This is a genomic window from Streptomyces sp. enrichment culture (assembly GCF_964272855.1).
GTDB lineage: Bacteria > Actinomycetota > Actinomycetes > Streptomycetales > Streptomycetaceae > Streptomyces.
Genome location: NZ_OZ186847.1, coordinates 1,490,424 through 1,546,540, shown reverse-complemented (window position 1 = coordinate 1,546,540; position 56,117 = coordinate 1,490,424). Strand labels below are relative to the sequence as shown.

Here is a 56,117-nt window from a genome sequence, read left to right as displayed (position 1 = left end):
GGAGGCGACCGGCGGCGGGAACCTGTGGGCGCCGGCCGACGGGCCGCACGGACGCGACTTCGGGGCGCACGGCCGCTTCGACGAGGAGTCCCACGACCGCAGCCCCCAGCAGTGGCTGTCCCGGCAGCGCGGCCGGATGGGCACGGCCCTCACCGCGGGCGCCGCCCTGCTCGCGGCCCGCGCCCTGACGCGGGCCGCACGGCGGTAGACCTCAGTTCCCCGACAGCCGCGGCAGCACCTTCGTCCGGTAGAAGTCGAAGAAGCCGCGCTGCTCGGGGCCGATCTGGTTGACGTAGACGACGTCGAAGCCGGCGTCCGCGAACGCGGTCAGCGCGGCCACGTGCTCGTCCGCGTCGTCCCCGCACACCGCGTTCCGCGCGATCATCTCCTCGGTGATCAGCGGCGCAAGCTGCTCGAAGTGGCTCGGTGACGGCAGCACCTGGCCCATCTCGCCGGGGAGGAACTCGTTGGACCACAGCCGGCGCACGGTACGGACGGCCTCCGCGCGGTCGGTGCCCCAGCAGACCTTTGTGCCGCCGCTGACCGGCTTCGTACCGCCGCCGCCCTTGCGGAACTGCTCCACCATGTCCGTCTCCGGCATCATCGTGATGTACCCGTCCCCGGCCCTCGCCGCGAGCGCGGTCGCCTTCGGGCCGAAGCCGGAGATGTCGATCGGCACCGGCTCGTCCGGGACGGTGTAGAGGCGGGCGTTCTCCACCGTGTAGTGGGTGCCGTGGTGGGTGACCTCCTCACCGGTGAACAGCCGGCGCATGATCAGGATCGCCTCCTCCAGCATCTCCAGGCGCACGTCCGCGGGCGGCCAGGTGTGGCCGACGACGTGCTCGTTCAGCGCCTCGCCGGAGCCCACGCCGAGCCGGAACCGGCCGTTCGTCATCACCGCGGAGGTCGCGGCGGCCTGCGCCACCACCGCCGGGTGGATCCGCACCGTCGGGCAGGTCACCGCCGTCTCGATCGGCAGCGACACCGCCTGCGAGATCGCGCCGATCACCGACCACACGAACGGGCTCTGCCCCTGGGCGCTGTTCCAGGGGTGGTAGTGGTCCGAGATCCACAGTGAGCGGAAACCGGCCTGCTCGGCCATCCTGGCCTGTTCCACGAGTTCCGCGGGGCCGAATTCCTCGCAGGACAGGAAATAGCCGTACTCGGGCATGGGGGACCTCCACTACGGGGGCTTTTGGGGGACCGGCCGACCGAGTTGCCCGCGCGCCCGGCGGGGAAACGGCGGACGCCCGGGTGCGCCCGGCAGACGTTTGGGTGCCCCGGCCAGGGGGACGCGGAAAGCTCGTACCGCGCGTACGAGGTCGTACGGGAGAACCCGTACGGCCTCGTCCGTGCCCGCCTACCTGCCCCCGTACGGGCGAGAACGACGGAGGCGCACCGTGAGTCGACCCCGCATCGTGGTCGTCGGCGCCGGCTTCGCCGGCTACCGGGCGGCCCGCGCCCTGTCCCGGGCCGCCCGCGACAAGGCCGAGATCACCCTGCTCAACCCGACCGACTACTTCCTGTACCTGCCGCTGCTGCCCCAGGTCGCCGCAGGCATCCTCGAACCGCGCCGGGTCACCGTGTCCCTCTCCGGCACCCTGCCCCGGGTGCGGCTGGTGCTCGGCGAGGCCGACGCGATCGACCTCGACGCGCGCACCGTGCACTACAGCGACCCCGAGGGCGGCGACGGAACCCTCGAGTACGACCGGCTGGTCCTCGCCGCCGGCAGCGTCAACAAGCTTCTGCCCATCCCCGGCGTCGCCGAGCACGCGCACGGCTTCCGGGGCCTGCCCGAGGCGCTCTACCTGCGCGACCACGTCACCCGGCAGGTGGAACTCGCGGCCTCCGCCGAAGACCCCGAGAGCTGCGCGGCACGCTGTACGTTCGTCGTCGTCGGCGCCGGATACACCGGCACCGAGGTCGCCGCGCACGGCCAGCTCTTCACCGACGCCCAGGTCCGCAAGCACCCCCTGCGCGAGGGCATACGGCCCCGCTGGATGCTGCTGGACGTGGCGCCGCGTGTCCTGCCCGAACTGGACGAACGGCTCTCCCGCACCGCCGACCGGGTGCTGCGGCAGCGCGGCGTGGACGTGCGGATGGGCACCTCCGTGAAGGAGGCCACGCGCGACGGAGTCCTGCTGACCGACGGCGAGCACGTCGAGACCCGCACCCTCGTGTGGTGCGTCGGGGTGCGCCCCGACCCGCTCGTCGCGTCGCTGGGGCTGCCCCTGGAACGCGGCCGGCTGCTCGTCGACCCCCACCTTCAGGTACCCGGCCGGCCCGAGGTGTTCGCCTGCGGGGACGTGGCCGCCGTGCCCGACCTGGAGAAGCCGGGGGAGTACACCCCGATGACCGCACAGCACGCCTGGCGGCAGGGCAAGGTCTGCGCCCGCAACGTCGCCGCGTCGCTCGGCGCGGCGGAGCGGCAGGCCTACCGGCACCGCGACATGGGGTTCGTCGTCGACCTCGGCGGAACCCAGGCCGCCGCGAACCCGCTCGGCGTGCCGATGTCCGGACCGCTCGCCGGGGCGGTCACCCGCGGCTACCACCTCGCCGCGATGCCGGGCAACCGGGTGCGGGTGGCCGCGGACTGGCTGCTCGACGCGGTACTGCCCCGGCAGGCCGTGCAGTTGGGACTCGTACGGTCCTGGGCGGTACCGCTCGACACGGCCTCGCCGGAACTGGTGCGGTCGCCGGACGAGGCCGGGGCAGAGGCCGAAGCGAAGGCGGGAACCGGAAGCGGGAGCGGAACCGGAAGCGGAAGGGGAACCGGGGGCGCGGGCGGTCGGGCCGTCGGTGACGGGCCCGGTGCCGCCAGGAGCCCGGAGGCCGAGGAGCCCGCGCGGAGCGGGCATGGCGGGGAACCCGCGAAGAACCAGCCGGGTGGGGAGCCCGCGAAGAGTCATCCGGGTGGGGAGCCCGCGAAGGACCACCCGGGTGGGGAACCCGCCAAGAGTCATCCGGGTGAGGAGCCCGTGCGGGAGCCCGGTCAGGGTCGGGGTCAGGGGCGGGGCCAGGGCCGTGGCGGTCGTCCCCTGGGCGCCGTCGTGGACAGCGACGCGGAGTTGTCCGGGGTCGCCGGGCCCTTCCTGGACGCTGAGACGCCCGGTGCCGTCGGCTCGGCCGACATCGAGCCGTCCGGCCCCGGCGAGATGGTGACCGGCGAGGAGGGATCGAGCCCCGCCGAGCCCCGGGCCGACCGCGAGCCGCCCGGCCCCGCCGGTGAGGAGGAGTCCGCCGGCGAACCGCCCGGCCCCGTACGGCATCCCCGCACGGGGGCCGCGCCACGCACCGACCGTGAGCCGCCCGGCCCGGTCAAGGCCTCCGACCTGCCCGCCGATCCGGCGGATCCCGCCGGTCCCGCCGATCCCCCCGAGTCCGAGACGCCTGCGGAAGGAGAGCGATGAACACCGCCCAACTCGTCGAACTGGGGCAGCAGTTGCGGGTCGACAGCGTCCGCGCGGCGGCCGCCGCCGGATCCGGGCATCCGACGTCCTCGATGTCGGCCGCCGACCTGATGGCGGTCCTGCTGGCCGGCCACCTGCGCTACGACTTCGACCGTCCCGCCCACCCCGCCAACGACCGTTTCATCCTCTCCAAGGGCCACGCGTCCCCCCTGTTCTACTCGGTGCTCAAGGCGGCCGGCGCGATCGACGACCAGGAGCTGCTGACGTTCCGCGAGCAGGGCAGCCGGCTGGAGGGCCATCCCACGCCGCAGCGGCTGCCGTGGGTCGAGACGGCCACCGGCTCGCTGGGCCAGGGGCTGCCGGTCGGTGTCGGCGTCGCGCTCTCCGGCAAGCGGCTGGAGCGCACCGACTACCGCGTCTGGGTGCTGTGCGGCGACAGCGAGTTGGCGGAGGGCTCCGTGTGGGAGGCCGCCGAGCACGCGGGCCACGAGCGCCTGGACAACCTCGTCGCGGTCGTCGACGTCAACCGGCTCGGCCAGCGCGGACCGACCCGGCACGGCCACGACCTGGACGCCTACGGCCGCCGGTTCAGGGCCTTCGACTGGCACACGATCGAGATCGACGGCCACGACGTCGACGCCATCGACCGCGCCTACGGCGAGGCCATATCCACCAAGGGCCAGCCCACCGTCATCCTCGCCCGCACCCTCAAGGGCAAGGGCGTCGAGGGGGTCGAGGACCGGGAGGGCCTGCACGGCAAGCCGCTGCCGGACGCGGAGGAGGCGATCGAGCAGCTGGGCGGGGAGCGGGACCTGATCGTCCGGGTCCACGAACCGCCGGTCGCCAGGATATTGCATACCGTACGCAACGGGGCGGCCGTAGACCTCCCACGATGGGAGCGGGGCGGCGACGGCGTCGCCACCCGGGACGCCTACGGCAAGGCCCTCGCCGCGCTCGGCACCGCCCGCGACGACGTCGTCGCCCTCGACGGCGAGGTCAGCGACTCCACCCGAGCGGAGTTCTTCGCCAAGGAACACCCCGACCGCTTCTTCGAGTGCTACATCGCCGAGCAGCAGATGGTCGCCGCCGCGGTGGGCCTCGCCTCCCGCGGCTGGGTGCCGTACGCCTCCTCCTTCGCGGCCTTCCTCACCCGCGCCCACGACTTCGTGCGGATGGCGTCGGTCGGCGGCGCCGGGATCAACCTGGTCGGCTCGCACGCCGGTGTGGCCATCGGCCAGGACGGACCCTCGCAGATGGGCCTGGAGGACCTGGCGATGTTCCGGGCCGTGCACGGCTCGACCGTGCTCTACCCGTGCGACGCCAACCAGACGGCCGCGCTGGTCGCGGCGATGGCCGGGCTCGACGGCATCCGCTACCTGCGCACCTCGCGCGGCGCCGGCCCGGTGCTCTACGAGCCGGACGAGGAGTTCCCGATCGGCGGCAGCAAGGTGCTGCGCTCCTCCGAGCGGGACCGGCTCACCCTGGTCGCGGCGGGCGTCACCGTCCCGGAGGCGCTGGCCGCCGCCGACGCCCTCGACGGGGAGGGCATCCAGGTGCGGGTCGTCGACCTGTACTCGGTCAAGCCCGTCGACCGGTTCACCCTGCGCCAGGCCGCCGAGGACACCGGCTGCCTGATGACCGTGGAGGACCACCACCCGGAGGGCGGGCTCGGCGACGCGGTCTGCGAGGCCTTCCTCGACGGCCGCCCCATGCCGCGCCTGGTGCGCCTCGCGGTGCGGACGATGCCGGGCTCCGCGTCGCCCGAGGAGCAGCTGCACGCCGCCGGCATCGACGCCGAGTCCATCGCCGCCGCCGTACGCCTGCTGGTGGAGCAGGCGGTCGTACCGTGACCGATGCCGGCACACGCACCGTGCGAGCGGGCCGTCGTACCGTCGAGGTACGGCGGCCCGGCAAGGTGTTGTTCCCCGCCGGCGACGGCCACCCCGAGTACACCAAGGGCGACCTCGTCGACTACTACCGGTCGGTCGCGCCGTTCATGCTGCCGCATCTGCGCGGCCGCCCGCTGATGCTGGAACGCCATCCGGACGGCGTGGACGGGCCCCGCTTCATGCAGAAGAACACCCCGGAGAACTACCCGGACTGGATCACCCGCGTCGAGGTGCCCAAGGAGGGCGGCACCGTCTGCCACACCGTCTGCGACGACTCCGCGACCCTCGTCCACCTCGCCGGCCAGGCCTGCGTCACCCTGCACCGCTGGCTGTCGCGCACCGGCCGGCTGGACCGCCCGGACCGGCTGGTCTTCGACCTCGACCCTCCCGGCGACGACTTCGCGCCCGTCCGGGAGGCGGCCGGTCTGCTCGGCGGACTGCTCGACGAACTGCGGCTGCCGTCCGCCCTGATGACGACCGGCTCGCGCGGACTGCACGTCGTCGTGCCGCTGAACGGACAACAGGACGCCGACGAGGTACGGCGGTTCGCCCGCGACGTCGCCGACACCCTCGCCGCCGGGCACCCGGACCGGCTCACCACCGCCGCCCGCAAGAAGGACCGCGGTGACCGCCTCTACCTGGACGTGCAGCGCAACGCCTACGCCCAGACCGCCGTCGCCCCGTTCTCCGTCCGGGCCCGCCCCGGCGCTCCCGTCGCCGTACCCGTCACCTGGGACCAGCTCGGCACACCCGGCTTCGGGCCGCGCCGCTGGACCCTCGCCGACGCCGTCGACCAGGCCCGCACCAACCCGTGGGCCGGCGTGCTGAACCGGGGCCGGTCCCTCGCACCGGCCCGGCGCCGGCTCGACGCGCTGCGCGACTGACGCCCCGCCCCGGTCCCGGCGCGCCCCACCGCCGTGCATTCCACAGGTTTGGCCGAAGAACGAGCGGCCACCCGAACACGGAGGTGGCCATGTCGAACACGAACAGCACATCAAAGTCACAGAGTTCACAGGAAAACCAGACGCGGAACACGTCCACGGCGGACGACCGGCCGAGCCCGATGGAGGTGCTGCGCGAGGCGCGCACCCAGCTCGCGGAGCTCACCGGCATGACCGCCGAGACCGTGTCGTCCTTCGAACAGACGGAGGACGGCTGGTCCCTGGAGATCGAGGTCCTCGAACTCACCCGGGTTCCCGACACGATGAGCCTGATGGCGAGCTACCAGGTGGAACTCGACGACCGGGGCCTGCTCACCGGCTACCGGCGCGTGCGCCGCTACGAACGCGGGCGGGCCGACGCACAACGGCCCGGCGGCCGCTAGGCCGCCCTCGACGCCCGCCACCACACCAGCAGAGAAGGAGGACAGGTCGACATGACCGTTGTCCCGGCACAGCAGACCGGCTCGGGAGGTGGCTCCAGCGGCCTCTACGACGTCCTGGAGCTCGTGCTCGACCGAGGGCTCGTCATCGACGCCTTCGTGCGGGTCTCCCTGGTCGGTATCGAGATTCTGAAGATCGACGTACGGGTCGTCGTCGCCAGCGTCGACACCTATCTGCGCTTCGCCGAGGCGTGCAACCGCCTCGACCTGGAGTCCGGGCCGCGCAAGAGCCCCGGCCTGCCGGACGTCGTCGGGCAGATCACCGAGTCCGGAGCGCGCGGCAAGTCCAAGGGCGCCCTGTCCGGCGCCGCGCAGACCATCTCCGACGCGTTCAAGCAGGCCCGTGACGAGGGCTCGGAAGAGAACGAGCCCAAGTCCCGCAGCCGCCGCACCACCACCGCCCGCCGGAAGGAGGAACAGGAGTGAGCACCTACGTCTACGGCATCGCCGCACGCTCCCACCCCGCGCTCCCCGACGGCATGCAGGGCGTCGGCGATCCCGCCCGCCCGGTGCGGGTCCTGAAGGAAGGTGAGCTGGCGGCCCTCGTCAGCGACGCACCGGACGGACTGCGGCCCAAGCGCCGCGACCTGATCGCCCATCAGAACGTGCTCGCCGAGGCGGGCGCCGCGGGCCCCGTGCTGCCGATGCGGTTCGGCAGCGTCGCCCCCGACGACGAGTCGGTCACCGGCGTCCTCGCCGAACGCGCCGAGCACTACCGGGAACGGCTGCGGACTCTCGACGGCAAGGTCGAGTACAACGTCAAGGCCTCCCACATCGAGGAGGCCGTCCTGCATCACGTGATGGCCGAGAACCAGGAGATCAGGTCCCTCGCCGAGGCCAACCGGAAGGCCGGAGGCGGCAGTTACGAGAGCAAGCTGCGGCTCGGCGAGCTGGTCGCCGCCGCGGTGCGGGCCAAGGAGACGGAGGACGCCGCCGAGGTGCGGCGGGCGCTGGAGGCGGCCGCGGAAGCGGTGAGCGTCGGGCCCGAGTCCTCGGGATGGCTGGTCAACCTCTCCTTCCTGGTCGACCGGAACGCGGCCGAGCCGTTCCTGGCCGCGGTCGAACAGGCCCGCAAGAACCTGCCCCACCTGGAGCTGCGCGCCAACGGGCCGCTGCCGCCGTACAGCTTCGTCGAGCCCGGTCCGGCCCAGACCGCGGGCAGCGCGGCGGGCGCGCAGAGCGCGGAGGGCTGAGCCCGTGGGACTGATCGGCGAAGTGCTGATGCTGCCGTTCGCGCCGGTGCGCGGCAGCGCCTGGGCGGTCAGACAGGTGCTGGCCGAGGCGGAGCGGATCTACTACGACCCCGCCACGGTCCGCGCCGAACTCGCCCGGCTGGAGGAGCAGCTGGACGCCGGGGAGATCACGGAGGAGGAGTTCGACCGCCGCGAGGACGAACTCCTCGACCGGCTGGAGACGTCACGATGATGGGCCGACTGGCGGCCGTCGCCGTGGTCTTCCTGGCCCGCCGGCAGCTGCGGCTGCTGTCCCGGCGGGTCCGGGAGAACCCGCAGGTCCGTGAGATCGAGGAGCAACTCCGCGAGGACCTGCGGGGCGTCCCGGACGCGGCGGCGGACACGCTGACCCGCTGGGCCGGACGCCGCCTCGACGCGCTCGCCGACCGGCTGCACGAACGGACCGCGGAGATCTACGCAGGCCTCGGCGCGGGCGGGCCCGCGGCGGGGGGTGGGGAGATCGAGGAGCCCTTGGACGGTTACGTCGACGACGGCGAGGAGCCGGTGGACGAAACCGAGGAGCCGTTGGACGAGGACGCCGACGAGATCGAGACGCCCTTGGACGAGGACGCCGACGAGATCGAGCATCCGCTGGACGGGGACGCCGACGGCAGCGAGGAGTCGGTCGAGGAGTCCGAGGCGCGGGCGCCGGACCGTCCGGACGCCGCCGCGCAGGACGCCGCGGCGAAGAAGACCGCGGTACGGAAGGCCAAGAAGGCCACCGCGAAGAAGGCCACGGCCGCGCGGTCCCGCGCCGGGCGGTCCGGCGGCGGGCGGTCCGGCGACGAGCAGTCCGCCGACAAGCCCGCTGCCCCGAAGCCCACGGCCAAGAAGGCCCCCGCCAAGAAGGCCGGTGCCAAGAAGCCCCCCGCGAAGAAGCCGCCGGCCAAGAGGACCGCGGCCGCGCGGAGTGCCGCGCGGAGGTCGGCTTCAGCGAAGGCGGGGGCCCGTACGACGAAGGGAGGCGGTGACCGATGACCGGCGCTCTCGTGCCGTCGGCGTCCGGCCGCCCCGGCCTGCTCGCCGAGGTGGCCCGCAGTGAGGCCGCCGACCGGCTCCGCGCGGAGGCGCGGGAGTATCTGGCCGCCCAGGCGCAGCGGCTGCTGGCCGGGGTCGGCCGGGGGCTCGGCGAGGCCACCGTCCGGCTCACCGACATCGCCGAGGGCCGCGACCCCGGCTTCGCCCGGCTCGCCCTCGCCGTCGGCCGCAAGCTCGCCGAAGGCAAGGGCCCTGCGCGCGCCGCGCTGGAGCTCGCCGTCGACCGGCTGACGGTCCGGCGCGGCGGTACGGCGGCCCGCCCGTACGTCGTCGTCGAGCGGATCGACGTCGGCGTACCGTCGCGCACGGCGTACGACGTGTGGGCGCGCCATCCGCGGGCCCACCCGGCGCCCGGCGACCGGATCGTGTGGACCGCGCACGGCCTGCGGGGCGTCGTCTCCTTCCACCCGCTCGCCGACGGCCTCACCCGGGTGCTGCTGATCGCCGAGTACCGGCCCGGCGGCCCGGCAGAGCGGGCCGCCGCACTGGTGCGGGTGCCCGCTCGCCGTACCCGCCGGGCCCTGGCCGACTTCGCGCGGCACGTCACGCTGAACGCGCCGGACGGGGTACCCGTGGGAGACAGCCCACCGTCCACACCCCTGAGCGACCGGCCGACCGCCGAACGGAGCCGCCGATGACAACCCCCAGCCGGCTACCCGAGCCGTACGGCCGCGACGGCGGCGCCAACCTCGCGGACATCCTCGAACGGGTCCTCGACAAGGGCGTCGTCATAGCGGGCGACATCAGGATCAACCTGCTGGACATAGAACTGCTCACCATCAAGCTGCGCCTCATCGTCGCCTCCGTCGACAAGGCGAAGGAGATGGGCATCGACTGGTGGGAGAGCGATCCGGCCCTGTCCTCGCGCGCCCGCCGCGACGAACTCGCCCGCAAGGACGAACTGGCCCGGGAGAACGCCGAGTTGCGGGATCGGCTGGCGGCTCTGGAGGGAGAGCGATCACGATGACCACCGGACTGCGCTACGTGTACGCCGTCTGCCGCCCGTTCGGCGCCCCCCTCCAGTCGCAGCTGTCGGGTGTGGCGGGCGTGCCGCCCCGGCTGCTGCACCACCACGGCTTCGTCGCCGTCGTCAGCACGGTCCCCGAGCGGCACTTCGCCGAGGAGCCGCTGCGCGCCCACCTGGAGGACCTGGACTGGCTCACCGACACGGCGCGCGCCCACCAGCAGGTGATCGACGCGCTGACCACGGTCACCACCCCGTTGCCGCTGCGGCTGGCCACCGTCTTCCGGGACGACAGCGCCGTGCGGGTGATGATCGAGAGCCGTGAGGACTTCTTCCGGAGCACCCTGGAGCGGCTGGACGGGCGGGTGGAATGGGGCGTGAAGGTCTTCACCGAGCCCGAACCGGGCCAGGAGTCGGAGGAGAGCGAGCGGCCGCGTGAGAAGGCCGCCTCCGGCCGTGACTACCTCCGGCAGCGCCGCTCGCAGGTCCGCGCCCGCGAGGACCTCTGGCAAAAGGCCGAGGATTTCGCCACGCGGCTGCACGAATCGCTTTCCGGGTACGCCGAGGATTCCCGGCTGCATCCGCCGCAGAACCCGGCGCTTTCCGGCGCCGCCGGACGGAATGTGCTCAATGCCGCCTATCTGGTGCCGCGCGACCATTCCGAGGAATTCGTGGAACTCGTGGACCGTACGAAGGACGACTCCGACTCCTCGGGAATGCGGGTCGAACTCACCGGGCCCTGGGCCGCCTACTCCTTCGTGGGAGACATCGCGGGCGGCGAGGAGGAGAACGAGGAGGGCGAACTGTCGTGACCGTGGTGGAACGCCGGGAGGTCGCCCTGGTGGACCTGCTGGACCGGCTGCTGGCCGGCGGCGTCGTCATCACCGGCGACATCACGCTGCGCATCGCGGACGTCGACCTCGTCCGCATCGACCTGAACGCCCTGATCAGCTCGGTGAACGCGCAGGTGCCGTCGCCGTGGGAAGAGTGAACGTGAAAGGAGTGACCCGGTGACGACGAGTGACCCGGCGACGACGAGCGACCCCGTGACGGACCGCCTCGTGGCGAACCCGGACCGCCGCAGGCGGCTCGACCTGGAACCCGACACCGTCGAACGCGACCTCGTCAAGCTCGTCCTCACCGTCGTCGAGCTGCTGCGCCAGCTCATGGAGCGGCAGGCGGTGCGCCGCTTCGACACCGGGGACCTGACCGAGGAGCAGGAGGAGCGGATCGGGCTCACCCTGATGCTGCTCGACGACCGGATGACCGAACTGCGTGAGCGCTACGGACTGCGGCCCGAGGACCTGAATCTGGACCTCGGGCCGCTTGGACCGTTGCTTCCCCGGGACTGAGATCCCGGGGTTCCTCACCACCTGTACCAGCGGCCCCTGGAGCCGGCTGCCGTCGTGCCACGCAGCAGGAAACCGAGCAGCCAGAGGACCAGCACGGCCAGCGCGATCCACCACAGAATTTTTATGGCGAATCCGGCGCCGAAGAGAATCAGGACCAGCAGCAATACGAGCAGGATGGGAACCATCTCAGAACCTCCTGCCGTACGAGTTTCCCGAATTACGCCGTTCAGACTTCCTTGCGGCAGAGAATTTCCCCGTGCAGAACGGCGAACCAGGCGTCCTCCTGCCGTCCCCACTCCCGCCAGGCCTCCGACACCGCGCGCAGCCCCTCCTCGGTGGTGTGCCCGCCGCCGACGGCGACCCGCGCGTACGTGGACGCCAGGGTGCGGTCCGCCCACAGGCCGCTCCACCAGGCCCGCTCCTCGGGCGTGGCGAACGTCCAGGTGGCGGAGGTGGCGGTGATGTCGGTCAGGCCGGCTGCCAGCGCCCAGGACCGCAGCCGGCGCCCGGCGTCCGGCTCGCCGCCGTTGGCCCGGGCGACCCGCTGGTAGAGGGCGGCCCACTCGTCCATGCCGGGGGAGGCGGGGTACCAGGTCATGCCCGCGTAGTCGGAGTCGCGTACCGCGATGTAGCCGCCCGGCTTGGTGACCCGCTTCATCTCGCGCAGCGCCCGCACCGGGTCGCCGACGTGCTGGAGCACCTGGTGGGCGTGGACCACGCAGAACGTGTCGTCCGGGTAGTCCAGGGCGTGCACGTCGGCGACCGCGAAGTCGACGTTGGCCAGGCCGCGCCCGGCGGCGGTGGCCCGGGCCTGGTCGAGCACACCGGGGGCGGTGTCGACGCCGGTGACATGGCCGTCGGGGACCAGTTCGGCGAGGTCGGCGGTGATGGTGCCGGGGCCGCAGCCGATGTCCAGGACGCGCATGTGGGGCTTCAGGGAGCCGAGCAGATAGGCGGCGGAGTTGGCGGCGGTCCGCCAGGTGTGCGAGCGCAGCACCGACTCGTGGTGTCCGTGCGTGTAGACGGCGGTCTCCCGCGCTTCCGGCATGGCTGTGCCCCCTTCTCGACGGTGAGGCTCCCGCGGCGCCGAAGCCCCGCGGGAGACGTCGTCACCGTACTCCGCATGCCGAATGATGAGACAGTATGTTTCAGGATGCGGACAGCGAGGGGGTCGGGTGTCAGGTCGCCGGGCGGTACACGGCCAGCGCCTCCGGCTCCTTCTCCAGCGTCACCTCGCCCTCCACCTCGGTGACTTCACCGTCGTAGGCGAGCAGCGTGCCCGGCGCCACCCCGGCCAGCCGCAGCCTGGGCACCGCCACGGCGGCGTGCACGGGGGAGCGCGTCAGCGGCCCGGCGAAGGCGGCCGAGATCAGGCGCAGCGCGGGACGGCGGCCGCCGTGCACCACCCGCACGTCGAGCAGCCCGTCGGCGAGGTCCCGGCGGCGGCCCGGGGCGAGACCCATCCGGTGGTAGGTGCCGTTCCCGGCGAACAGCAGCCACAGCGGGCGCGGCCGGCCGCCCACCTCCGCCTCCAGCGGGTGCCGGTCGGCGCGCAGCACCCGCAGCGCCGCGAGCACCCCCGCCGGCCAGCCGCCGATCCGGTGCGACCAGCGGTCCCGCTCGCGCACCAGCTCCGGGTACACGCCCAGGCTGCAGGTGTTCAGGAAGATGCCGCGCCGCGCCCCGCAGGAGAACCGGCCGACGTCCACCCGCGCCCCCTCGCCCTCGCGGACCGCCCGGCTGAAGGACCGTACGTCCTCCACGCCCAGGTCGAGGGCGAAGTGGTTGAGCGTGCCGCCGGGCAGCACCGCGAGCGGCAGCCCGTGGCGCAGGGCGGTCTCGGCGGCGGCGTTCACCGTGCCGTCGCCGCCGCACACCCCCAGCACCCGGGCCCGCGCGGCCGCCTTGCACAGCTGCGCGGGCACGTCCTCCGGCGCGCACTCCACGACCTCCGCCTGCGGCAGCGCCTCCCGCAGCCCGCGCACCCGGTCGGCGGTGGCCGCCGCGGTGTTGGCGACGACGACCAGTCCCTCGCCGTCGGGCAGCGCCGGCAGCTCGGCGCGCGGCCGGGCGGGCGGCGCGTGCTGGTCGCGGGTCGGCACCAGACCCCGTACGGCGAACGCGGCGCCCACCCCGAGGGTGGCGCCGGCGACGACGTCGCTCGGGAAGTGGACGCCGGTGTAGACGCGGGACATGGCCACCGAGAACGCCACCGGCGCCACCGCCGCGCCCCACACGGGCGACTCCATCGCCACCCCGGCCGCGAACGCGGCCGCCGACGCGGAGTGCCCGGACGGGAACGAGGTGGTGATCGGCTGCCGCTTCAGCTGCCGCACCAGCGGCACCGGGTCGAGCACCGGCCGGGCGCGGCGCACCGAACGCTTGCCGAGGGTGTTGATGGTGGCCGAGGCCAGGGTCAGGGAGGCCAGACCGCGCGCGGCGGCCCGGCGGCCCCGCGGTGTGCGGCTCGCCGCCATCAGCGCGGCCGTCGCGAACCACAGCACGCCGTGGTTGGCGCTGCGGCTCAGCCTGGGCAGCACCGGTTCGGCGGCCGGCCAGTTGCGCGCCGCGGCGAACTCGAACAGCCGGGAGTCCAGGGAGAGCAGGTGGTCCCGCAGGCCGGGCCGGCCGGGGTGCGGGGCGGTCAGATCGACGTCAGGGCTCATACCGGGGCGGGTACCCTGAAGAGCCCGGTTCCTGACCGGCCGGCCGCCGGGAGGCCCCATGCGTCTGCTGCTCGTCCGCCACGGCCAGACCCCCTCCAACCTGGAGTTCCTGCTGGACACCACCGTGCCGGGGCCGGGGCTGACCGAACTGGGGGAGCGGCAGGTCGCCGCCCTGCCGGACGCGCTCGCCGACGAGGACATCGAGGCCGTCTACGCCTCCACCATGCTCCGCACCCAGCTCACCGCCGCGCCCCTGGCCGCCGCCCGCGGCCTCGACGTGCTCGTCCGCGACGGCATCCGGGAGGTGTCGGCGGGCGACCTGGAGATGCTGCCCGGCGACTCCGAGCGGGGCCTTCGGTACATGCGGACCGTGTTCGCCTGGGCCGACGGGGACACGGAGCTGCGGATGCCGGGCGGTGAGAGCGGCACCGAGGCACTCGCCCGGTACGACGCCGTGGTCGAGGAGGCCGCCCGCGGCGGCGCCGCGACCGCCGCCCTGTTCAGCCACGGCGCGGCGATCCGCATGTGGACCGCTGCCCGCGCCCACAACGTCGACGTGCCGTTCGCCGCCGCCCACCTCCTCGACAACACCGGCGTGGTGGTCCTGGAGGGTTCGCCCGCCGACGGCTGGAAGGCGCTGTCCTGGGCGGGCGCGACGGTCGCCGCGGTCCCCGCCGGGGCCGAGGGCGGCCCCACCGGGCGGCCCCTCGACGCGGCCGGCCGGCCCGGCAGGCCCCGGCACCACGGCGAATAAGAGTTTGCCGTCCGCCGGGACGCCCCCGGAGAATGCGGCCCCATGGGACATCTGGAAGCCGCACACCTCGAGTACCACCTCCCTGACGGGAGGACGCTGCTCGGCGATGTCTCCTTCCGGGTGGGCGAAGGCGCCGTCGTCGCCCTCGTCGGACCCAACGGCGCCGGCAAGACCACCCTGCTGCGGCTGATCTCCGGTGAGCTCACCCCGCACGGCGGCACCGTCACCGTCAGCGGCGGCCTCGGCGTGATGCGCCAGTTCGTGGGCTCCGTACGGGACGAGACGACCGTACGCGACCTGCTGGTGTCCGTCGCGCCACCCCGCATCCGCGAGGCCGCGAAGGCCGTCGACAAGGCCGAGCACGCCCTCATGACCGTCGACGACGAGGCCGCCCAGCTCGGCTACGCGCAGGCCCTCGCCGACTGGGCCGAGGCGCGCGGCTACGAGGCGGAGACGCTGTGGGACATGTGCACCACGGCCGCGCTCGGCGTCCCGTACGAGAAGGCGCAGTGGCGCCAGGTGCGCACCCTGTCCGGCGGCGAGCAGAAACGACTCGTGCTGGAGGCGCTGCTGCGCGGCACCGACGAGGTGCTGCTGCTCGACGAGCCGGACAACTACCTCGACGTGCCCGGCAAGCGCTGGCTGGAGGAGCGGCTGAAGGAGACCCGCAAGACGGTCCTGTTCGTCTCCCACGACCGGGAACTCCTCGCCCGCGCCGCCGAGAAGATCGTCTCCGTGGAGCCCGGCCCCGCGGGCGCGGACGCCTGGGTGCACGGCGGCGGCTTCGCCACCTACCACGACGCCCGCCGGGAACGCTTCGCCCGCTTCGAGGAACTGCGCCGCCGCTGGGACGAGAAGCACGCCCAGCTGAAGAAGCTGGTGCTGAACCTGCGGCAGGCCGCCTCCGTGAGCCACGAGATGGCGTCCCGCTACGCCGCCGCCCAGACCCGGCTGCGCAAGTTCGAGGAGGCCGGCCCGCCGCCGGAGCCGCCGCGCGAGCAGGACATCAGGATGCGGCTCAAGGGCGGCCGCACCGGCGTCCGCGCGGTCACCTGCCAGGGCCTGGAGCTGACCGGCCTGATGAAACCGTTCGACCTGGAGGTCTTCTACGGCGAACGGGTCGCCGTGCTCGGCTCCAACGGCTCCGGCAAGTCCCACTTCCTGCGGCTGCTGGCCGGCGAGGACGTGGCCCACACGGGGCAGTGGAAGCTCGGCGCGCGGGTCGTGCCCGGGCACTTCGCGCAGACCCACGCCCACCCGGAGCTGACCGGCCGGACCCTGCTCGACATCCTGTGGCGGGAGCACTCCCAGGACCGGGGCGCTGCCATGTCCCGGCTGCGCCGCTACGAACTCACCGCCCAGGCAGAGCAGAGCTTCGACCGGCTCTCCGGCGGCCAGCAGGCCCGCTTCCAGATCCTCCTGCTGGAACTGGCCGGCGCCACCGCCCTGCTCCTCGACGAGCCCACCGACAACCTCGACCTGGAGTCCGCCGAGGCACTCCAGGAGGGCCTGGAGGCCTACGAGGGCACGGTCCTCGCCGTCACCCACGACCGCTGGTTCGCCCGCTCCTTCGACCGCTTCCTGGTCTTCGGCAGCGACGGCCGCGTCCGCGAGACACCCGAGCCGGTCTGGGACGAACGCCGGGTGGAACGGGCCCGCTGACCGCCCGGAGCAGGGCCGGCGACGGCCGGGACGGCGAGAGCCACCCCGGCCGCGCCCTCGCTCAGCTCCAGCGCAGCAGTGCGCCGAGGCCGCCCACCGGGACGTCCTCGCGGTGGGCGCCGGCCGCCGGGGCGACCGAGATCGCCGGGGCCGCCGTCGTCACCGCCGAGCGGATCAGCGCGTCGTCCGCGCGGGCCGGCCAGGAGTGCTGCTCGCCGAGGATCTTCAGATCCGTGCGGCGCACCGCCAGCTGGTCCGGGTCCTCGCCGATCCACACCTCACGGTGGTTGTCGGGGCCGTCCGGGCGCACCAGCAGCTCGTCGATCCGGTGCTCGCGCGCCGCCTCGACCAGCGCGGGCACACCCTCCGCCGCCACCACACGCCCGTCGGCGTCCGGCGCGCGGCCCGCCAGGAACCGCTCCAGCTCGGCGTCCGCGCGGGCCCGCTCGTGCTCGGCGCGGGCCCGCTCCACATCGGCGTCCAGCAGCCTGCTGCCCGCGCCGTGCGGGGCCTCCACGACCCGGTCGCGCAGCCGCTGCGGCATCCGGTCGCGCACCGCGTGCCGCTCGCGGTCCTCACCGACCAGGATGAGCAGGTCGGCCCGCGTCTCCTCCTGGCAGACGGCGAGCGCGTCGGCGATCTCCGCCGCGTTGTGCTCCCAGGTGTTCTCCACCCGCAGCTGGAAGTGCCGCTCCGACCAGTCGACCGAGCTGGTGCGGTGCACCGGCCACTGGCGCCCGGCGACCGACCCGGCGTCCTCCCGGACGACCGCGCTGCGCAGCTCGAAATCGGCGCCCTTGCGGTCGATGTACGCCACCACGCACAACGTGTCCTCGCCCTCCAGGTCGAGCAGCGGCGCGGTGCGCGGCAGCGGTGCCCACTCGGCCCAGCTGCCGCCCTGCGGGGGCCGGGTCAGCGACGGGTCCAGCACGATGTCACCCGCCCGCGCGAACAGGGCCCGCCCGTGCGGCTCGGAGGAGTGCCGCAGTTCCTCGATCGCGTTCCGCACCGCGTCGCAGGTCGCCTCGTCCGCGCCCTGGCCCGCCAGCTCCCGGGCCATCGCCGCAGCCGTCAGGTGCCGCTGGTGGTGCATGTCCTCCGCGCGCTGTGAGAGGTCCACGTACACGGAGGCCCATGGGCCCGGATGTTCGTAGAGTGGATTCAGGAACGCGAGGTCCATGGCTCCCTCCCGGATGCCGTTGGGGGTATTGCTCCCCGGGCGGGTACCCGTACCGCAGACACGAACACGACGAGCGGGGCACCACGATGACCGGAGTCGACCCTGGACGGCTGGACGACCAGCAGCTGATGAAAGAGCTGGAGACGATCCACCGCACACGCCACGACACGCTGCTCTACGGCTCGAACGACGCGCTGCGCGCGCACAACGAGCGGATGGCCCAGCTCGAGGGCGAGTACCTGCGCCGCAATCCGCGCCGCTTCGTCGCCGCGTCCCGTACCCGGGACGGCGCCCGCGACCGCGCGACGGCCGGTGACGGGCTGACGGGCGACCGCAGGGACGGGCGTACGCCGGTCGGCAAGTGGGGTCCGGGCGACAAGGGAGCGGGCCGGGAGCGGACCCCGTAGGACACACCGGCCCTCGGCAGCCGCCGGCCGGCGGGCACGCCCACCGGCCGGCATACGAACGCCGCCGGGAGACCCGATGGGTTTCCCGGCGGCGTCGAACCCCCTCACACAGGCGCCCTCACACGGGCGGCTTCACCCGGCCTCCTTCGCGAACACCTCCAGGAAGGTCGCGCAGAACGCCTCAAGGTCGTCCGGCTTGCGGCTGGTGACCAGCTTGTTGTCGCCGCGCTCGCAGACGACGACCTGTTCGTCGACCCAGGTGCCGCCCGCGTTGCGGATGTCGGTCCGCAGGCTCGGCCAGGAGGTCAGCTCACGGTCGCGCACGACGTCCGCCTCGACGAGCGTCCACGGCGCGTGGCAGATCGCGGCCACCGGCCGGCCGCCGGTGAAGAAGTCCCGCACGAAGGCCACGGCCTTGTCGTCCATCCGCAGGAAGTCCGGGTTGGCCACCCCACCCGGCAGCACGAGCGCGTCGAAGGAGCCGGCCGCGGTCTCGCCGACGACCTCGTCGACGGGGAACGTGTCCGCCTTGTCGAGGTGGTCGAAGGCCTGGATCTCGCCGGACCTCGTCGACACGAGCACCGGCTGGTGGCCGGCGTTCTCGGCCGCCTTCCAGGGCTCGGTGAGCTCGACCTGCTCGACACCCTCGGGTGCGGTCAGGAATGCGATACGCATGATGGTTCGACGTCCCTTCGGGTCAGCGTTCCGGTGCGGCGCGCCCGTCGGCCCCGCGGCCCGGGCGGCGCCCCTTGCGGCGCCGGACCGCCGCCCGCCCGCAGCGCAGCAGCTCCTCGCCGTACGGCAGGAGCACGCACACGCCGATTGCGGCGGCGATCCCGGCGAGATAGCCGCGCGGCAGCGGCGGCCGGCGCGGCACGAACCGCCAGGCGTCAGGGTCGCCGCGTCCCCCGCGCAGCAACGATCTCACCTGGTCGGGATGGAGACACATCAGCGAGGCGATCGCCCCGAACGGCAGCGACTCCAGAAAGCTGTGGATGTGCTGCTCGACGGGCTTGACCTCGCGGTCGCTGTGATGGGCGGTGCGTACGTCCCACAGCGCGGTCGCCTCGTGCGCCGCGGCCCCGGCGAGCTGCACCGACAGCAGCAGCGGGTTGACGTGGTGGCGCAGGGACAGCGCGATGGGGATGCCGACCTCGGCCATCATCAGCGAGTGGATCAGGGACTCCTTGAGCCCCGTGGTCTCCTCAATGCGGGTGCGCCGGTGCATCACCCAGTCGGCGACGCCGGGCACGAACCAGCTGGGGAGCAGTCCGTACATCACATACCGCGTGGTGGCCTCGCCGACGTCGACGGAGACACCGGTGGCGGCGGTCCGGGCGACGCTCGCCCCGCTCATACGGGTCCTCGGACGCCGGGCCCGGCCCGGTGGCCGGCGTCGTCCGGCGCGGCCCGGCTGATGTCGGCGAGCGCGCTGTCCGGGTCCTGCGCCACCGCGAGGTCCCCGAGACTCACCATCCCGACCGGCAGGCCCCGCTCGACCACCGGCAGCCGGCGCACCGCCTTCTCCCGCATCAGCGCCACCGCGGTCGACACCGGGTCGTCGGGGGCGACCACGGCCGGATGCGGGGTGCAGACCTGCCCGGCGCTCACGGTGAGCGGGTCGACGCCGTCGGCGACCGCCCGCACCGTTATGTCCCGGTCGGTGAGCACGCCCACCACGTCCTGCCCGTCGGCCACCACGACATCTCCGATGTCCTGGCTGCGCATCAGCTGCGCGGCCTCCACGAGCGAGGCGTCGGGGCGGACCGCCACCACGCCCGGCGTCATCACCTCCCTCACGTAGTCGGCCATCACGGCGCTTCCTCCCGGCGGGTGAGCGCCTCGGCCAGTTCCTGCACGTTGCCGTAGCGGGATCCGCGCGGCAGCCGCGTCAGCGGCTCGATCAGCGCGTCGGGCGCGTTGTGCCGGCGCAGCTCGCCGATCAGCTCGCCCGGCCCGGCCGGGAAGGGCCTGCGGCCCAGGACCCGGGCCAGCTCCAGCCGGGTCTCCTCCAGGGAGCCCAGCCCCGGCCCGCCCGCCACGCGCAGGTCGTCCTCGGCCGAGGGCTCCGGATCGTGCCACTCCTCGGTACGGGTGGAGTGCCCCGACCGCAGCATGCCCTGCAGTTGGTGCTTCATCTCGTCGTCCCGGTGGACGCTCAGCCGGTCACTGCCTCGCTGCATGTCTCCCTCCAGACTGCTGGGGTGGACACCGCGTACCCGACGAGCGGAGGGCGACACGGGGTTTGCGGACCGGATCGGCGGAGACCCGGCCCTGGCCCCCCACGCCCCTCACTCGCGGAAGGACAGGCCATGGCGGTATTCGCTGTGCTGCTCCCGTTCCTGCTGCTCGGCGTGGTGCTGGCCCTGGGCCGCTACGAAGAGCTGCTGCTGCCGGCGGATCCGGAACCGGACGCCGCCGAGCCGGCGGTACCGCACTGACGGCCGCGCCCGGCGCGTCCGTCACCCGGCGTGCCTAGAACGGGTAGTGGGCGTGCCGGGTGGCGAGGGTGACCCAGCGGGTGTTGGAGAACGCCTCGACGCCCCACCGGCCGCCGAACCGCCCGTAGCCCGACGCCTTGGCGCCGCCGAACGGCGCCTGCGGCTCGTCGCCGACGGACTGGTCGTTGACGTGCACGATGCCGGTGTGCACCCGGCGGGCGACGCGCAGCCCGTGGGTGCCGTTCTCGGTGATGATGCCGCAGGTCAGACCGTTCTCGGTGTCGTTGGCCAGGGCGACGGCCTGATCGTCGTCGGCGAACGTGGCCAGGGTGCACACCGGCCCGAACGCCTCCGCGCGGTACACGTCCATCTCCTCGGTGACCCCGGTGAGCACCGTCGCCGGGTACACCGCGCCCTGGGGTTCCCCGCCGCCGGTCAGCACTGTGGCGCCCTTGCCCACCGCGTCCGCGACCAGCGCGGCGACCCGGCGGGCCGCGACCTCGGTGACCAGCGGGCCGATGACCGTGCGAGGGTCGGCGGGGTCGCCGGACGGCAGGGCCGCCACCTTCGCGGTGAACCTGCGGGTGAACTCGTCGGCCAGGCTCTCGTGGACCAGGACCCGGTCGGCGGACATGCAGATCTGCCCGGCGTTCATGAAGACGCCGAAGGCGGCGGCGTCGACGGCGTGGCCGAGGTCGGCGTCGTCCAGGACGATGACGGAGTTCTTGCCGCCCAGCTCCAGCACGGCCGGCTTGAGGTGGGTGGCGGCGTGGGCGCCGATGACCCGGCCGACCCGGGTGGAGCCGGTGAAGTTGACCGCCCGCACCCGCGGGTCGGCGATCAGCGCCTCGGCGACGGCGGCGGCGTCCTCGCGCGCGTTGGTGACCACGTTCAGCACCCCGTCGGGCAGCCCGGCCTCGCGCAGCACGTCGGCGACGAGCAGCCCGCAGGCGATCGGCGCGTCCTCGCTGGGCTTGAGCACGACGGTGTTCCCGGCGGCGAGCGGCGCGGCCACCGCGCGGACACCGAGGATGACGGGCGCGTTCCAGGGGGCGAACGCGGCGACCACGCCGAGGGGTTCGCGGACGGCGAGGCCGAGCGTGCCCTCCTCCTGGGCGGTGAGCACCTCCCCGCGCGGCGCGGTGACGGCGGCGGCCGCCTCGCGCAGTATCTGCGCGGCGAGCATGACGTTGAAGCGGGCCCAGGGCCGGGTCGCGCCCACCTCCCGCGCCATCAGCCCGGCGACGTCCTCGGCACGGCCGTCGAGCAGGTCGGCCGCCTTCAGGAAGACCGCGCGGCGGGCGAACGGGCTCAGCGCGGCCCACGACTCGAAGGCGGCGTCCGCGGCGGCCACGGCCCGCTCGACGTCCTCCGGCCCGGCGGCGGCCACGGTCGCGTACACGGCGCCGGTGAAGGGGCTGATGTCCGCGGTGGTCCGGCCGGAGGCTGCGGGGGTCTCCTTGCCGCCGATCAGGAGGTCACGGGTGACGGTCATGCGGGGCGGCCCTCCGGAGTCGTGCGCAGTACGTTCTGTTCGCCTAGTGAACCAGAGTTCACCAGAATGCTCCGGGTGAGTCTGCAAGCGCGGACAACGCCTGTCAATGGCGTGCGCAAGGCATTGACGTGCGGCGCGTGGCCGGTGAAACTCACCCAGCCCGGAAAGTGAAGCAACTTTCACCAGGCGAACTTTCATCAGGCGAACAGACTCTCCCGTTCCCCGCACCTCCCAGGGACCGCCATGACCTCATTCCGCTCCGTCTTCCCAGTCCTGGCCCTGTGCTGGCTGGCCGTCTTCTTCGACGGCATGGACGTCAACATCTACGGCGCGGTGATGCCGTACATGCTCGACGACCCCGGCCTCGGCCTGACCGCCGCCGACGCGGGCACGATCGGCAGCTGGACCACGTTCGGCATGCTGATCGGCGCGCTGCTGGCCGGCAACGTCACCGACTGGCTGGGCCGCCGGCCGCTGCTCGTCTCCAGCGTCACCCTGTTCTCCCTGGGCTCCGCCCTGTGCGCCCTCGCGGGCAGCGCCGGCCTGTTCGGCGCCGGGCGGTTCGTCGCGGGGCTCGGCCTCGGCGGGCTGATGCCGCTGTGCCTGGCGATGGTGCTGGAGTTCGCGCCGCCCCGCCGGGCCGCGCTCGCCACCGGCCTGCTGATGACCTCGTACCACGCGGGCGGCATGGCCGCGACCGGCCTCGGCATGACCCTGGCGCCCGCCGCCGGATGGCGCTGGGTGTTCTGGGCGGGTGTGCTGCCGGCCGTCGTCGCCGTCCCGCTGCTGCTGCGGCTGCTGCCCGAGTCGCCGGGCGTGCTGCTGGCCCGCGGCCGCCGCGACGAGGCGTACGCCGTCGCCGACCGCTACGGCGTGCCCCGGCCCGCCCCCGTCGAGGCACCTGGCGCCGGCGCGAAGGGACGGCTCTCCGCGATCCGGGAGCTGTTCCGGCCCGAGGCGCGCTTCGCGACCCCGCTGCTCTGGGTGGCGTCCTTCTGCGGCCTGCTGCTGGTGTACGGCGTCTCCACCTGGCTGCCCCAGATGATGCGGTCCTCCGGCTACGGCCTGGACTCCTCGGTCAGCTTCCTGCTGGTGATCAACGCGGGCGGCATCGTGGGCATGCTGATCGCCGGCCGCACCGCCGACCGGTTCGGCGCCGTCCGGGTCTCCGCGATCTGGTTCGTGCTCACCGCCGCGGGCGCCCTGCTGCTCAAGGCTCATCTCCCGCTCGGCGTCACCTACGTGGTGGTGGCCGTCACCGGTGTCTGGCTGTTCAGCGCGCAGGTCATGGTCTACGCCGCCACCGGCACCGTCTACCGCGACAAGGAGCGGGCCGCCGGGCTCGGCTGGGTGACCGGCGTCGGCCGCACCGGCGCCATCGTCGGCCCCTGGCTGATCGGCGTGCTCGCCCAGAACGGCAACGAGAGCTGGGGCTTCACCGCGTTCGCCCTGACCGGCGCGGTCGGCGCCTGCGCCATCGCCCTGGTGCCGCTCGCCCGGCGGCTCGGCGGCGCCCGCCCGCAGGCCCCCGCGGCCGCCCCGGCGGAGGCCTGAGGCGCCGCCTCAGACCGCCGGCACGTCGGTGAACCGCCCCGCGAGGTGCAGATCGGCCTCGATGCGGGCGGCCTCGGCCCGCAGCTCGGGCAGCACCTCGGCGACGCACTCCCGAGGGGTGCGGTGGCTGGCGTGCATGGCCACGTTGACCGCCGCCACGACCGTCCCCGCGCGGTCGTGGACCGGCACCGCGATCGACCGCAGCCCCACCTCCAGCTCCTCGTCGACCAGCGCGTAGCCGTCCTGCCGCACCCGGTGCAGCAGGACGGCGAGCTCGCCCGGGTCGGTGACGGTGTGCGGGGTGAGCGGGGCGAGGCCGGTGCGGGCGAGGCGGGCCGCGCGCTCGGCGGGCGGCAGCCCGGCCAGCAGCACCCGCCCCATGGACGTGGCGTAGGCCGGGAAGCGGGTGCCGACGGTGATGTCGGCGGTCATGATCCGCCGGGCCGCCGCGCGGGCCGTGTACCGCACGTCGTCGCCGTCGAGGACCGCCAGCGACGACGAGTCGTGCAGCCGCTCGGTGAGGGCGGCCAGGTGGGGGGCGGCGATCCTCGACAGCGTCGTCCGGGACAGCGGCGGGAAGCCCAGCGCCAGCACGCGCGGGGTGAGCCGGAAGACGCGCCCGTCCTGGACGACGTAGCCGAGGTGCTCGAAGGTGATCAGGGCCCGCCGGGCGGTGGCCCGGGCCAGCCCGGTCGCCTCGGCGACGGCGGTCAGGGTGAGCGCCCCGCGGCCCTCGCCGAACGCGGTGAGCACGGTCAGCCCGCGCGCCAGCGACTCGTTGAAGGTCCGGCCCAGCTCCTGCTTGGAGGCGCCGGTCCAGGCGGCCAGCCCCGACGGGCCGGGCGCCTGCCCGCCGCCCGCGGGCGCCCGGCGCAGTTCGCGCTCCATCGCCTCGACGGTGGCCCGCAGTCGGGGCAGCAGGCGCTCGCGCAGCGACCCCGCGCTGTGCCGGCTGGTGTGGCTCACCACGCTCGCCGCGCAGACCACGCCGCCGTCCGGGCCGTGCACGGGTACCGCCAGCGCGATCAGCCCCGGCTCGATCAGCTGGTCGTCCAACGCCCAGCCCCGCTCGGCGGCCAGCCGCACCGCCGCCGTGAACTCCACGTCCGACGGGCGCTCGGACAGCCGGCGCGGCGGCAGGGCCGGAAAGCCCTCTTCCGCGGGGTCGGCGGCGCGGCGCTCCCGCCAGCGCGCCCACGCCTCCTCGTCCCACCGGGCGGCGAACAGCGCTCCCGGTGCGGTGCGTTCGGCAGGCAGCAGATCACCGATGCGGAAGCTCACCGACATGGTGCGGCGCCGGGTCGTCTGGTGGATGAACCGGATGCCGGCGCCGTCGGGCACCGCGAGGGACACCGACTCGTCCAGCTCGTCGGCGAGCGCGTGCGCCGCCGGGCCCAGCAGCGCGGGCAGCCGCAGCGCGGCGAGATAGGCGTTGCCCAGCTCCGTCAGGCGCGGCGCGAGCAGCACGGTGCGCCCGTCCAGGCGGACGTATCCCATGCGGGCCAGCGTGCCGACGACCCGGTCGAGGGTGGAGCGGGCCAGGCCGGTCGCCCGTTCCAGGTCGGCGAGGCTGAGTGCCCCGTCGGCGTCGGTGAGCCGGCGCAGCACCGTCAGACCGCGCGTCAGCGGCGCGACGGCCTCGGCCGGGGCCGCCTCGGAGGGCTCCGCCGTCGGGGCGTGGGTCGGGGACATGGGCGCTCCGTGCTCGTGTCGGGATCGGGTGAACGCTAACGCGTGGCCGGGCCCGCGCGTGTACGGCAGCAGGGGCGTCGGGGGTGTTGACACCCGGCGCACGGCGGAAGAAACTTCGGCCCGTCGAGAGTGAAGAATACTTCACTGTGCGAACACATGGAACACCGTACACAGGCGTGCACGGAGCACGCACACAGAGCACGCACACAGAGCACGTAAACAGCACGTACACAGTGAAAGGGGCTGCGCCATGGCGTACCCGAGCCGTACCCGTGTGGGCATCGTCGGTGCCGGACCCGCGGGGCTGCTGCTCGCCCGGCAGCTGCACCGGCAGGGCATCGACTGCGTCGTCCTGGAGAGCCGGGACCGCGCCTACGTCGAGCAGCGCCAGCGCGCCGGGATCCTCGAGCAGGGCACCGTCGACGCGCTGCGCGAGGCCGGCGCCGCCGACCGGCTGGAGCGCGAGGGCCTGCCCCACGACGGCATCGAGCTGCGCTTCGCCGGCCGCGCCCACCGCGTCGACTTCCCCTCACTGACCGGCGGCCGCCGGGTGTGGGTCTACGCCCAGACCGAAGTGGTCAAGGACCTCATCGCCCTCCAGCTCAAGGAGGGCCCGCCGCTGCTGTTCGAGGCCCAGGTCCACGCCGTCGAGGGCGCGGACACCGACAGCCCCGTCATCCGCTACACCCACGCCGGCCGCGAGCACACCCTGACCTGCGACTGGGTCGTCGGCTGCGACGGCTACCACGGAGTGACCCGGCGAGCGGCGCCCGAGGGAACCCTCACCACGTACGAACGCACCTATCCGTTCTCCTGGTTCGGCATCCTCGCCGACGCGCCGCCCGCCTACGACGAGCTGATCTACGCCCACTCCGACCGCGGCTTCGCCCTCGCCAGCATGCGCTCCCCGCAGGTCAGCCGGCTCTACCTGCAGGTCCCCAACGGCACCGACCCGGACGACTGGTCCGACGAGCGGATCTGGGACGAGCTGGACTCGCGGCTCGCCGCCCATGGCGCCCGCCCGCTGAACCGCGGGCCCATCACCGCGCGGTCGGTGCTGCCGATGCGCAGCTCGGTCACCGAGCCCATGCGCTACGGGAAGGTCCTGCTGGCCGGGGACGCCGCGCACATCGTGCCGCCCACCGGCGCCAAGGGCCTCAACCTCGCGGCGGCCGACGTGACCGTCCTGGCCCGCGCCTTCGGCCACCTGCGGACGACCGGCTCCACCGCGCTCCTCGACGCCTACTCCGACACCTGCCTGCGCCGTGTCTGGCGGGCGGAGCACTTCTCGTACTTCATGACCACCACCCTGCACACCGACCCGGCGCAGTCCCCCTTCGACACCCGCCTCCAGCTCTCCCAGCTGGACCGGATCACCACGTCCCCGCACGCGGCGGCGGAACTCGCCGCCAACTACGCGGGACTCCCGACGGCCTGAGCCCCCCGGGAAGCGGCGACCGGCCGTCCGAGGCGGCCGGTGATCGCTGTCACTTCCTGCCGCCGGGCAGGAACTCCTGCATCTTCGCCTTGAAGCCCTGCTTGACCACCGACCCGCGGTCCGCGTCGCCCTTCAGGATCGACGCGGCCGTGGCCTCCATCTGCTCCCAGGTGGCGTGCGGCGGGATCGGCGGGACGGCGGGGTCGGTCAGGAACTCCACCACCGCGGGCCCGTCCGCCTCCAGCGCGGCCCGCCAGCCGGCCTCCACGTCCTCGGGCTTCTCCACCCGGATCCCGGTCAGCCCGAGCGAGCGGGCGAACGCGGCGTACTGCACGTCCGGCAGCTCCTGCGACGGCAGGAAGGACGGCGCGCCGCCCATCGCCCGCAGCTCCCACGTCACCTGGTTCAGGTCCCGGTTGTTCCATACGCCGATCACCAGGCGCGGATCCTCCCACCGGTGCCGGTACTTCGCCGCCGTGATCAGCTCCGCCATGCCGTTCATCTGCATCGCCCCGTCCCCGACCAGGGCGATCGCGGGCCGGTCCGGGTGCGCGAACTTCGCGCCGATCACATACGGCACCCCGCAGCCCATCGTGGCGAGCGTCCCGGACAGCGAGCCGCGCATCCCCGGCCGCATCGTCAGATGCCGCGCGTACCAGTTCGCCGTGGAGCCCGAGTCGGAGGTGACGATCGCGTCGTCCGGCAGCAACGGGTCCAGGGCCCGCGCCACGTACTCCGGATTGACCGGGTCGGCGCTCAGCCCCGCACGCCGTTCCATCACCTCGTGCCAGTGCCGGACGTTGTCGCACACCGTCTCGTACCACTCACGGCCCCGCCCGCCCTCGATCAGCGGGATCAGCCGCTCCAGCGTCGCCTTCGCGTCACCGACCAGGTTCACCTCGTACGGATAGCGCATCCCGATCATGTGCGGGTCGATGTCGATCTGCACACCCCGCGCCTTGCCGAACTCGGGCAGGAACTGCGAGTACGGGAACGAGGAGCCGATGGTCAGCAGCGTGTCGCAGTCCCGCATCAGCTCGTACGAGGCGCGCGTGCCCAGCAGCCCGATCGAGCCGGTGACGTACGGCAGCTCGTCGCTGAGGACGTCCTTGCCGAGCAGTGCCTTGGCCACGCCCGCGCCGAGCAGCTCGGCGATCGCCTCCACCTCGGCCCGCGCGCCGGCCGCGCCCTGGCCGACCAGGATCGCCACCTTGTCCCCGGCGTTCAGGACCTCCGCCGCCCGCCGCACCGCGTCGTCGGACGGCACCGCCGTCCACGACGTCCGGTCCAGGCTGGAGGGGACCATCTTGAACTCGTGCGTCGGCGGCGAGTAGTCCAGCTCCTGCACGTCGCCGGGGATGATGACGGCCGTGGGGCAGCGGCGCGCGTAGGCGGTGCGGATCGCCCGGTCCAGCACGTTCGGCAGCTGCTCGGGCACCGTCACCGTCTCCACGAACTCCGAGGCGACGTCCTTGAACAGTGTGTGCAGGTCGACCTCCTGCTGGTACGAGCCGCCCATCGCGGTGCGGTGCGTCTGACCGACGATCGCGAGCACCGGGACATGGTCGAGCTTGGCGTCGTACAGCCCGTTGAGCAGATGGATCGCACCGGGCCCCGACGTGGCGGCGCACACCCCGAGACGGCCGCTGAACTTGGCGTAGCCGACGGCCTGGAACGCGGACATCTCCTCGTGCCGGGACTGGATGAACCGCGGCCGGTCCTCCGCCCGCCCCCACGCGGCGAGCAGGCCGTTGATGCCGTCGCCCGGATAGCCGAAGACGTGCTCCACACCCCACTCGCGCAGCCGCTCGAGGACGTGGTCGGCGACCTTGGTGCTCATGGAAGGACCTCCCGGGGGGTGAGGGGCGTGGCCGGCGTGCAGAGTGCCGAGTCACCGCCGCGACGGCGGGAAAACCTGGCCTTGCGCGGGGGCGGGGGCCCGGCCGCCGTCACCCCGATGGCCGTCACGTTCCCGCTAATGGGGGTCGGCCGCGCGCGGTGCGTGGGGGCAGCGGATGTGATGGCTGCGTGTCCGCCGTCGCCGTCCGGGCTGGGAGTCCGTCATGCGCCCCGCTGTACGAGTCCTGATAGTCACCGCGCTGGCCGCGGCCGTGGTGGGCGGGAACGCCCCCGCCGTGCTCGCCGAGCCGGCCGCCGAGGTCAGCCCCGGCCGGGCGGCGCCCGACGGCGACGTCACCGTCTCCGTCACCTGCGACGACCTCGGCGGGACGCCGCCCGACACCCTGGAGGCGACCTCGCGGGCCTTCGAGGACGGCCTCGTGGAGCTGCGGCTGGCCGACGGGCAGGAGGACACGGCGACCGGGCCGGTCTACCGGGGCACCGCGCGGATCGAGCTCCCGGAGGACGGCGAGGCGGAGGAGGCGGATTCCGAGGACGAGGGCGAGGACGAGGGGGTGGCGGCGGAGGCGGAGGCCGAGGCGGGTGGCCAGGGGCAGTCGGGCCAGGACTCCGCGTGGACCGTGGACGGGACCTGCCCGGCCGCGTCCGGAGCGCAGGGCAAGGCGTTCAGCGCGAGCTTCACCGTGGCGCCCGACAGTGTGACTGTGTCTCCCGACAGCGTCACGGTCGCCCCCGACAGCGTCACGGTCGCCCCCGACAGCGTGGCCGCGGCCCCTGACAGCGCCGACGTGGCTCCTGACAGCGCCGACGTCCTCGCCGCGGCACCGAGCGACGAGGGCCCCGCCATGGCCCCGCTCGACGAGGGCCCCGCCAAGACTCCGCTCGACGAGGGCGCCGCCAAGACCCCGCTCGATGAGGGCGCCCTGAGCGGCGGCGGACGCGCCGAGGCGCCCCTCGACTCGTCGTCCTGCACCGATCCCGAGGACCGCGGCTGCAAGGAGGCAGGGCAAAGCACTGGCGGCCGCGCCGAGGACCCCCGCAAGCCGGAGCCCTGCCCCGACCTGAAGGACCCCAACTGCGGCACGGCGGTCATCCAGCGCGGGGTGCGGGCCGGTGAGGGTGGCGCCTTCGGCACGTCCGTGCCCGCCCTGGTCGCGGGCGGGGTGCTCATCGCGGGCGCCTTCGGGGGTGCCGTGTACCGGCTGCGCGGCAAGGCGCCCCGCGGGGGAGGCTGACCCGGCGTCGTACTGGGTACGCAGAAGCGCGGGTACCCGATCCACCCGGCCGGTACGGCACGGGACGACACGACACCGACACGACACGATCCGACAGCACACGGACACCATCCGGCACCACACCGACACGACCCGACTCGGACAAGACACCACCTGCGAGCCAGGGAGCGACCACGAGCGACCACGACGGGACGGCGACAGAGCCCCACGCGGACGGCGACGGGGAGGACCCCGTGCGGCCCGGGGGCCCGGAGGACCCCGACGCGGTGCGGCCCGGGGGCCACGAGGACCCCGGCCCTCCGCGCGCCCCACACCCCCACACCGAGGGCCACGGCCCCGTCCGCTACGGCCCGCCGACGCCCGACGACGGGCTGCCCGTGCTGCCCGAGCTCGCCGGCGTGCTCGCCGCGGCCGCGCACCGGGGCGGCGGGGAACCCGTCGGTGGCGGGCCCGAACTGCTGGAGGCCGGCTGCGGGTACTGGGCGCGTCGCGGGCTCGCCACCGCGCCCGAGCACGTGGTGGCCGCCCCGGGAGCGCCCGCCGTGCTGCTCGCGCTGACCGCCGCCCTCGGCGGGGACGTCCTGGTGCCCCGGCCCTGCGCCGCCTGGTGGGCGCCGTACGCCCGGCTGCTCGGCAGGCCCGTCTTCCACGTGGCGACCCCGGCCGAGTGCGGCGGCGTACCGGACCCGTACGCTCTGCTGGAGACCGTGCGCCGGGTGCGCGCCGAGGGCGGTGACCCGCGGCTGCTGGTGCTGTCCGTCGCCGACGACCCCACCGCCACGGTGGCGCCGCCGGAGGTGCTGCACGAGACGATCGAGGCCGCCGCGGGGGAGGGCCTGCAGCTGGTCAGCGACGAGACCTGGCGCGACACCGTCCACGAACCGCACGACACCGTGCTGCTCAGCCCCGCGGAGATGTGGCCGGACCGGGTCACCGTCGTCACCGACCTGGCCGGCGCGCTGCTGCCGCCCGGCTGGCCGGCCGCCCTGGCCCGGTTCCCCGTCGGCCCGTCCGGCGACGGCCTGCGCGCCCGCGTGCTCGACGTCCTGACCGCGCTCGGCGCCCGCGTCGCCGGGCCGGTCGCCGCGGCGGCCGCCTACGCCCTGGCCGAACCGGAACCGGTCACCGAGCGGATCGCCGCCACCGTACGCCTCCACGCGCGCGTGGCCGACGCCGCGCACCGCGCCGTCGTGGCCGCCGGGGCGCTCGCCCTGCCCCCGCGGGCCGGCCGCCACCTCTACGCCGACCTCGGCCCGCTCAAGTCCGGGCTGGCCGCGCACGGCGTGACCGACGCCCAGGAACTGGAGGACTTCCTCTCCGCCCGGCTCGGCATGCCCGCGCCCGGCGGCCACCGCTTCGGCGACGAGCTGGGCGCGCTGCGCGTCCGGCTGTCCACCGGCGCCCTGCTGGGCGGCTCGGACGCCGACCGCACGGAATGCCTCCGCTCACCGGCCCCCCTGGAACTGCCGCACCTGCACCGCTCGTTGATCACCCTGAGGTCGGTCCTCGACGGCCTCCGCGACGACGCTCAGCGATGGGAGCCTCCTCGATGACGCAGCAGTCCGAGTCGACGACCACGAGCACGACGGCCGGGGAAGCCGACGACCCGGCCGTCGTCTCCCCCCTCGCGCCCCCCTTTCCACCGCTCGCCGAACCGCGCCCGCTGGGGGAGCGCAGGGTCTGGCCCCGCACCTTCCACGACCGGCTGACCGCGCCCCTGCCCGGCATCAAGGCCCTCGCCCGGTTCGCCCGCGAGGGTGCCGTGCGGCCCGGCAAGGAAGGCCTCGCCGACATCTCCCGGCTGCCGTACGAGCCCGGCCCGCTGCCCCGCGTGGACACCCGCACCGTCGCCGTCACCTGGGCCGGACACGCCAGCTGGGTGGTGCGCGTCGGCGGGCTCACCGTCCTCACCGACCCGGTCTGGTCCCGCCGCATCATCGGCACCCCCGCGCGGATCACGCCGGTCGGGGTGCCCTGGAGCGCGCTGCCGCGCGTCGACGCGGTCGTCATCAGCCACAACCACTACGACCACCTGGACGCCCCCACCCTGCGCCGCCTCCCGCGCGACACGCCGGTCTTCGTCCCCGCCGGGCTCGGCGGGTGGTTCCGGCGCCGCCGGTTCACCACCGTCACCGAGCTGGACTGGTGGGAGGCGTCCGAACTGCGCGGCGTCCGCCTCGACTTCGTCCCCGCCCACCACTGGTCCAAGCGGACCCTGACCGACACCTGCCGCTCCCTGTGGGGCGGCTGGATCCTCACCGCGCCCGACGGGCAGCGGGTCTACTTCGCGGGCGACACCGGCTACGGCCACTGGTTCTCCCGGATCGGCCGCCGCTACCCCGGGATCGACCTCGCCCTCCTGCCCATCGGCGCCTACGACCCCCGCTGGTGGCTCAGCGACGTCCACTGCGACCCGGAGGAGGCGGTCCGCGCCGCCCGGGACCTCGGCGCGGCCCGTATGGCCCCCATGCACTGGGCGACCTTCGTGCTGTCCGCCGAGCCCGTCCTGGAACCCCTCACCCGGGTCCGGGCCGCCTGGGAGCAGGCGGGCCTGGACCGCGCGGACTTGTGGGACCTGCCGGTGGGGGGCTCCCGGGTGTTGAAGTGAGGACGCCCCGGCCGGCCCCGGTCACCGCGCCTCGGACCCCCGCAGCCGCCGCCACAGGCCCGGCGCCACGCTGATCAGCACCGTCAGGGCGACCGCGGCGACCACGCCCTCCCACGGCTCGGGGAACAGCGAGCCGCCGAGGATGCCGATCAGCTGGTACGTCACCGCCCAGGCGAGGCACGCGGGCAGGTCGCCGCGGGCGAAACGGCGCAGCGGCCACTCGGCGACCAGACAGGCCAGCATCACCGGCAGCCGGCCGGCCGGCACCAGCCGGGACAGGACGAGCACGGCCACGCCGTGCGCGGCCAGCTTGTCCTGGGCCTGCGCCAGCCGGTCCTCCGGGGCACAGGAACGGATGGCCTGCAGCCACCGCGAGCCGTTCTTCGACTTCATCCCGCGCCGCCCCAGCCAGTACAGCGCTATGTCGCCGAGGAACGCGGCCAGTGCCGCCGTCAGGAACACCAGCGCCAGCGAGAACGGCGCCGTCTGATGGAACGCCACCACCGCCGCGCCGCTCACCAGCGCCCCCGTAGGCACCACCGGCACCAGCGCCCCCGCGAGGACCAGCAGGAACAGCGTCGGATAGCCGATCGCCTGCTGGGTGGTCTCCGGCGGCACCGTCGTCGAGGCGGCCCCCAGCCAGCTCACCGCGCCACCTCCGGCCGGACGCTCTCCCCGTGCCCGAGCCGGTGCACCGCCACCCCCGGCGCCCGCTCGGCCGCCAGCCGCACGAACTCGTCGCCGGGCGCGTGGAACTCGTGCGGGCGCACCGCGTCCATGCCGATCGGCCAGTACGTGCCGTAGTGCACCGGCACCGCGCTGCGCGGCGCCAGCCGGGCCAGCGCCCGCGCCGCCCGCCCCGCGTCCAGATGCCCCTCGCCGAGGTACGGACCCCAGCCGCCCACCGGCAGCAGCGCCACGTCGACCCGCCCGACCTCCTCGGCCATCGCGTCGAACAGTCCGGTGTCCCCGGCGAAGTAGGTGCGCGCCTCGCCCTCGACGACGTAGCCGAGCGCGGGGGAGCGGTGCGGCCCGACCGGCAGCCGCCGCCCGTCGTGCCGCGCCGGCACCACCCGTATCAGCAGGTCACCCACGCTCACCCGGTCGCCGGGTGCCACCTCCGTCACCCGCAGATGGGAGAGCCGGCGCAGTCCGGGCACCGCACGGGGCGCGCCCCGGGGCACGAGCAGGCGCGTGCCCGGCGCGAGCCGCGCGAGCGACGGCACGTGCAGATGGTCGGCGTGCAGATGTGACACCACCGCGACATCCGCGCGCCACGCCCCGGGCGGCGGCAGCGCCCCGCGTCGGCGCCGCAGATGCGCGAGCCGGCGCGCGAACAGCGGATCCGTGAGCACACGCACGTCCGAATCCTCGACCGTGCAGGTGGCGTGACCCCACCAGGTGATCTCCACCGGCACCTCTTTGCCCCCTTCGCGCGACTCCCCGAAGCGTACGGGCAGGAGTAGGGTCGGCCGCGAACCCGGAGGTGAGGGGGACGCCATGGGAGAAGAAGGCCCCGGGCCGGTCCGTGTCACGGCGATCGCGAGCCTGACGCCGCTGCAGGAACTGGAGATCGATCCCTTCCTGGTGGACTCCCGCGGCCAGCACGCCATGTGCGCCCGCTGGGCCGTCGAGCACGGCTACGTCGTCACCCGGGAACTGCTGGTGCGCGCGCTGCGCCCGGACCACGCCCTGCTGTGGGACGGGGTGCGGCCCGGCTGCGACCTGTTCCTCGCCCCCAGCCACCGGGTGCTGGAGAGCGCCCTGTCGGACGTCGAGGAGTTCACCGCCCTGTGCGCGCGGCGCGGGGTGCGGGTGGAGACCGTGGGCCGGGTGGAACCGTTCTACGACGCCCAGATGAAGGCCTGCGTGTACCGCAGGCTGTCGATGCCCACGGCCGGGTACGACGGCCGCTGAGCCGCCCGGCGGGGCCCCGGAGCCGATGTGACACGCTGGGGTGCGGGCCCGTGCCGACCACGGCCCGGGACGTGAGGTGTACGAGGCGTGCGGACAGGGCGTTGGCGGCGGGTCGCGAGTCAGGCCGGGCGGAGCGTCGCGGTGTGGGTCGTCAGCACCGTCACCATGCTGGCGCTGGCCGGGATCCTGCCGGACTTCCGGCTCCGCTCCGAGGACGGGGACAGTGCCACCGACATCGCCGTCACCGCCGCGTTCGGCGCCGGCGCCTTCGGCGTGCTGTCGGCCCTGGTGTGGCCCCTGCTGGTCCGCCTGCTGCTGCTGGTGCCCGCGCTCGTCCTCGGACTGCTGGTGTTCGCGCTCAACGGGGCGCTGCTGCTGCTCGCGCTGCGCCTGAACCCGGCCGCGCGGGGCGCCGCCGCCCCCGAGACGGCGGTGGTGGTGGCCGCGGTGATGTCCGCGGTCGCCTCCGCCACCGGCGCCGCCCTGGCGGTGCGCGACGACGACGCCTACCGGCGCCGCCTCCACCGGCTCGCCGACCGCCGCCGCCGCAGACTGCCGCCCGGCCCCGCCGGCCCCGGCACCCTCTTCCTGCAACTCGACGGCGTCGGCCACGACGTGCTGGTGGACGCCGTCGGCAAGGGACTCATGCCGACGGTCGCCCGCTGGCTCGGCACCGGCGACGGCCCCGGCACGCCCCGCCCCACCCACCGCCTCACCCCCTGGCGCACCGACTGGTCCAGTCAGACCGGCGCCAGCCAGCTCGGCATCCTGCACGGCAGCAACTTCGACGTCCCCGCCTTCCGCTGGTACGAGAAGGACACCCAGGAGGTGATGGTCAGCAACCGCCCCACCAGCGCCGCCGAACTCCAGCGCCGCGCCGTGGCCCGCACCGGCGACGGCGGGCTGCTCGGCGCCGACGGCGCGAGCCGCGGCAACCTGTTCGGCGGCGGCGCCGACGAACAGGCGCTGGTGCTGTCCATCGCCACCCGGCGGCGCAGCCGCGAGACCCGCTCCCGGGCCGGCTACTTCGCCTACTTCTCCGACCCGGCGAACGCGGTGCGCACCGCCCTGTCCTTCGTCGCCGAGGCCGGCCGCGAGATCGGCCAGTCCACCCGGGCCCGCATCGCCAGGCAGCGCCCCCGCGTCTCCCGCGGCGGCCTCTACCCGTTCGTCCGCGCCTTCGCGACCGTCGTCGAACGCGACGTGGTCGTCGCCGCCGTCATGGGCGACATGCTCGCCGGGCGCACCGCCGTCTACGCCGACCTGGTCGCCTACGACGAGGTCGCCCACCACTCCGGCCCGTTCAGCCGGGATGCCGAGAAGGTCCTCCAGCGCCTGGACCGGTCGCTCGCGCTGATCGAGAAGGTCGCCGAGCACGCCCCCCGCCGTTACCGGATCGTGGTCCTCTCCGACCACGGGCAGAGCCCCGGCGAGACCTTCCGCGCCCGCTACGGCCTCACCCTCGGCGACCTGGTGCGGGCCGGCTGCGGACTGCCGGTGCCGCGCCGGGCCGAGCGCACCCGCAGCGGCACCGAGGCCCGGGCCGCCGTCCGCGCCGCGCTGCGCATACCCGTCGAGGAGGAGGCCGGACAGCGCCGCCCGGCCCGCCGCTCCGAACCGGTCGTGCTGGCCTCCGGCAACCTGGGCCTGGTCTCCTTCCCGGACGTGCCGCACCGTATGACCAGGGAGGAGATCGACGCCCGCCACCCGGCGCTGCTGACCACCCTCGCCAACCACCCCGGCATCGGCTTCCTGCTGGTGGACAGCGAGGAGCACGGCGGAGTCGTCCTCGGCGCGGGCGGCACGGAGACACCGGTCGGCGAACTCGACGACGACCGCCCCGGCCCGCTCGCCGCCTTCGGCCCCGGCGCCGCGGCCGCCGTGCGCCGCACCCACTCCTTCCCGCACGCCGCCGACATCATGGTCAACTCCTTCCACGACCCGGCCGACGGCGAGGTCCTCGCCTTCGAGGAGCAGATCGGCTCGCACGGCGGCCTCGGCGGCGCCCAGAGCACTCCGTTCCTGCTGTCCCCGCTCGCCCTGTCCCCGCCCGCCGACGACGGGCGGCCGCCGGCCGGCGCCGAACAGGTGCACCGGGTGCTGCGCCGCTGGCTGCGCGAGTCGAACGGCCCACAGGTACCGGTGGACGATTCCCGGCCGCAGGCCCTCGAACGCGCACCTTTTGCGGCGCCGGACCCCACCGTGCAGGACAAAACCGCGTGATTTGGCACAACTCGAACCGGTGACCGAACATGGGCGGTCGTCCGGCGATCCCGGACCCCAGCACGACGAGAGGCGCACCACCCCATGCACGACACCGGAACCGTCCAGTCGGCTCCGGCCCGGAAGCAGACCCCGCACCAGGCGGCGACCACCTCCGACCGCCACACCCGACGCTTCGGCCTGCCCGTCGCCACCGCTCTGGTCATGGGCAACATCATCGGCGGCGGCATCTTCCTGCTCCCGGCCTCCGTGGCCCCCTTCGGCACCGTCAGCCTGGTCGCCTTCGGCGTCCTGACCGCCGGCGCGATCGCCCTGGCCCTGGTCTTCGGACGGCTCGCCGAACGCGACCCGCGCACCGGCGGCCCGTACGTCTACGCCCGGGAGGCCTTCGGCGACTTCGCCGGCTTCCTCTCCGCCTGGGCGTACTGGATCACCACCTGGGTCTCCAACGCGGCACTCGCCGTCGCCGCCGTCGGCTACCTCGACGTGCTGATCCCCGTGAACGACCACGCCTGGACCGCGTGCCTGGCCGCACTCGTCATCCAGTGGCTGCCCGCGCTGTCGAACTTCGCGGGCAGCCGGTACGTCGGCGCCGTCCAGCTCGTCTCCACCGTGCTGAAGTTCGCGCCGCTGCTCCTCGTCGCGGTCGGCGGACTGTTCTTCTTCGACGCCGACAACCTCGGCCCGTTCAACGCGAGCGGCGACGGCACGCTCGGCGCGGTCTCCGCGTCCGCCGCGATCCTGCTCTTCTCCTACCTCGGCGTCGAGTCCGCCGCGGTCAGCGCCGGCGAGGTCCGCGACCCGCGCCGCAACGTCGGCCGCGCCACCGTCATCGGCACCGCAGGCGCCGCCCTCGTCTACCTGCTCGGCACGCTCTCCGTCTTCGGCACCGTCGCCCACGGCGAGCTGGTCGACTCCACGGCCCCCTTCTCCGACGCGGTGAACGCCATGTTCGGCGGCTCCTGGGGCGGCTGGGCCGTCGCCCTCGCCGCGCTCGTGTCGATGACCGGCTGCCTCAACGGCTGGACCCTGCTGAGCGCCCAGACGCCGTACGCGGCCGCCCGCGACGGACTGTTCCCGGCGGCCTTCGCCCGCAAGCGGCGCGGGGTTCCCACGGTCGGCGTCGCCGTCACCGTCGTCCTGGCCTCCCTGCTGACCGTGTACAACTACACGGCCGGCTCGGCGCGCGTCTTCGAGATCCTGGTCCTCGTCACCACCTTCACCGCGACCGTCCCCTACCTGCTGGCGACCGCCGCGCAGATCTTCCACCTGGTCCGCGGCGAGGGGGAGAAGGTGAACCGGGCCCGGCTGGTGCGCGACGCGGTGCTCGCCTCGCTCGCCTTCGGTTTCTCCCTGTGGCTCGTCGCGGGCGCCGGCTACGCGGCCGTCTACCAGGGCGTGCTGTTCCTCTTCGCGGGCGTGCCCGTGTACGCGTGGCTGGCGGCCCGCGGGCAGCGCGCCGCCGCCTGAACCGGGGCGGGCGGGCCGAAAATCGGCTGCGTGCGGCACGCGGGCGGCACACACTGTTCGAGCCCGGCGCGGGGCAAGCCCTGCGCCCCTCGAACACACCTCTCCAAGGAGCCGCCGCCTTGCAGGCAGCAGTCACCGTCACGCCCGCCCGCATACCCGAACTGCTGCTCGGGCTCGCCACCGTCCGGCCGGTGTTCCTCTGGGGCGCCCCCGGCATCGGCAAGTCCTCCCTGGTCAGGGAGTTCGCCGAGTCGCTGGGCCTGGTGGGGGCGCCCCCACACCCTTAAGGCGTGGGGGAGCGTGAGCCGCTCGGCACCCAGCTGGCGCCGGAGGACCTGATCGGCGTACCGCAGATCCGCGACGGCCGGTCGGTGTTCTGCCCGCCCGAGGCCATCGCCCGCGACGAGCCGTACTGCCTGTTCCTGGACGAGCTGAACGCGGCCGGCCCCGATGTGCAGAAGGCGTTCTACTCGCTGATCCTGGACCGCCGTAACGGCAGCTACGAGCTGCCCGAGGGCTCCATCGTCATCGCGCAGGCAACCGGGCCACCGACAACGCCCTCGCCCGCCCCATCGCCTCCGCGCTGGTCAACCGGCTCACCCACGTCCACCTGGAGGTCTCCGCCAAGGACTGGCTGACCTGGGCCGGGAACAACGGCATCCACCCGTGGGTGGTCGACCACCTCACCGACCGGCCCGATCACCTGTGGTCCAAGCCGCCCAAGACCGAGGAGCCGTTCTCCACCCCGCGCTCCTGGCACATGCTCTCCGACGCCCTGCACTCCTTCGGCCCCGGCCTCGACGAGGAGACGCTGAAGGTCCTCGCGCACGGCACGCTGACGCCCGCGCACGCCACCGCCTTCTGCGGCTACGTCAAGATCGTGCGCAGCCGGTTCGGCATCGAGGCGATCCTCAAGGGCGACGCCCGCTGGCCCAACCGCCTGGAGGACCGCGACCTGCTGTACTACCTCGCCGAGTCGTTCCGCGGGCGGCTGCTGAAGGAACTGCCCGCCAGCAAGGAGCACATGTCGGCGAACGGCCGGCAGACCGCCTACCGCGCCAAGTCGCTGCTCGTGCAGCTCGCCGAGATCTCCGTCGAGGTCGCGCAGAGCGTCATCGCCTCCGACGCCGACGGCAACCCCGTCCTGCCCGCCTGGTTCCTCATCGAGGCGGCCCGCGACATGCCCCGGCTCGCCGAGGCCCGCCGGTGAACCGCCCCGGCCGCGACAAACAGCGCGACCGCGCGGCCGAAGCGCTCGCCGAGGGCATGCGCCAGGTCCGCGCCCACCCGGCGCCGGCCGCCGTCGACTACCGCGTCTGCCGGCCCGACGGGTGCTCGAAGGCCCCCGGGGACGGCCTCGTCACCGCCGAGAGCGACGGCCTGCTGCACATCCACCCCGACCGGCTCGCCGACCCCGCCCACTGCGCCTGGGCGCTCGCCCACGCCGCCCTCCATCTCGGCTTCGGACACCTCCCGGCGGCCACCGGCGAGCGCACCCAGCCCGACCGGTACGACCTCGCCGCCCGCTGCGTCGTCGTCAACCGCTTCCTGCTCACCCACCCCGTCGGACGGCCCCCCGACGACCTGCCCCTGTCGTACCCGGACGGCGACGAGGACCGGCTCGCCGCCCGCTGGCGCCGCGACGGCGTCCCCGCCGCCTACGAGCGCTGCGGCACCGCCGGCGGCCAGGCCGACCAGCTGCTGGTGCCCTGGAGCGGCTGGGGAGCGCGGCCCGACTGGCAGCTGGCGTTCGCGACCGCGCTCACCCGCACCGTGTCCACCGCCCTGGACGTGGCGGGCGGCCGCCGCGACTCCATGGACGCCGAAGCCCCCGCACCCCGCCCCTGGGAACGGGCACTGAGCTGGTTCGTCTCCTCCTACCCGCTGCTCGGGGGCATCGCCGCCGGCATCACCCTCGTCGCCGACGCCGAACTCGCCCGCGCCCACAACATCGCCATCGCCGCCGTCGACGCCGAGGCGGGCGAGATCTACGTCAACCCGCCGCGCCACCTCGACGACGCGGAATGGCGGTTCGTCCTCGCCCACGAGATGCTGCACGCCGCCCTGCGCCACGGCGACCGCCGCGGCACCCGCGACCCCTACCTGTTCGATGTCGCCTGCGACTACGTCATCAACGGCTGGCTGCGCGAGATGCAGGTCGGCACCATGCCCCAGGGCGTGCTCTACGACCCCGAGCTCGCCGGACTGTCCGCCGAGGAGGTCTACGACCGCGTCGCCGGCGACCTGCGCCGCGCTCGCCGCCTGGCCACCCTGCGCGGAAAGGGCGCCGGCGACGTCCTCGGCGCCCCCCTCGGGTCGCCCGGCGACTACGTCGACCTCGACGGCTTCTACCGGCGCGGCCTCGCCCAGGGCCTCGACCTGCACCAGCGGCAGGAACGCGGCTTCCTGCCCGGCGGCCTGGTCGAGGAGATCCGCGCGCTCAGCCACCCGCCGATGCCCTGGGACGCCCGGCTGGCCCGCTGGTTCGACGAGTTCGTGCCCCGCCCCGAACCGGTCCGCTCCTACGCCCGCCCCGCCCGCCGCCAGGCGTCCACCCCGGACATCCCCCGCGCCGGCCGGTACTTCCCGCCCGAGGAGGTGCCCCGCTGCACCTTCGGCGTCGTCCTCGACACCTCCGGCTCCATGGACCGCACCCTGCTCGGCAAGGCCCTCGGCGCGATCGCCTGCTACGCCGAGGCCCGCGACGTACCGGCCGCGCGGGTCGTCTTCTGCGACGCCGCCCCGCACGACGCCGGCCATCTGCCCGTCACCGAGATCGCCGGCCGGGTCCGCGTGCACGGGCGGGGCGGTACGGTCCTGCAGCCCGGCATCGACCTGCTGCGCCGCGCGGACGACTTCCCGCCCACCGCGCCCGTCCTGATCATCACCGACGGCTGGTGCGACGACGTACTGCGGGTGCGACGCGAACACGCCTATCTGATTCCCCAGGGCGCCCGGCTCCCGTTCACCGCGCGTGGCCCGATCTTCCACGTGAGGTGAGCCGGAGTGTGATCGGATGGGATCCGAACACCCGGATCCGGACCTGAGCCGGGACCATACGAAAGGAATGACCGTGGCCACCACGCGCTCCGCACACACCGTCTGGGAAGGCAACCTGCTCGAGGGCAACGGAGTCGTCACCTTCGACTCCTCCGGCATCGGCCAGCAGCCGGTGTCGTGGCCGTCGCGCGCCGAGCAGGCGAACGGCAAGACCAGCCCCGAGGAGCTGATCGCCGCCGCCCACTCCAGCTGCTTCTCCATGGCCCTGTCGCACGGCCTGGCCGGCGCCGGCACCCCGCCCACCAAGCTCGTCACCTCCGCCGACGTCACCTTCCAGCCCGGTGAGGGCATCACCGGCATCCACCTCACCGTCGAGGGCACGGTGCCGGGCCTCGACAACGACGCGTTCGTCGCCGCCGCGGAGGACGCCAAGGCCAACTGCCCCGTCAGCCAGGCCCTGAAGGCGGTTCCGATCACGCTGTCGGCGAAGCTCTCCTGACCCGGACGGGCAGTTGACGCATGCTTGAGGCAGGCCGTCCCCGCAACGGGGCGGCCTGCACGGCGCTCGGCGCGGTTCACGGACGGGGCGCGGGGGGTATCAACGCCCTGCGCCGAGGTGGAGAGGATGACAATGGCGGCGGGAACGACCAGTAGTACGGCGGTACTCGACTCCGCCACCCGCGAGCACACCCGCATGCTGATGTTATTCAGCCTGGCCGGCCGGATACTCCCGGTCGACGACGGGCAGGGACCGCTCGTCGACCGCTACGACTTCGGACGCTTCGCCCCGCACCTGGTGGCCGGCGCCGCCCTGCTCCCCGTGCCGGTGCTCGCCCTGCGTCCCCGGCCCGCGGACCTCGGCCTGCCGAACGGCGTCCACGGACTCACCCTCGACCGGGCCGGGATCCTCGTCGTCACCACCCCGCGCGGCGACGCGACCCTGCTGCTGGACTGCGAGTTCACCGGCGAGACCTCGTCCGCGGCGGTCGCCGCGTGGCTCGCCGACACCTGCTTCGACCGCGGCCTGCTCACCCTGGAGGGCCGCCCCCTGCTCGACGTGGTCGCCGAACGGCTCGGCCTGGACACCCCGTTGCGCTTCGGACAGAACGTGCACCAACTGGTCTTCCCCGGCGGCCGGCTGCTGAACGAACTGCTCACTGCCGGAGCCGAGGGCGGCGCCCCCCTGTTCGGCCCGCTCAACGAGATCGTCTACCGCGGCAAGATGGCGGGCGGCCCCAGCGTGCCGCCCAACCTGAAGAACCAGGGCGCCATGCTCTCCGCGCACGGCCGCGGCGTCTCCGTGCAGGCCGGCTGGGCCCCGCACGTGGAGAACGGCCTCGCCCTCGTCGCCGTCGGCATGGTCTCCGCGCTGGCCGTGCTGCAACGCACCCGGCTCGCCGCGTTCGCCATGATGCGCGCCAACGAGCAGGCCCGCGCCGACTCCCCGCAGAACGTCCGCACCCTCATCTCCCGCCTCTCGGCCGGCGTCAACGAACTCCAACTCGACCTCGCCTTCGGCGTCGAGGCCTACGTCGACAGCCTGCTCATCCCCGAGATGCTGATGGAGGGCTTCCAGTCGTCCCTGCGCGACACCCTCGGCATCCGCGACAGCCTCGACAACTCGGCCCGCATGGTGGAACGCCTCACCTCCGTCATCAACGCCCGCTCCGCCGCCCTGGACGCCGCCCTCGCCGAACGCGACGAGGCCCGCGACCGCACCATCTCCGGACTCGTCGCCGCGGCCACCCTGATCGCCCTGCCGCCGACCCTGCTGCTCGCCTTCTTCGGCGTGAACGGCTCCAACGTCGACGAGAAACGTTCCATCCTCGACCTCGGCAGCTACGGCATCGCCTATCTGCTGGCCTGGCTGCCCTTCATCATCCTCGTCGTGATCGGCTACCTGCTGCTCAGGCGGGCCGGCACAGGCTCCGGCGAGCTGCTCTCACCGTCCGACGACGGGCCCCTGCCCGTCCCCGCACCACGCACTACCCCCGGGAGCTGACCGCCCATGACCCGACGGCCCGCCGTCTCCGCCCACCGCGGCGGATCCGAGACCTTCGGCCCCGCCACCTGGCAGGCGTACGAGGACGCGCTGCTCTCCGGAGCCGAGTACGTCGAGTTCGACATCCGCCGCACCTTCGACGGCGTCCTCGTCGTCTACCACGACCCCCGGGTACGGCACACCGGCCCGCTGCTGTCCGAGCTGACCCACGCCGAACTGAGCGAACGCGCCGGCTACCCCGTGCCCGTCGTCGACGAGGTCATGGAACTGATCGCCGGGAAGCTGATCGGCCACCTCGACCTGAAGGAGACCGGCTACGAGGCCCACGTCATCGACCGGGCCATCGACCTGCTCGGCGAGGACGGCTTCGTCGCCACCACCCTGGAGGACAGCTCCGTCGCCGCGATCACCCGCGCCTACCCCGGTGTGAAGACCGCGCTCTCCCTCGGCCGGGACCGCAAGGAGATCGGCGCGGCCCGGCTGACCACGACCCGGCTCAGCGAACTGTTCCCCATGCGCCGGGTGCGCGCCTGCGGCGCGCACGGCGTCGCCGTGCACCAGCGCCTGGCCCGCGCCAACGTCCTGCGCGAAGCCGCCCGGAACGGCCTGTTCACCATGGTCTGGACGGTCAACGACGACACCGCGATGCGCGGCTTCCTCACCGACCCGCGCGTCGACGTGCTGATCACCGACCGGCCGCGCCGGGCCCTCGACCTGCGCGGCGGGCCGCCGGAGGCCGACGGGCGGGACACCCAGGCCGCCGAGCCCTCCCGCCCCTGAGGGACGGCCCCGGCCCGCCCCCGCGGGGGACGCCCCATTGACAGCGGACGGCTCAGGATCTGTGCTGGAAAGCGAGGGGATCCCTGGCGGACGAGGGGTGACAGCGATGGGACGCGCGGTCGGGATCGATCTGGGGACCACGAACTCGGTGGTGGCCGTCCTCGAGGGCGGCGAGCCCACCGTCGTCGCCAACGCGGAGGGGGCCAGGACCACACCGTCGGTCGTGGCCTTCGCCAAGAACGGCGACGTGCTGGTCGGCGAGGTCGCCAAACGGCAGGCCGTGACCAACGTCGAGCGCACCGCGCGCTCGGTGAAACGGCACATGGGCGACGCCGTCTGGCGGTTCCCCGAACAGGGCTCCGTCGACGGCACCCGATACCGCGCCCAGGAACTGTCCGCGCGGGTGCTGCAGAAACTGAAGCGGGACGCCGAGTCCTACCTCGGCGAGGACGTCACCGACGCCGTGATCACCGTTCCCGCCTACTTCGACGACGCCCAGCGGCAGGCCACCAAGGAGGCCGGGGAGATCGCCGGCCTGAAGGTGCTGCGGATCATCAACGAGCCGACCGCCGCCGCCCTCGCCTACGGCCTCGACCGCGGCGAGGAGCAGACGGTGCTCGTCTTCGACCTCGGCGGCGGCACCTTCGACGTCTCCCTGCTGGAGATCGGCGACGGCGTCATCGAGGTCAAGGCCACCAACGGCGACACCCACCTCGGCGGCGACGACTGGGACCAGCGGATCGTCGACCACCTGGTGAAGAAGTTCAAGGGCCAGTACGGCATCGACCTCGCCGGCGACAAGATGGCCGTGCAGCGGCTGCGCGAGGGCGCCGAGAAGGCCAAGATCGAACTGTCCAGCTCCTCGGAGACCACGATCAACCTGCCGTACATCACCGCCTCCGCCGAGGGCCCCCTCCACCTGGACGAGAAACTGACCCGCGCCGGATTCCAGGAGCTGACCGCCGACCTCCTCGACCGCTGCAAGACGCCCTTCCACCAGGCGGTCAAGGACGCCGGGATCAAGCTCGCCGCCATCGACCACGTGATCCTCGTCGGCGGCTCCACCCGGATGCCCGCGGTCACCGAGCTGGTCCGCGAGCTGACCGGCAAGGACCCGCACAAGGGCGTCAACCCCGACGAGGTCGTCGCGGTCGGCGCCGCCCTCCAGGCCGGAGTGCTGCGCGGCGACGTCAAGGACGTCCTGCTCCTCGACGTCACACCGCTGTCCCTGGGCATCGAGACCAAGGGCGGCATCATGACCAAGCTCATCGAACGCAACACCACGATCCCCACCCGGCGCTCGGAGATCTTCACCACCGCCACCGACAACCAGCCCTCGGTCGGCATCCAGGTCTACCAGGGCGAACGCGAGATCGCCGCGTACAACAAGAAGCTCGGCACCTTCGACCTCACCGGCCTGCCCCCGGCACCCCGCGGCGTCCCGCAGATCGAGGTCGCCTTCGACATCGACGCCAACGGCATCATGCACGTCTCCGCCAAGGACCTCGCGACGGGCCGCGAGCAGAAGATGACGGTGACCGGCGGCTCGGCCCTCCCCAAGGACGACATCGACCGCATGATGCGGGAGGCCGAACAGTACGCCGAGGAGGACCGCAAACGCCGCGAGGCCGCCGAGACCCGCAACCAGGCCGAACAGCTCGTCTACCAGACCGAGCGGTTCCTGCGGGACAACGAGGACAAGGTCCCGGCCGACACCAAGGGCGAGGTGCGGTCGGCCGTGGCGGACCTCAAACAGTCCCTGGAGCGCAACGCCGACACGGCCGAACTGCGCACCGGCGTCGAGAAACTCGCCTCCGTCAGCCAGCGGATGGGCCAGGCCATGTACGCCCAGGCCCAGCAGACCCCCACCGACACCGGCCCCACCACCCCGCCCGACGAGGAGGGCGTGGTCGACGCGGAGATCGTCGACGAGGAACGGGACCGGGACCAGAAGGGCGGAGCGGCCTAGGGGGGCGGACACGACCCAGGGGGTGTCTCGCCGATCATGCCGGGCTCGCGGCACCTGGCGACGGCTCACCGGCCGGTGAGGACGACGAGCCGCTGGGTCGCCCGGGTCATCGCGACGTAGCGGTCGACCGCACCTTCGACGCCCGTGCCGAACCCCTCCGGGTCGACGAGGACGACCAGGTCGAACTCGAGACCCTTCGCCAGCTCGGGAGTCAGCGACCGGACCCGGGGCGTCGCCCGGAACGCGGGATCGCCGATGACACAGGCCGTGCCGTCGGCATGCTCGGCGAGCCAGCCGTCGAGCACCGCGTCCAGCTCCGACACCGACCCGTACCGGACGGGCACCCCGCTGGAGCGGACCGACGCCGGCACGTTGGCGTCCGGCAGCACGGCCCGGATGACCGGCTCGGCCTCCGCCATGACCTCCTCCGGCGTCCGGTAGTTGATGCTCAGCGACGCCACGTCGACCCGGTCGAACCCGACCCGCTCCAGCCGCTCCCGCCACGACTCCGTGAACCCGTGGCGGGCCTGCGCGCGGTCCCCGACGATGGTGAAACTCCGCGACGGGCACCGCAGCAGCAGCATCTGCCACTCCGCGTCCGTCAGCTCCTGGGCCTCGTCCACGACGATGTGCGCGAACGGACCGTCGAGCGGCTGCGGATCGGCGCCGGGCAGCGCGGACTCGTCGACCAGGCTGTCCTGGAGGTCCCGCCCGAGCAGCATCGTCACCGCGCCCTCCCCGTCGGCGTCGGCCGCCACCAGGTTGTCGATGACACCGGCCATGCGTTCCCGCTCGGCGGCGACGGAGGCGTCGTGCCGGCGCCGGCGCCGGGCCGCCTCCGGGTCGCCGAGCCGCTGCCGGGCCGCGTCCAGCAGCGGCAGGTCGGACACGGTCCAGGCCTGCGGGGCCGCCTTGCGCTGGAGCTTGCGCACCTCGTCGGGGGCGAGCCAGGGAGCGCACATCCGCAGATAGGCGGGCACCGACCACAGGTCCCCGACGAGGTCCGCCGCGTCGAGCAGCGGCCACGCCCGCTCGAGGGTCTCCACCAGCTCCTCGTCGCGCCGCAGCTGCCTGCCGAACAGCTCGGGCGGCACGTCCCCGTCGAGCTTGTCCAGCAGGATCGTGACCAGCGCCTCCCAGATCTGCTCGCGCGCCTCGTTGTGCGCAGTGCCCGGTTCCGGAGCCTCGAACGCCTCCGCCCAGTCGCCCGGCGGTCAGCCGGACGTCCGCCCAGTCGGTCGACACCGTCATCCCCGCGGCGGGCGGCTCCTCGTAGAACGCGACGGCCTTCTCGATCGCCCTCACCATGTCCGCCGACGACTTCAGAGCGGCCACCTCCGGGTCGCTCTCGACCCCCGCCCCGGCTCCCTCGGCGACGAGATCCCGCAGCGTGCAGGTCCGCACGCCCTCCTCGCCGAGGCTGGGCAGCACATCGGCGACGTAGGCCAGGTACGGCTGGTGCGGACCGACGAACAGCACACCGCCCCGACGGTGACCGAGGCGGGGATCGGAGTACAGGAGGTAGGCGGAGCGGTGCAGCGCCACGACGGTCTTCCCGGTGCCCGGCCCGCCGTCGACGACGAGCGCGCCCTGCGAGCCCGCCCGGATGACGGCGTCCTGGTCGGCCTGGATGGTGGCCAGCACGTCCCGCATCCGCGCCGAACGGCTGCCGCCCAGGCCGGCGATGAACGCGGACTGGTCGTCGAGCGCGGCATGCCCGTCGAGAGCGTCCGCGGCGAACACCTCGTCCCAGTAGTCGCCGACCCGGCCGCCGGTCCAGCGATACCTGCGGCGGCTCACCAGCCCCATCGGGTCGGCGTGGGTCGCGGCGAAGAACGGTTCGGCCGCGGGGGAGCGCCAGTCGACCAGCAGCCGACGCCCCTGGCTGTCGGTGAGGCCGAGGCGCCCGATGTAGACCGGCTCCGGGTCGTCCGCGCCGACGACGCGGCCGAGGCACAGGTCCAGGCCGAAACGGCGCAGGGCGCGCAGCCGGCCGGTCAGCCGGTGGATCTCCAGGTCCCGCTCCAGCACCTCCCGGCCGACGCCGCCGGGCGCCCTGCGCAGGTCGTCGAGACGGTCGGACAGCTCGGCGATCGCCTGTTCGAGGCTCTCCGCGACGGCCGCGAAGTGCCGTTCGTCGGCGGCGATCAGCTCCGGGGCGGCCTTGGCGGACAGACGGTCGGGCAGGTCGAACGCGCCGGACATCAGCACACGCACTTCGCGAATCCCTCATTTCCGCAGGTTCTGGCTTCGAGGGAGTGATTCTGCGGCACGAAGGGGGCCTTGCCGCAAGGCCCCCTGTGCGCTATACGTTAAGGGTGGCGGGGAGTGTGTTGACGCCCGAGCGGACCGCTCAGTGGACTCAGCGGACCGCCGGTACCGCCTTCTAGGACCCGGCCCGTTCCCAGCCCCGCCGCTCCGGCCGCGGACCCAACTGCCGGGGATCCCGCGTGCGGTAGACCACATACGGGCGGAACAGATACTGCACGGGCGCACTGAACATGTGCACCAGCCGTGTGTACGGCACCATCGCGATCAGCACCATCCCGACCACCGCGTGAATCCTGTACAGCAGCGGAACACCCTCCATCAGCCCGGTCTCCGGCTGGAGGGTGAACAGGCTGCGCGACCAAGGCGCGATGGACTCCCGGTAGTTGTAGCCGTCGCCGGACATGTGGGCCAGCTTGGCGACCATGCCCAGCACGATCGACGCGAGCAGCACCAGATACATCAGCTTGTCGTTCGCGGTCGTCGCGCGGAAGACGGGCGCCTTGGTCCGTCGACGGTATACGAGCAACAGGATCCCGACGACCGTCAGCACGCCGGCCGCCGTGCCGCCGTACAGCGAGAACAGGTGGTACGTGTGCTCGGTGATCCCGAGCCCGTCGGTCCACGACATCGGGACGAACAGACCGACGACATGCCCCACCAGCACGAACAGGATGCCGTAGTGGAAGGCGGGGGAGGCGATGTTCAGCACCTTCGACTCGTACAGCTGCGACGAGCGCGTGGTCCAGCCGAACTTGTCGTAGCGGTACCGCCACACCAGCCCGGCCACCAGCAGAACGAAGGCGAGGTAGGGCAGTACGCCCCAGAGGAAGACGGTCATCGGCGCGCTCCGGTGTATACGGTCGGCAGTATGGCGCATACGGCGTCCATGACGCATGCATACGGTGTGCCGAAGTCGGTCAGCCGCGCACGGAGTTCCTCGAGAGCCGCGCGGTACTCCGTCAGCAGCCCCGTGTCGCCGGTGCGGGCCGTGAACTCCAGCACCGCCGGCAGGAAGTCCGGCAGCTCCTCGCCGCTGAACTCCAGGCCGTGGGCGCGGTAGACCTCCTTGAAGCGGACCAGCGACATCCCGCGCCGCCGCGTGTCCCCGTCCCGCCACCAGCTCAGATACAGGCTGTGCCGGTTCTTGAAGTCGAAGACCTGCACATAGTGCGCGGCCAGCTCGTGCGCCGGGGTGACGGCCGCGTGGTCGGTGAACTCCCGCAGCTGCGGAGCGGCTTCGCGCAGCAGCGGGAGCCGGGCGCGGAAGTCGTCGTCGGGGTAGGTCAGGCAGAGCGCCGCCGCCTGGTACAGCACCGCGTCCGAGGGCATCAGGCCTCCTTCGCGTCGTCGGAGGTCTGCCGTCGGCGCAGCAGATGGAAGTTCTCCACCGTCACCAGCGGCAGCAGCTTGCGGCCGGAGTCCCGGCCGAACGGGCCGTCGCCGCCCATCCCGGGCCCGCCGGCGTGATCGAGAGTGCACTCGTCCGGCACCGCCGTCTCCTCCAGCCGCCGCGCGTCGCCCAGCGCGGCGGTCGGGATGACGTACCGCTCCTCGTACTTGGCGATCGCCAGCAGCCGGTACATCTCCTCCACCTCCCCGGGCGTCATGCCGACCGCGTCAGCCAGGGACGGGTCCGGGTCCTCACCGAGGTTGATCGCCCGCATGTGCGAGCGCATCGCGGCGAGCTTGTCCAGCGACGCCCTGACCGGGCCGACGTCACCGGCGGTGAACAGCTCCGCCAGGTACTCCAGCGGAATGCGCAGCGTGTCGATCGCGCCGAACAGATTGCCCGCGTCCTCACCGTCGTGCCCGGTCTCGGTCAGCGCGTCGACCACCGGCGACAGCGGCGGGATGTACCAGACCATCGGCATCGTGCGGTACTCCGGATGCAGCGGCAGCGCCACCCGGTACTTGCTGAACAGCGCATGCACGGGGGAGCTGCGGGCCGCCTCCAGCCAGTCGTACGGGATCCCCGCGGCCTCCGCCGCCCGCCGCACCCCGGCGTCCTCCGGGTCGAGGAAGACGTCCAGCTGCGCCTCGTACAGCCGCTTCTCGTCCCGTACCGACGCGGCCGCGGTCACCTTGTCGGCGTCGTAGAGGATCACCCCGAGATAGCGCAGCCGGCCCACGCAGGTCTCCGAGCAGACCGTCGGCAGCCCGACCTCGATGCGCGGATAGCACAGCGTGCACTTCTCGGCCTTGCCGGTGCTGTGGTTGAAGTACACCTTCTTGTACGGGCATCCGGTCACGCACATCCGCCAGCCCCGGCAGTGGTCCTGGTCGACCAGGACGATGCCGTCCTCCGCCCGCTTGTACATCGCCCCGGACGGGCAGGACGCCACACAGGACGGGTTCAGGCAGTGCTCGCAGATGCGCGGCAGGTAGAACATGAAGGTCTGCTCGTAGGCGAACCGCACCTTCTCCTCGGCCTCGCGGCAGGTGCGCTCGATCATCGGGTCGAGGTCTCCGTACGCGGGCGCCCCGGCGAGGTTGTCGTCCCAGTTCGACGACCACTCGATCTTCATCGGCCGGCCGTCGACCGACGACACCGGCCGGGCGACGGGGAAGTCGTCGCCGAGCGGGGCTTCGGTGAGGTTCCGGTAGTCGTACGTCCAGGGCTCGTAGTAGTCCCTGATCTCCGGCAGCCTGGGGTTGGAGAAGATGCCCGCGAGCTTCTTGATCCGCCCGCCCGCCTTGAGCCTGAGCGCGCCGCGCCGGTTCAGCTCCCAGCCGCCGCGCCACTTCTCCTGGTCCTCGTACCGGCGCGGATAGCCCTGGCCGGGGCGGGTCTCGACGTTGTTGAACCAGACGTACTCCATGCCGCGCCGGTTGGTCCACGCCTGCTTGCAGGTGACCGAACAGGTGTGGCAGCCGATGCACTTGTCGAGGTTCATCACCATCGCGATCTGGGCCATCGGACGCATCAGTACTCGACCTCCTGGTCGCGGCGGCGGATCACCGTCACCTCGTCGCGCTGGTTGCCCGTCGGACCCAGGTAGTTGAACGCCCAGGACAGCTGGGCGTAGCCGCCGACCAGATGGGTCGGCTTCATGATCAGGCGGGTGAGCGAGTTGTGGATGCCGCCGCGCATCCCGGTCGTCTCCGCCTTCGGCACGCTGACCGTGCGTTCCTGCGCGTGGTGCATGTAGACCGTGCCGGGCGGCATGCGGTGGGAGACGATCGCGCGGGCGACGACCACGCCGTTGCGGTTGACCGCCTCGATCCAGTCGTTGTCCGCCACCCCGATCGCGTCGGCGTCCTGCGGGGACATCCAGATGGTCTGCCCGCCCCGGGAGAGGGCCAGCATGAAGAGGTTGTCCTGGTACTCGGAGTGGATGGACCACTTGTTGTGCGGGGTGAGGTAACGGACCGTCACCTCACGTTGGCCGTCGGCACCGACGCGGGGTTCGCCGAAGAGGCGGTGCATGTCGAGCGGTGGACGGTATACGGGCAGCGCTTCGCCGAGTTCGTGCATCCAGTCGTGGTCGAGGAAGAAGTGCTGGCGGCCGGTGAGGGTGTGCCACGGTTTACCGTGTTCGGTATTCAATGTGAATGCTGTATACCGTCGACCGCCGGCCTCGCTCCCCGACCACTCCGGCGACGTGATCACCGGCACCGGCGCGGCCTGCGTGTCCGCGTAGGTGACCCGCTTCCCCTCGTGCTCGGCGGCCAGATGCGCCATCTCCTGCCCGGTGCGCGCCTGAAGTGTGCGGAAGCCCTGGGTGGCCAGCCGGCCGTTGGTGGTGCCGGACAGGGCGAGGATGGTGTTCGCCGCCTTCACCGCCGTGTCCAGGGCGGGCCGGCCGTCGGCGGGACCGCCGCGCACCGCGCCGTTCAGCCCGCGCAGGTGCCCCACCTCCTCGTCCGGCCGCAGCGCGATGCCCTTGGTGGGCAGACCCAGCTCCTCCACCAGCGGCCCGAGCGCGGCGAACTTCGCGCCGATCGAGGTGTAGTCGCGCTCCACGACGACGAGGTTCGGCATCGTCTCGCCGGGCACCGGATCGCACTCGCCGCGCTTCCAGTCCCGTACCACCCCACCCGGCTGGGCCGTCTCGCCCGGCGTGTCGTGCTGGAGCGGAACGGCCACCAGATCCTTGCGCACGCCCAGATGGTCCATCGCCAGCTCGCTGAGGCGCTCGGCGATCGCCTTGAAGGTGTCGAAGTCGGTGCGCGCCTGCCAGGGCGGATCCACGGCGGGGGTGAAGGAGTGCACGTAGGGGTGCATGTCGGTGGACGACAGATCGTGCTTCTCGTACCAGGTCGCGGCGGGCAGGACGACGTCGGACAGCAGCGTGGAGGACGTCTGCCGGAAGTCCAGCGACAGCAGCAGGTCGAGCTTGCCCTCGGGAGCCCGCTCGTGCCACGTGACGTCACGCGGCCGCACCTTTGGCGGGGCCTCCTCCGCCCGCAGCGACGAGTGGGTGCCGAGCAGGTGCCTGGTGAAGTACTCGGCGCCCTTCGCCGAGGAACCGAGCAGGTTCGCCCGCCACAGCGTCAGCACGCGCGGCCAGTTCTCCGGCGCGTCCGGGTCCTCGCAGGCGAACCTCAGCGTCCCGGCGCGCAGTTCGGCGACGGCCTTCGCCACCGGGTCGCCGAACACCTCGCCCAGCTCCAGCGGATTGCGGTCGAACGTCGGATACGACGGCATCCAGCCCGAACGCGCCGACAGCGCGACACAGTCCGCGCCCGTCATCCCGGCCAGCCGTCCCTCGCCGAGCGGCGAGGCGAGAACGTCGGCGGTGAAACGGTCGTAGCGCCACTGGTCGGTGTTGAGGAACCAGTACGCGGTGCCGATCATCTGCCGGGGCGGCCGCGACCAGTCGGAGGCGGCCGCCAGGGTCGCCCAGCCGGTCACAGGGCGGCACTTCTCCTGGCCCACGTAGTGCGCCCAGCCGCCGCCGTTGCGGCCCTGGCAGCCGGTGAGCTGGAGCAGCGCGAGGAAGGCCCGGTAGATCGTCTCGGAGTGGAACCAGTGGTTGGTGCCGGCGCCCATGAGGATCATGCAGCGGCCCCGGGACCGCTCGGCGGTCCGCGCGAACTCGCGGGCGATCCTGACGCACTTCGCGGCCGGGACCGAGGTGTGGGTCTGCTGCCAGGCGGGGGTGCCGGGGGAGTCCGCGTCGTCGTAGGATGCGGGCCAGTCGCCGGGGAGACCGGGGCGCGGGACACCGTATTGCGCCAACAGTAGATCGTATACAGTCGTCACGAGGACGCCGGTATCCCGTCGACCGTCCACACCATCCGCCGCGCCCGGCCCCCGTTCGAGCCGCATCACCGGCACACCCCGCCGCACCACCTCCCCCCGCCCCTGGCCGTGCTCCCCGCCCTCGGTGTCGAACCGGGGCAGCAGCACCTCCACGGCGGTCTCCCCGTACAGGCTCAGCTGCGGCCGGACGTCGCCCAGTCCGAGGTTCCAGCGGCCCTTGCCCGACTCGGTCCAGCGGAAGCCCAGCGAGCCGTTCGGCACCACCGCCCGCCCGGTCGCCGCGTCCCGTACGACCGTCTTCCACTCCGCGCCCTTGCCGCTCTGCCCCAGGTCGGAGGCGCGCACGAACTTCCCCGGCACGAACGCGCCGTCCTTCTCCCGCAGGGTGACCAGGAACGGCAGGTCGGTGAACCGGCGCACGTAGTCCGCGAAGAACGGCGTCTCGCGGTCGACGAAGAACTCCTTGAGGACCACGTGTCCCATCGCCAGCGCCAGTGCGCCGTCCGTGCCGGGGTGCGGGTGCAGCCACTCGTCGGCGAACTTGGTGTTGTCCGCGTAGTCCGGGGAGACCACCACGACCTTCTGCCCCCGGTAGCGGGCCTCCGCCATCCAGTGCGCGTCCGGGGTGCGGGTCACCGGCACATTGGAGCCCCACATCATCAGATACGCGGCGTCCCACCAGTCGCCCGACTCCGGGACGTCCGTCTGGTCGCCGAAGACCTGCGGGGAGGCGACCGGCAGATCGGCGTACCAGTCGTAGAACGACAGCATCGCCGCGCCGATCAGCGAGTGGAACCGGGCGCCCGCCGCGTGCGACACCATCGACATGGCGGGGATCGGGGAGAAACCGGCGATCCGGTCCGGGCCGTACGTCCTGATGGTGTGCACATGCGCGGCGGCGACCAGCTCCACCGCCTCGTCCCAGTCGGCGCGCACCAGGCCGCCCTTGCCCCGCGCCCGCTGGTAACGGCTCCGGCGCTCCGGGTCGCCCTGGATGTCCGCCCAGGCCAGCACCGGGTCCTTCAGCCGGGCCTTCGCCTCCAGGTACATCTCCAGCAGCACGCCCCGCACGTACGGGTGGCGCACGCGGGTGGGGGAGTACGTGTACCAGGAGAACGCGGCGCCGCGCGGGCAGCCGCGCGGCTCGTACTCGGGCCGGTCGGCGCCCACCGACGGATAGTCCGTCTGCTGGGTCTCCCAGGTGATGATGCCGTCCTTGACGTACACCTTCCAGCGGCAGGAGCCGGTGCAGTTCACGCCGTGGGTGGAGTTGACGACCTTGTCGTGGCTCCACCGGTCCCGGTAGAAGGCGTCCGCCTGCCGGCCGCCGGTGAGCTCCACGCTGTGCAGGTCGGGTGCGGGCTTCCCGGGCCGGAAGAACCGCCCGGCACGCAGCAGTGCCGCGCCCGGCTCGGTGGGGGGTGTCCGCGTGTCCGTCACAAGCGCTCCCTTGCTCACCAGGTCCTTCGAACCTAGGCGCGGGCAGGGGAGCGCACCCGCTCACAGCGGCCGTACGGGTCAGGGACACCTACGCTCGGACGTCCGGGCGCCCGGATGCCCCCGGGTCGGGGGAGACCGACCCGGGGCACTCGGTGCCCGTCAGCCGCCCGGACCGAGATCGTCGAACTCGGAGCTGGGGTACGCCTCGATCGGGAGGCCGAGGCCGGCCACCCGGGTGGGCAGGTCGTGCGGCCCTTCCGCCTGGACCACCAGCTCGTCTTCACCTTGCGGCACCGGGTCGCCATCCAGCAGGGTGACGCCGATGGTGGCCAGCCTGGCCGCCAGGTGGCCGAGGTCGGTGCCGGCCGGCACTGTCAGGAGCCACTTCATCAACGATCTACCGGGCCCTTCCTCTCACGGCTGCGCGGCTCAGGACTTCCGCAGCAGGAACGAATACGACGCCGCGGCGTTCACGATGCCACGCCCGTAGCCGGGGTCCCAGTCCTTGCCCGTCGGATTGACCAGTCCGGACAGCAGGGCCTCGCGGAGCTCCTCCGGAGTCAGCTCGGAGAACGCGGACAGCAGCAGCGCCGCGACGCCTGCCGCGACCGGTGTGGCCGCCGACGTCCCGCTGTCGAACGGTGACTTCGGGGGCCGCGGCGCGCCGCCGGGACGGCCCGGCCCGAAGTTCCCGAAGAAGTGCGTGTAGGAGGCGAAGTCCGGCTTCTTCGGCGCGAACATGCCGGGCCCCTGCGAGGAGTAACCGACGCGCTCCTGGCGGCTGTTGACCGCGGCGACCGTGACGACCTCCGCGAGGCTGTTGGAGGCGTGGATGGAGCGGCCGGGGCCGGTTCCGCTGCGTTCGCAGTTGCCGCTCGGGCACTGGGCGCCGCAGTTGCCGGCCGCGAAGAACGCCGCCGCGCCGGAGGCCACGACCTCGCGCACCTTGCGGTGGAGCGGGTGGTTGATCGCCCAGATCTCGTGCCGGGGGGCCTGCTCGCGGCGCGGGACCTCGGCGTACCCGTAGCTGTTGTTCGTCAGGTGCGGTGTGCCGTCGAGCCGGCGGTGCTCCAGCACCGCCTGGAACATCTTCAGCGCCCCGCCGGAGTCGGGCCGCCCGAGGAACGGGTAGTCGTACAGTCTCGCCGCGGGTGCCGCGACGAGGATGTCGGCGGCGCACATCGAGCCGTGACTGGTGATGGTGGCGGCCCCCGGCTGGAGGGTCGCTCCCGGGAGGGTGAAGCCGCCGGAGACCGGGTAGACCTGCCCGTTCACGCCCTCGTCGACGATGCCGACCACGATGTTCTGCCCGCGAAAGCCGTCCAGCCACGGCCGGGCGACGCCCAGCAGGGCCCGGACGGTGTCGACGCTCACCCCGGGACGGAACGGCCGGCAGTCCAGGCCGGTACGCGAGCGGGCGAGGTCGAACGCCTCCATGTCGAGGCCCGCGCCCGGTCCGCCCGGGTCCTGTTCGTCCTCGTCCAGCACGAACGGGGAGCTCGGCCAGACGGTGACCCGCTCCTGCAACTCCGCCAGCTTCGTGGGGTCGACCTCCACCGGCAGGACTTCCGAGGTGGGTGC

General features: G+C 73.4%; 50 protein-coding genes and 3 pseudogenes (2 of these 53 cut by a window edge). 32 read left to right on the top strand and 21 right to left on the bottom strand.

The window, feature by feature from the left end; all coding sequences use genetic code 11:
• Positions 1–208 carry the 3' portion of an SDR family oxidoreductase gene (locus tag ACSU6L_RS06685; RefSeq protein WP_437054498.1) on the top strand. Its footprint begins 845 nt before the window's first position, so 208 of the gene's 1,053 nt are visible here — the last part of the coding sequence; its start codon lies beyond the left edge, outside the window; the stop codon is at positions 206–208.
• A gap of 3 nt (positions 209–211) precedes the next feature.
• On the opposite strand, the gene ACSU6L_RS06680 is transcribed toward ACSU6L_RS06685, so the two are convergent.
• The gene (locus ACSU6L_RS06680; protein WP_437054496.1) at positions 212–1,171 is read right to left on the bottom strand and encodes an LLM class F420-dependent oxidoreductase; all 960 of its coding nucleotides are present in this window, start codon (positions 1,169–1,171) and stop codon (positions 212–214) included.
• A 229-nt stretch (positions 1,172–1,400) separates the two neighbouring features.
• On the opposite strand from ACSU6L_RS06680, the gene ACSU6L_RS06675 reads away from it, so the two are divergent.
• The 13 genes from ACSU6L_RS06675 to ACSU6L_RS06615 all read left to right on the top strand — a co-directional run bounded on the left by ACSU6L_RS06675 (position 1,401) and on the right by ACSU6L_RS06615 (position 11,266).
• Complete coding sequence (locus ACSU6L_RS06675; RefSeq protein ID WP_437054494.1) at positions 1,401–3,410, top strand: FAD-dependent oxidoreductase; 2,010 nt, start codon at positions 1,401–1,403, stop codon at positions 3,408–3,410.
• On the top strand, positions 3,407–5,260 hold the full coding sequence (locus tag ACSU6L_RS06670; RefSeq protein ID WP_437054492.1) for a transketolase: 1,854 nt from the start codon (positions 3,407–3,409) through the stop codon (positions 5,258–5,260). The genes ACSU6L_RS06675 and ACSU6L_RS06670 overlap by 4 nt, the downstream gene beginning before the upstream one ends.
• Entirely contained in the window at positions 5,257–6,183 is a 927-nt protein-coding gene (gene ligD / locus ACSU6L_RS06665) for a non-homologous end-joining DNA ligase (protein WP_437054490.1), read from the top strand. The genes ACSU6L_RS06670 and ligD overlap by 4 nt, the downstream gene beginning before the upstream one ends.
• Before the next feature lie 89 nt (positions 6,184–6,272).
• Positions 6,273–6,623, top strand: a complete 351-nt coding sequence (locus ACSU6L_RS06660; RefSeq protein ID WP_437054488.1) for a gas vesicle protein — start codon at positions 6,273–6,275, stop codon at positions 6,621–6,623.
• 51 nt (positions 6,624–6,674) lie between these two features.
• Entirely contained in the window at positions 6,675–7,106 is a 432-nt protein-coding gene (locus tag ACSU6L_RS06655; RefSeq protein WP_437054486.1) for a gas vesicle structural protein GvpA, read from the top strand.
• Positions 7,103–7,873: a GvpL/GvpF family gas vesicle protein gene (locus tag ACSU6L_RS06650; protein WP_437054484.1), complete on the top strand. Its 771-nt coding sequence runs from the start codon at positions 7,103–7,105 to the stop codon at positions 7,871–7,873. Before ACSU6L_RS06655 ends, ACSU6L_RS06650 begins: the two co-directional genes overlap by 4 nt.
• 4 nt (positions 7,874–7,877) lie before the next feature.
• Positions 7,878–8,105, top strand: a complete 228-nt coding sequence (locus ACSU6L_RS06645; protein ID WP_073942587.1) for a gas vesicle protein GvpG — start codon at positions 7,878–7,880, stop codon at positions 8,103–8,105.
• Positions 8,102–8,890 (top strand): hypothetical protein, encoded by a 789-nt coding sequence (locus ACSU6L_RS06640; RefSeq protein WP_437054482.1) that lies wholly within the window; start codon positions 8,102–8,104, stop codon positions 8,888–8,890. Before ACSU6L_RS06645 ends, ACSU6L_RS06640 begins: the two co-directional genes overlap by 4 nt.
• On the top strand, positions 8,887–9,588 hold the full coding sequence (locus tag ACSU6L_RS06635; protein ID WP_437054480.1) for a hypothetical protein: 702 nt from the start codon (positions 8,887–8,889) through the stop codon (positions 9,586–9,588). Before ACSU6L_RS06640 ends, ACSU6L_RS06635 begins: the two co-directional genes overlap by 4 nt.
• Complete coding sequence (locus tag ACSU6L_RS06630) at positions 9,585–9,917, top strand: gas vesicle protein (protein ID WP_437054478.1); 333 nt, start codon at positions 9,585–9,587, stop codon at positions 9,915–9,917. The genes ACSU6L_RS06635 and ACSU6L_RS06630 overlap by 4 nt, the downstream gene beginning before the upstream one ends.
• Positions 9,914–10,726: a GvpL/GvpF family gas vesicle protein gene (locus ACSU6L_RS06625; RefSeq protein ID WP_437054476.1), complete on the top strand. Its 813-nt coding sequence runs from the start codon at positions 9,914–9,916 to the stop codon at positions 10,724–10,726. Before ACSU6L_RS06630 ends, ACSU6L_RS06625 begins: the two co-directional genes overlap by 4 nt.
• The gene (locus ACSU6L_RS06620) at positions 10,723–10,905 is read left to right on the top strand and encodes a gas vesicle protein (protein WP_073942592.1); all 183 of its coding nucleotides are present in this window, start codon (positions 10,723–10,725) and stop codon (positions 10,903–10,905) included. The genes ACSU6L_RS06625 and ACSU6L_RS06620 overlap by 4 nt, the downstream gene beginning before the upstream one ends.
• A 70-nt stretch (positions 10,906–10,975) precedes the next feature.
• Positions 10,976–11,266 carry a gas vesicle protein K gene (locus tag ACSU6L_RS06615; protein WP_437064794.1) on the top strand — a complete coding sequence of 97 codons (291 nt, stop codon included), beginning with the start codon at positions 10,976–10,978 and terminating at the stop codon, positions 11,264–11,266.
• A 14-nt stretch (positions 11,267–11,280) separates the two neighbouring features.
• Here ACSU6L_RS06615 and ACSU6L_RS06610 read toward each other — a convergent pair whose 3' ends face one another.
• The 3 genes from ACSU6L_RS06610 to ACSU6L_RS06600 all read right to left on the bottom strand — a co-directional run bounded on the left by ACSU6L_RS06610 (position 11,281) and on the right by ACSU6L_RS06600 (position 13,932).
• Complete coding sequence (locus ACSU6L_RS06610; protein ID WP_437054474.1) at positions 11,281–11,451, bottom strand: hydrophobic protein; 171 nt, start codon at positions 11,449–11,451, stop codon at positions 11,281–11,283.
• A 41-nt stretch (positions 11,452–11,492) separates the two neighbouring features.
• The gene (locus ACSU6L_RS06605; protein WP_437054472.1) at positions 11,493–12,314 is read right to left on the bottom strand and encodes a class I SAM-dependent methyltransferase; all 822 of its coding nucleotides are present in this window, start codon (positions 12,312–12,314) and stop codon (positions 11,493–11,495) included.
• Between the two features lie 130 nt (positions 12,315–12,444).
• Positions 12,445–13,932, bottom strand: coding sequence for a bifunctional phosphatase PAP2/diacylglycerol kinase family protein (locus ACSU6L_RS06600; RefSeq protein WP_437054470.1), 1,488 nt, complete (start codon positions 13,930–13,932; stop codon positions 12,445–12,447).
• Positions 13,933–13,990: 58 nt separating this feature from the next.
• Here ACSU6L_RS06600 and ACSU6L_RS06595 point away from each other — a divergent pair, with 58 nt between their 5' ends.
• Both ACSU6L_RS06595 and ACSU6L_RS06590 read left to right on the top strand, forming a co-directional pair.
• On the top strand, positions 13,991–14,686 hold the full coding sequence (locus tag ACSU6L_RS06595; RefSeq protein ID WP_437054468.1) for a histidine phosphatase family protein: 696 nt from the start codon (positions 13,991–13,993) through the stop codon (positions 14,684–14,686).
• A 42-nt stretch (positions 14,687–14,728) separates the two neighbouring features.
• Positions 14,729–16,348, top strand: coding sequence for an ABC-F family ATP-binding cassette domain-containing protein (locus ACSU6L_RS06590; RefSeq protein ID WP_437054466.1), 1,620 nt, complete (start codon positions 14,729–14,731; stop codon positions 16,346–16,348).
• Between the two features lie 61 nt (positions 16,349–16,409).
• Here ACSU6L_RS06590 and ACSU6L_RS06585 read toward each other — a convergent pair whose 3' ends face one another.
• The gene (locus tag ACSU6L_RS06585) at positions 16,410–17,528 is read right to left on the bottom strand and encodes a Vms1/Ankzf1 family peptidyl-tRNA hydrolase (protein WP_437054464.1); all 1,119 of its coding nucleotides are present in this window, start codon (positions 17,526–17,528) and stop codon (positions 16,410–16,412) included.
• An 86-nt stretch (positions 17,529–17,614) separates the two neighbouring features.
• On the opposite strand from ACSU6L_RS06585, the pseudogene ACSU6L_RS06580 reads away from it, so the two are divergent.
• A pseudogene (locus ACSU6L_RS06580) lies at positions 17,615–17,833 on the top strand (DUF6158 family protein); the annotation flags it as partial.
• Positions 17,834–18,067: 234 nt separating this feature from the next.
• Here the strand turns inward: ACSU6L_RS06580 and ACSU6L_RS06575 are convergent.
• From ACSU6L_RS06575 to ACSU6L_RS06560, 4 genes are read right to left on the bottom strand one after another with little or no spacing between them, the layout of a single operon-like run.
• Positions 18,068–18,610, bottom strand: coding sequence for a type 1 glutamine amidotransferase domain-containing protein (locus ACSU6L_RS06575; RefSeq protein WP_437054462.1), 543 nt, complete (start codon positions 18,608–18,610; stop codon positions 18,068–18,070).
• Between the two features lie 22 nt (positions 18,611–18,632).
• A complete protein-coding gene (locus ACSU6L_RS06570) occupies positions 18,633–19,292 on the bottom strand; it encodes a diguanylate cyclase (RefSeq protein ID WP_437054460.1) in 660 nt (219 codons plus the stop codon).
• Positions 19,289–19,747, bottom strand: a complete 459-nt coding sequence (locus tag ACSU6L_RS06565) for a CBS domain-containing protein (RefSeq protein ID WP_437054458.1) — start codon at positions 19,745–19,747, stop codon at positions 19,289–19,291. The genes ACSU6L_RS06570 and ACSU6L_RS06565 overlap by 4 nt, the downstream gene beginning before the upstream one ends.
• Positions 19,747–20,118: a DUF2795 domain-containing protein gene (locus tag ACSU6L_RS06560; protein ID WP_437054456.1), complete on the bottom strand. Its 372-nt coding sequence runs from the start codon at positions 20,116–20,118 to the stop codon at positions 19,747–19,749. The genes ACSU6L_RS06565 and ACSU6L_RS06560 overlap by 1 nt, the downstream gene beginning before the upstream one ends.
• Positions 20,119–20,247: 129 nt before the next feature.
• On the opposite strand from ACSU6L_RS06560, the gene ACSU6L_RS06555 reads away from it, so the two are divergent.
• On the top strand, positions 20,248–20,376 hold the full coding sequence (locus ACSU6L_RS06555; RefSeq protein WP_437054454.1) for a hypothetical protein: 129 nt from the start codon (positions 20,248–20,250) through the stop codon (positions 20,374–20,376).
• Between the two features lie 34 nt (positions 20,377–20,410).
• Here ACSU6L_RS06555 and ACSU6L_RS06550 read toward each other — a convergent pair whose 3' ends face one another.
• Positions 20,411–21,871, bottom strand: coding sequence for an aldehyde dehydrogenase family protein (locus ACSU6L_RS06550; protein ID WP_437054452.1), 1,461 nt, complete (start codon positions 21,869–21,871; stop codon positions 20,411–20,413).
• A 243-nt stretch (positions 21,872–22,114) separates the two neighbouring features.
• On the opposite strand from ACSU6L_RS06550, the gene ACSU6L_RS06545 reads away from it, so the two are divergent.
• Positions 22,115–23,425, top strand: coding sequence for an MFS transporter (locus tag ACSU6L_RS06545; RefSeq protein WP_437054450.1), 1,311 nt, complete (start codon positions 22,115–22,117; stop codon positions 23,423–23,425).
• A gap of 9 nt (positions 23,426–23,434) precedes the next feature.
• Here the strand turns inward: ACSU6L_RS06545 and ACSU6L_RS06540 are convergent, their stop codons facing one another.
• Positions 23,435–25,117 (bottom strand): IclR family transcriptional regulator domain-containing protein, encoded by a 1,683-nt coding sequence (locus ACSU6L_RS06540; protein WP_437054448.1) that lies wholly within the window; start codon positions 25,115–25,117, stop codon positions 23,435–23,437.
• A gap of 250 nt (positions 25,118–25,367) precedes the next feature.
• On the opposite strand from ACSU6L_RS06540, the gene ACSU6L_RS06535 reads away from it, so the two are divergent.
• Positions 25,368–26,555 (top strand): 4-hydroxybenzoate 3-monooxygenase, encoded by a 1,188-nt coding sequence (locus tag ACSU6L_RS06535; protein WP_437054446.1) that lies wholly within the window; start codon positions 25,368–25,370, stop codon positions 26,553–26,555.
• 49 nt (positions 26,556–26,604) lie between these two features.
• On the opposite strand, the gene ACSU6L_RS06530 is transcribed toward ACSU6L_RS06535, so the two are convergent.
• A complete protein-coding gene (locus tag ACSU6L_RS06530; protein WP_437054444.1) occupies positions 26,605–28,395 on the bottom strand; it encodes a thiamine pyrophosphate-requiring protein in 1,791 nt (596 codons plus the stop codon).
• Between the two features lie 223 nt (positions 28,396–28,618).
• On the opposite strand from ACSU6L_RS06530, the gene ACSU6L_RS06525 reads away from it, so the two are divergent.
• From ACSU6L_RS06525 to ACSU6L_RS06515, 3 genes are all read left to right on the top strand, one after another.
• Positions 28,619–29,650: a hypothetical protein gene (locus ACSU6L_RS06525; RefSeq protein ID WP_437054442.1), complete on the top strand. Its 1,032-nt coding sequence runs from the start codon at positions 28,619–28,621 to the stop codon at positions 29,648–29,650.
• Positions 29,651–29,916: 266 nt separating this feature from the next.
• Positions 29,917–31,203 carry an aminotransferase class I/II-fold pyridoxal phosphate-dependent enzyme gene (locus ACSU6L_RS06520; RefSeq protein ID WP_437064792.1) on the top strand — a complete coding sequence of 429 codons (1,287 nt, stop codon included), beginning with the start codon at positions 29,917–29,919 and terminating at the stop codon, positions 31,201–31,203.
• Entirely contained in the window at positions 31,200–32,258 is a 1,059-nt protein-coding gene (locus ACSU6L_RS06515) for an MBL fold metallo-hydrolase (RefSeq protein ID WP_437054440.1), read from the top strand. Before ACSU6L_RS06520 ends, ACSU6L_RS06515 begins: the two co-directional genes overlap by 4 nt.
• A gap of 21 nt (positions 32,259–32,279) precedes the next feature.
• Here ACSU6L_RS06515 and ACSU6L_RS06510 read toward each other — a convergent pair whose 3' ends face one another.
• Positions 32,280–32,906, bottom strand: coding sequence for a DedA family protein (locus ACSU6L_RS06510; protein WP_437054438.1), 627 nt, complete (start codon positions 32,904–32,906; stop codon positions 32,280–32,282).
• Positions 32,903–33,676, bottom strand: coding sequence for an MBL fold metallo-hydrolase (locus tag ACSU6L_RS06505; protein WP_437054436.1), 774 nt, complete (start codon positions 33,674–33,676; stop codon positions 32,903–32,905). Before ACSU6L_RS06505 ends, ACSU6L_RS06510 begins: the two co-directional genes overlap by 4 nt.
• A gap of 82 nt (positions 33,677–33,758) precedes the next feature.
• On the opposite strand from ACSU6L_RS06505, the gene ACSU6L_RS06500 reads away from it, so the two are divergent.
• The 9 genes and pseudogenes from ACSU6L_RS06500 (at position 33,759) to dnaK (ending at position 45,619) form a co-directional block, all read left to right on the top strand.
• Positions 33,759–34,175, top strand: coding sequence for a hypothetical protein (locus ACSU6L_RS06500; protein WP_437054434.1), 417 nt, complete (start codon positions 33,759–33,761; stop codon positions 34,173–34,175).
• A gap of 87 nt (positions 34,176–34,262) precedes the next feature.
• Positions 34,263–36,398: a phage holin family protein gene (locus ACSU6L_RS06495; RefSeq protein ID WP_437054432.1), complete on the top strand. Its 2,136-nt coding sequence runs from the start codon at positions 34,263–34,265 to the stop codon at positions 36,396–36,398.
• Between the two features lie 84 nt (positions 36,399–36,482).
• Entirely contained in the window at positions 36,483–37,868 is a 1,386-nt protein-coding gene (locus tag ACSU6L_RS06490; RefSeq protein ID WP_437054430.1) for an amino acid permease, read from the top strand.
• Positions 37,869–37,987: 119 nt separating this feature from the next.
• Positions 37,988–39,078 (top strand): annotated as a pseudogene (locus ACSU6L_RS06485) (ATP-binding protein).
• Between the two features lie 56 nt (positions 39,079–39,134).
• Positions 39,135–40,868 (top strand): vWA domain-containing protein, encoded by a 1,734-nt coding sequence (locus tag ACSU6L_RS06480; protein ID WP_437064790.1) that lies wholly within the window; start codon positions 39,135–39,137, stop codon positions 40,866–40,868.
• Positions 40,869–40,941: 73 nt separating this feature from the next.
• The gene (locus ACSU6L_RS06475; RefSeq protein WP_073942746.1) at positions 40,942–41,367 is read left to right on the top strand and encodes an OsmC family protein; all 426 of its coding nucleotides are present in this window, start codon (positions 40,942–40,944) and stop codon (positions 41,365–41,367) included.
• 126 nt (positions 41,368–41,493) lie between these two features.
• Positions 41,494–42,870: a hypothetical protein gene (locus ACSU6L_RS06470; RefSeq protein WP_437054428.1), complete on the top strand. Its 1,377-nt coding sequence runs from the start codon at positions 41,494–41,496 to the stop codon at positions 42,868–42,870.
• A gap of 6 nt (positions 42,871–42,876) precedes the next feature.
• Positions 42,877–43,650 (top strand): glycerophosphodiester phosphodiesterase family protein, encoded by a 774-nt coding sequence (locus ACSU6L_RS06465; RefSeq protein WP_437054426.1) that lies wholly within the window; start codon positions 42,877–42,879, stop codon positions 43,648–43,650.
• A 106-nt stretch (positions 43,651–43,756) separates the two neighbouring features.
• On the top strand, positions 43,757–45,619 hold the full coding sequence (dnaK, locus tag ACSU6L_RS06460) for a molecular chaperone DnaK (protein WP_437054424.1): 1,863 nt from the start codon (positions 43,757–43,759) through the stop codon (positions 45,617–45,619).
• A 65-nt stretch (positions 45,620–45,684) separates the two neighbouring features.
• Here the strand turns inward: dnaK and helR are convergent.
• The 7 genes and pseudogenes from helR to ACSU6L_RS06425 all read right to left on the bottom strand — a co-directional run.
• Positions 45,685–47,824, bottom strand: a pseudogene (gene helR, locus ACSU6L_RS06455) (RNA polymerase recycling motor ATPase HelR).
• Positions 47,825–48,005: 181 nt separating this feature from the next.
• Positions 48,006–48,728, bottom strand: coding sequence for a respiratory nitrate reductase subunit gamma (gene narI, locus ACSU6L_RS06450; RefSeq protein WP_437054422.1), 723 nt, complete (start codon positions 48,726–48,728; stop codon positions 48,006–48,008).
• Positions 48,725–49,219 (bottom strand): nitrate reductase molybdenum cofactor assembly chaperone, encoded by a 495-nt coding sequence (gene narJ, locus ACSU6L_RS06445; RefSeq protein WP_437054420.1) that lies wholly within the window; start codon positions 49,217–49,219, stop codon positions 48,725–48,727. Before narJ ends, narI begins: the two co-directional genes overlap by 4 nt.
• Positions 49,219–50,814: a nitrate reductase subunit beta gene (gene narH / locus ACSU6L_RS06440; RefSeq protein ID WP_437054418.1), complete on the bottom strand. Its 1,596-nt coding sequence runs from the start codon at positions 50,812–50,814 to the stop codon at positions 49,219–49,221. The genes narJ and narH overlap by 1 nt, the downstream gene beginning before the upstream one ends.
• On the bottom strand, positions 50,814–54,536 hold the full coding sequence (locus ACSU6L_RS06435) for a nitrate reductase subunit alpha (protein ID WP_437054416.1): 3,723 nt from the start codon (positions 54,534–54,536) through the stop codon (positions 50,814–50,816). The genes narH and ACSU6L_RS06435 overlap by 1 nt, the downstream gene beginning before the upstream one ends.
• 159 nt (positions 54,537–54,695) lie before the next feature.
• On the bottom strand, positions 54,696–54,926 hold the full coding sequence (locus ACSU6L_RS06430; protein ID WP_437054414.1) for a hypothetical protein: 231 nt from the start codon (positions 54,924–54,926) through the stop codon (positions 54,696–54,698).
• A 39-nt stretch (positions 54,927–54,965) separates the two neighbouring features.
• A protein-coding gene (locus ACSU6L_RS06425) for a S8 family serine peptidase (RefSeq protein WP_437054412.1) crosses the window boundary here: on the bottom strand, positions 54,966–56,117 show its 3' portion. It continues 273 nt past the right edge of the window; 1,152 of the gene's 1,425 nt are visible here — the last part of the coding sequence; its start codon lies beyond the right edge, outside the window; it ends in the stop codon at positions 54,966–54,968.

Excerpts from the sequence above, each read along its gene's own strand:
- ACSU6L_RS06605 (WP_437054472.1), bottom strand. The coding sequence starts at position 12,314 with ATGCCGGAAGCGCGGGAGACCGCCGTCTACACGCACGGACACCACGAG.
- ACSU6L_RS06590 (WP_437054466.1), top strand. The coding sequence starts at position 14,729 with ATGGGACATCTGGAAGCCGCACACCTCGAGTACCACCTCCCTGACGGG.
- ACSU6L_RS06540 (WP_437054448.1), bottom strand. The coding sequence starts at position 25,117 with ATGTCCCCGACCCACGCCCCGACGGCGGAGCCCTCCGAGGCGGCCCCG.
- ACSU6L_RS06585 (WP_437054464.1), bottom strand. The coding sequence starts at position 17,528 with ATGGACCTCGCGTTCCTGAATCCACTCTACGAACATCCGGGCCCATGG.
- ACSU6L_RS06635 (WP_437054480.1), top strand. The coding sequence starts at position 8,887 with ATGACCGGCGCTCTCGTGCCGTCGGCGTCCGGCCGCCCCGGCCTGCTC.
- ACSU6L_RS06570 (WP_437054460.1), bottom strand. The coding sequence starts at position 19,292 with ATGAGCGGGGCGAGCGTCGCCCGGACCGCCGCCACCGGTGTCTCCGTC.
- ACSU6L_RS06530 (WP_437054444.1), bottom strand. The coding sequence starts at position 28,395 with ATGAGCACCAAGGTCGCCGACCACGTCCTCGAGCGGCTGCGCGAGTGG.
- ACSU6L_RS06535 (WP_437054446.1), top strand. The coding sequence starts at position 25,368 with ATGGCGTACCCGAGCCGTACCCGTGTGGGCATCGTCGGTGCCGGACCC.
- ACSU6L_RS06480 (WP_437064790.1), top strand. The coding sequence starts at position 39,135 with ATGCGCCAGGTCCGCGCCCACCCGGCGCCGGCCGCCGTCGACTACCGC.
- ACSU6L_RS06630 (WP_437054478.1), top strand. The coding sequence starts at position 9,585 with ATGACAACCCCCAGCCGGCTACCCGAGCCGTACGGCCGCGACGGCGGC.
- narJ (WP_437054420.1), bottom strand. The coding sequence starts at position 49,219 with ATGCCCTCGGACGCGGTGCTGTACCAGGCGGCGGCGCTCTGCCTGACC.
- ACSU6L_RS06655 (WP_437054486.1), top strand. The coding sequence starts at position 6,675 with ATGACCGTTGTCCCGGCACAGCAGACCGGCTCGGGAGGTGGCTCCAGC.
- ACSU6L_RS06600 (WP_437054470.1), bottom strand. The coding sequence starts at position 13,932 with ATGAGCCCTGACGTCGATCTGACCGCCCCGCACCCCGGCCGGCCCGGC.
- ACSU6L_RS06490 (WP_437054430.1), top strand. The coding sequence starts at position 36,483 with ATGCACGACACCGGAACCGTCCAGTCGGCTCCGGCCCGGAAGCAGACC.
- ACSU6L_RS06575 (WP_437054462.1), bottom strand. The coding sequence starts at position 18,610 with ATGCGTATCGCATTCCTGACCGCACCCGAGGGTGTCGAGCAGGTCGAG.
- ACSU6L_RS06525 (WP_437054442.1), top strand. The coding sequence starts at position 28,619 with ATGCGCCCCGCTGTACGAGTCCTGATAGTCACCGCGCTGGCCGCGGCC.
- ACSU6L_RS06545 (WP_437054450.1), top strand. The coding sequence starts at position 22,115 with ATGACCTCATTCCGCTCCGTCTTCCCAGTCCTGGCCCTGTGCTGGCTG.
- ACSU6L_RS06500 (WP_437054434.1), top strand. The coding sequence starts at position 33,759 with ATGGGAGAAGAAGGCCCCGGGCCGGTCCGTGTCACGGCGATCGCGAGC.
- narH (WP_437054418.1), bottom strand. The coding sequence starts at position 50,814 with ATGCGTCCGATGGCCCAGATCGCGATGGTGATGAACCTCGACAAGTGC.
- ACSU6L_RS06550 (WP_437054452.1), bottom strand. The coding sequence starts at position 21,871 with ATGACCGTCACCCGTGACCTCCTGATCGGCGGCAAGGAGACCCCCGCA.
- ACSU6L_RS06470 (WP_437054428.1), top strand. The coding sequence starts at position 41,494 with ATGACAATGGCGGCGGGAACGACCAGTAGTACGGCGGTACTCGACTCC.
- ACSU6L_RS06430 (WP_437054414.1), bottom strand. The coding sequence starts at position 54,926 with ATGAAGTGGCTCCTGACAGTGCCGGCCGGCACCGACCTCGGCCACCTG.
- ACSU6L_RS06595 (WP_437054468.1), top strand. The coding sequence starts at position 13,991 with ATGCGTCTGCTGCTCGTCCGCCACGGCCAGACCCCCTCCAACCTGGAG.
- ACSU6L_RS06660 (WP_437054488.1), top strand. The coding sequence starts at position 6,273 with ATGTCGAACACGAACAGCACATCAAAGTCACAGAGTTCACAGGAAAAC.
- ACSU6L_RS06625 (WP_437054476.1), top strand. The coding sequence starts at position 9,914 with ATGACCACCGGACTGCGCTACGTGTACGCCGTCTGCCGCCCGTTCGGC.
- ACSU6L_RS06565 (WP_437054458.1), bottom strand. The coding sequence starts at position 19,747 with ATGGCCGACTACGTGAGGGAGGTGATGACGCCGGGCGTGGTGGCGGTC.
- ACSU6L_RS06680 (WP_437054496.1), bottom strand. The coding sequence starts at position 1,171 with ATGCCCGAGTACGGCTATTTCCTGTCCTGCGAGGAATTCGGCCCCGCG.
- ACSU6L_RS06610 (WP_437054474.1), bottom strand. The coding sequence starts at position 11,451 with ATGGTTCCCATCCTGCTCGTATTGCTGCTGGTCCTGATTCTCTTCGGC.
- ACSU6L_RS06640 (WP_437054482.1), top strand. The coding sequence starts at position 8,102 with ATGATGGGCCGACTGGCGGCCGTCGCCGTGGTCTTCCTGGCCCGCCGG.
- narI (WP_437054422.1), bottom strand. The coding sequence starts at position 48,728 with ATGACCGTCTTCCTCTGGGGCGTACTGCCCTACCTCGCCTTCGTTCTG.
- ACSU6L_RS06560 (WP_437054456.1), bottom strand. The coding sequence starts at position 20,118 with ATGCAGCGAGGCAGTGACCGGCTGAGCGTCCACCGGGACGACGAGATG.
- ACSU6L_RS06670 (WP_437054492.1), top strand. The coding sequence starts at position 3,407 with ATGAACACCGCCCAACTCGTCGAACTGGGGCAGCAGTTGCGGGTCGAC.
- dnaK (WP_437054424.1), top strand. The coding sequence starts at position 43,757 with ATGGGACGCGCGGTCGGGATCGATCTGGGGACCACGAACTCGGTGGTG.
- ACSU6L_RS06515 (WP_437054440.1), top strand. The coding sequence starts at position 31,200 with ATGACGCAGCAGTCCGAGTCGACGACCACGAGCACGACGGCCGGGGAA.
- ACSU6L_RS06465 (WP_437054426.1), top strand. The coding sequence starts at position 42,877 with ATGACCCGACGGCCCGCCGTCTCCGCCCACCGCGGCGGATCCGAGACC.
- ACSU6L_RS06555 (WP_437054454.1), top strand. The coding sequence starts at position 20,248 with ATGGCGGTATTCGCTGTGCTGCTCCCGTTCCTGCTGCTCGGCGTGGTG.